The organism is Streptomyces sp. NPDC043427 (genome assembly GCF_056436655.1).
In genome coordinates, this window is record NZ_JBWKCC010000004.1 from 411,343 (window position 1) to 461,610 (window position 50,268).

At 70.1% G+C, this 50,268-nt stretch carries 50 protein-coding genes, 1 tRNA gene and 2 pseudogenes (1 of these 53 only partly in view); 30 read left to right on the top strand and 23 right to left on the bottom strand.

Going from position 1 to position 50,268, the window contains the following annotated elements:
* On the top strand, positions 1–292 hold the 3' portion of the coding sequence (locus AC067M_RS11645) for a cation diffusion facilitator family transporter (RefSeq protein ID WP_478696801.1). It extends 428 nt beyond the left edge of the window; 292 of the gene's 720 nt are visible here — the last part of the coding sequence; the start codon falls outside the window, past its left edge; its stop codon occupies positions 290–292.
* 323 nt (positions 293–615) lie between these two features.
* On the opposite strand, the gene AC067M_RS11650 is transcribed toward AC067M_RS11645, so the two are convergent.
* A complete protein-coding gene (locus AC067M_RS11650; RefSeq protein ID WP_478696802.1) occupies positions 616–1,164 on the bottom strand; it encodes a hypothetical protein in 549 nt (182 codons plus the stop codon).
* A 276-nt stretch (positions 1,165–1,440) separates the two neighbouring features.
* Between AC067M_RS11650 and AC067M_RS11655 the strand changes: the two genes are divergently transcribed.
* The 5 genes from AC067M_RS11655 to AC067M_RS11675 all read left to right on the top strand — a co-directional run bounded on the left by AC067M_RS11655 (position 1,441) and on the right by AC067M_RS11675 (position 6,409).
* Entirely contained in the window at positions 1,441–2,211 is a 771-nt protein-coding gene (locus AC067M_RS11655) for a transposase (RefSeq protein WP_478696803.1), read from the top strand.
* 199 nt (positions 2,212–2,410) lie between these two features.
* Positions 2,411–3,496, top strand: coding sequence for a hypothetical protein (locus AC067M_RS11660; protein ID WP_478696804.1), 1,086 nt, complete (start codon positions 2,411–2,413; stop codon positions 3,494–3,496).
* A complete protein-coding gene (locus AC067M_RS11665; RefSeq protein WP_478696805.1) occupies positions 3,489–5,141 on the top strand; it encodes a polyprenyl synthetase family protein in 1,653 nt (550 codons plus the stop codon). The genes AC067M_RS11660 and AC067M_RS11665 overlap by 8 nt, the downstream gene beginning before the upstream one ends.
* Positions 5,138–5,827 (top strand): hypothetical protein, encoded by a 690-nt coding sequence (locus AC067M_RS11670; protein ID WP_478696806.1) that lies wholly within the window; start codon positions 5,138–5,140, stop codon positions 5,825–5,827. Before AC067M_RS11665 ends, AC067M_RS11670 begins: the two co-directional genes overlap by 4 nt.
* Positions 5,828–6,031: 204 nt before the next feature.
* Positions 6,032–6,409 (top strand): hypothetical protein, encoded by a 378-nt coding sequence (locus AC067M_RS11675; protein ID WP_478696807.1) that lies wholly within the window; start codon positions 6,032–6,034, stop codon positions 6,407–6,409.
* Positions 6,410–6,943: 534 nt separating this feature from the next.
* On the opposite strand, the gene AC067M_RS11680 is transcribed toward AC067M_RS11675, so the two are convergent.
* From AC067M_RS11680 to AC067M_RS11710, 7 genes are all read right to left on the bottom strand, one after another.
* Entirely contained in the window at positions 6,944–7,450 is a 507-nt protein-coding gene (locus AC067M_RS11680) for a MarR family winged helix-turn-helix transcriptional regulator (RefSeq protein WP_478696808.1), read from the bottom strand.
* Positions 7,451–7,506: 56 nt separating this feature from the next.
* The gene (locus AC067M_RS11685; protein ID WP_478696809.1) at positions 7,507–8,532 is read right to left on the bottom strand and encodes a branched-chain amino acid ABC transporter permease; all 1,026 of its coding nucleotides are present in this window, start codon (positions 8,530–8,532) and stop codon (positions 7,507–7,509) included.
* The gene (locus AC067M_RS11690) at positions 8,529–9,401 is read right to left on the bottom strand and encodes a branched-chain amino acid ABC transporter permease (protein WP_478696810.1); all 873 of its coding nucleotides are present in this window, start codon (positions 9,399–9,401) and stop codon (positions 8,529–8,531) included. Before AC067M_RS11690 ends, AC067M_RS11685 begins: the two co-directional genes overlap by 4 nt.
* Entirely contained in the window at positions 9,398–10,135 is a 738-nt protein-coding gene (locus AC067M_RS11695) for an ABC transporter ATP-binding protein (protein WP_478696811.1), read from the bottom strand. Before AC067M_RS11695 ends, AC067M_RS11690 begins: the two co-directional genes overlap by 4 nt.
* Positions 10,132–10,896, bottom strand: a complete 765-nt coding sequence (locus tag AC067M_RS11700; RefSeq protein WP_478696812.1) for an ABC transporter ATP-binding protein — start codon at positions 10,894–10,896, stop codon at positions 10,132–10,134. The genes AC067M_RS11695 and AC067M_RS11700 overlap by 4 nt, the downstream gene beginning before the upstream one ends.
* 4 nt (positions 10,897–10,900) lie before the next feature.
* Positions 10,901–12,229: an ABC transporter substrate-binding protein gene (locus tag AC067M_RS11705; protein WP_478696813.1), complete on the bottom strand. Its 1,329-nt coding sequence runs from the start codon at positions 12,227–12,229 to the stop codon at positions 10,901–10,903.
* An 852-nt stretch (positions 12,230–13,081) separates the two neighbouring features.
* On the bottom strand, positions 13,082–13,591 hold the full coding sequence (locus AC067M_RS11710; protein WP_478696886.1) for a hypothetical protein: 510 nt from the start codon (positions 13,589–13,591) through the stop codon (positions 13,082–13,084).
* A 389-nt stretch (positions 13,592–13,980) separates the two neighbouring features.
* Here AC067M_RS11710 and AC067M_RS11715 point away from each other — a divergent pair, with 389 nt between their 5' ends.
* Positions 13,981–14,874: an alpha/beta fold hydrolase gene (locus AC067M_RS11715; RefSeq protein WP_478696814.1), complete on the top strand. Its 894-nt coding sequence runs from the start codon at positions 13,981–13,983 to the stop codon at positions 14,872–14,874.
* A 621-nt stretch (positions 14,875–15,495) separates the two neighbouring features.
* On the opposite strand, the gene AC067M_RS11720 is transcribed toward AC067M_RS11715, so the two are convergent.
* Together AC067M_RS11720 and AC067M_RS11725 are read right to left on the bottom strand one after the other, a co-directional pair.
* Positions 15,496–16,539, bottom strand: a complete 1,044-nt coding sequence (locus AC067M_RS11720; protein WP_478696815.1) for a fatty acid desaturase family protein — start codon at positions 16,537–16,539, stop codon at positions 15,496–15,498.
* Between the two features lie 286 nt (positions 16,540–16,825).
* Positions 16,826–17,632: a hypothetical protein gene (locus AC067M_RS11725; RefSeq protein WP_478696816.1), complete on the bottom strand. Its 807-nt coding sequence runs from the start codon at positions 17,630–17,632 to the stop codon at positions 16,826–16,828.
* A 197-nt stretch (positions 17,633–17,829) separates the two neighbouring features.
* Between AC067M_RS11725 and AC067M_RS11730 the strand changes: the two genes are divergently transcribed.
* The 5 genes from AC067M_RS11730 to amaP are packed head-to-tail and all read left to right on the top strand — an operon-like array spanning position 17,830 to position 20,256.
* Positions 17,830–18,261 carry an Asp23/Gls24 family envelope stress response protein gene (locus AC067M_RS11730; protein WP_478696817.1) on the top strand — a complete coding sequence of 144 codons (432 nt, stop codon included), beginning with the start codon at positions 17,830–17,832 and terminating at the stop codon, positions 18,259–18,261.
* A gap of 35 nt (positions 18,262–18,296) precedes the next feature.
* Positions 18,297–18,524 (top strand): hypothetical protein, encoded by a 228-nt coding sequence (locus AC067M_RS11735; protein ID WP_478696818.1) that lies wholly within the window; start codon positions 18,297–18,299, stop codon positions 18,522–18,524.
* Positions 18,521–18,967: an Asp23/Gls24 family envelope stress response protein gene (locus AC067M_RS11740; protein WP_478696819.1), complete on the top strand. Its 447-nt coding sequence runs from the start codon at positions 18,521–18,523 to the stop codon at positions 18,965–18,967. The genes AC067M_RS11735 and AC067M_RS11740 overlap by 4 nt, the downstream gene beginning before the upstream one ends.
* On the top strand, positions 18,964–19,653 hold the full coding sequence (locus tag AC067M_RS11745; protein WP_478696820.1) for a DUF6286 domain-containing protein: 690 nt from the start codon (positions 18,964–18,966) through the stop codon (positions 19,651–19,653). Before AC067M_RS11740 ends, AC067M_RS11745 begins: the two co-directional genes overlap by 4 nt.
* A gap of 9 nt (positions 19,654–19,662) precedes the next feature.
* Positions 19,663–20,256 carry an alkaline shock response membrane anchor protein AmaP gene (amaP, locus tag AC067M_RS11750; protein WP_478696821.1) on the top strand — a complete coding sequence of 198 codons (594 nt, stop codon included), beginning with the start codon at positions 19,663–19,665 and terminating at the stop codon, positions 20,254–20,256.
* Positions 20,257–20,665: 409 nt separating this feature from the next.
* On the opposite strand, the gene AC067M_RS11755 is transcribed toward amaP, so the two are convergent.
* The 4 genes from AC067M_RS11755 to AC067M_RS11770 all read right to left on the bottom strand — a co-directional run bounded on the left by AC067M_RS11755 (position 20,666) and on the right by AC067M_RS11770 (position 24,131).
* Positions 20,666–20,821 (bottom strand): hypothetical protein, encoded by a 156-nt coding sequence (locus tag AC067M_RS11755; protein WP_478696822.1) that lies wholly within the window; start codon positions 20,819–20,821, stop codon positions 20,666–20,668.
* Between the two features lie 172 nt (positions 20,822–20,993).
* A complete protein-coding gene (locus AC067M_RS11760; RefSeq protein WP_478696823.1) occupies positions 20,994–21,329 on the bottom strand; it encodes a CPCC family cysteine-rich protein in 336 nt (111 codons plus the stop codon).
* 618 nt (positions 21,330–21,947) lie between these two features.
* The gene (locus AC067M_RS11765) at positions 21,948–22,532 is read right to left on the bottom strand and encodes an ALF repeat-containing protein (RefSeq protein ID WP_478696824.1); all 585 of its coding nucleotides are present in this window, start codon (positions 22,530–22,532) and stop codon (positions 21,948–21,950) included.
* An 843-nt stretch (positions 22,533–23,375) separates the two neighbouring features.
* Positions 23,376–24,131, bottom strand: coding sequence for an ASCH domain-containing protein (locus AC067M_RS11770; RefSeq protein WP_478696825.1), 756 nt, complete (start codon positions 24,129–24,131; stop codon positions 23,376–23,378).
* Between the two features lie 158 nt (positions 24,132–24,289).
* Between AC067M_RS11770 and AC067M_RS11775 the strand changes: the two genes are divergently transcribed.
* Together AC067M_RS11775 and AC067M_RS11780 are read left to right on the top strand one after the other, a co-directional pair.
* Complete coding sequence (locus tag AC067M_RS11775; RefSeq protein ID WP_478696826.1) at positions 24,290–24,487, top strand: hypothetical protein; 198 nt, start codon at positions 24,290–24,292, stop codon at positions 24,485–24,487.
* A pseudogene (locus AC067M_RS11780) lies at positions 24,484–24,615 on the top strand (site-specific integrase); the annotation flags it as partial. The gene AC067M_RS11775 and the pseudogene AC067M_RS11780, both read left to right, overlap by 4 nt.
* Before the next feature lie 450 nt (positions 24,616–25,065).
* On the opposite strand, the gene AC067M_RS11785 reads toward AC067M_RS11780, so the two are convergent.
* On the bottom strand, positions 25,066–25,431 hold the full coding sequence (locus AC067M_RS11785; protein ID WP_478696827.1) for a hypothetical protein: 366 nt from the start codon (positions 25,429–25,431) through the stop codon (positions 25,066–25,068).
* A gap of 98 nt (positions 25,432–25,529) precedes the next feature.
* Here AC067M_RS11785 and AC067M_RS11790 point away from each other — a divergent pair, with 98 nt between their 5' ends.
* From AC067M_RS11790 to AC067M_RS11805, 4 genes and pseudogenes are all read left to right on the top strand, one after another.
* Positions 25,530–26,174 (top strand): RNA polymerase sigma factor, encoded by a 645-nt coding sequence (locus AC067M_RS11790; RefSeq protein WP_478696828.1) that lies wholly within the window; start codon positions 25,530–25,532, stop codon positions 26,172–26,174.
* Positions 26,171–27,259 (top strand): CU044_5270 family protein, encoded by a 1,089-nt coding sequence (locus AC067M_RS11795; protein ID WP_478696829.1) that lies wholly within the window; start codon positions 26,171–26,173, stop codon positions 27,257–27,259. Before AC067M_RS11790 ends, AC067M_RS11795 begins: the two co-directional genes overlap by 4 nt.
* Positions 27,260–30,634, top strand: coding sequence for a S8 family peptidase (locus AC067M_RS11800; protein ID WP_478696830.1), 3,375 nt, complete (start codon positions 27,260–27,262; stop codon positions 30,632–30,634).
* Between the two features lie 13 nt (positions 30,635–30,647).
* Positions 30,648–31,024: pseudogene (locus tag AC067M_RS11805) on the top strand (tyrosine-type recombinase/integrase); the annotation flags it as partial.
* An 81-nt stretch (positions 31,025–31,105) separates the two neighbouring features.
* Here the strand turns inward: AC067M_RS11805 and AC067M_RS11810 are convergent.
* Positions 31,106–31,178: transfer RNA gene (locus AC067M_RS11810), tRNA-Arg, on the bottom strand.
* A gap of 246 nt (positions 31,179–31,424) precedes the next feature.
* On the opposite strand from AC067M_RS11810, the gene AC067M_RS11815 reads away from it, so the two are divergent.
* A protein-coding gene (locus AC067M_RS11815; RefSeq protein ID WP_478696831.1) for an IS5 family transposase occupies positions 31,425–32,293 on the top strand; the annotation gives its coding sequence in 2 pieces (ribosomal slippage) (positions 31,425–31,812 and positions 31,812–32,293; 870 coding nt in all).
* Between the two features lie 23 nt (positions 32,294–32,316).
* On the opposite strand, the gene AC067M_RS11820 is transcribed toward AC067M_RS11815, so the two are convergent.
* A complete protein-coding gene (locus tag AC067M_RS11820; protein WP_030241602.1) occupies positions 32,317–33,120 on the bottom strand; it encodes an SDR family NAD(P)-dependent oxidoreductase in 804 nt (267 codons plus the stop codon).
* Positions 33,121–33,207: 87 nt separating this feature from the next.
* On the opposite strand from AC067M_RS11820, the gene AC067M_RS11825 reads away from it, so the two are divergent.
* A complete protein-coding gene (locus AC067M_RS11825; RefSeq protein ID WP_478696832.1) occupies positions 33,208–34,059 on the top strand; it encodes a helix-turn-helix transcriptional regulator in 852 nt (283 codons plus the stop codon).
* A gap of 121 nt (positions 34,060–34,180) precedes the next feature.
* Here AC067M_RS11825 and AC067M_RS11830 read toward each other — a convergent pair whose 3' ends face one another.
* The gene (locus tag AC067M_RS11830) at positions 34,181–34,444 is read right to left on the bottom strand and encodes a GntR family transcriptional regulator (protein ID WP_478696833.1); all 264 of its coding nucleotides are present in this window, start codon (positions 34,442–34,444) and stop codon (positions 34,181–34,183) included.
* Between the two features lie 147 nt (positions 34,445–34,591).
* On the opposite strand from AC067M_RS11830, the gene AC067M_RS11835 reads away from it, so the two are divergent.
* Entirely contained in the window at positions 34,592–34,954 is a 363-nt protein-coding gene (locus tag AC067M_RS11835; protein ID WP_478696834.1) for a hypothetical protein, read from the top strand.
* Complete coding sequence (locus tag AC067M_RS11840) at positions 34,951–35,244, top strand: hypothetical protein (RefSeq protein ID WP_478696835.1); 294 nt, start codon at positions 34,951–34,953, stop codon at positions 35,242–35,244. The genes AC067M_RS11835 and AC067M_RS11840 overlap by 4 nt, the downstream gene beginning before the upstream one ends.
* A gap of 103 nt (positions 35,245–35,347) precedes the next feature.
* Here the strand turns inward: AC067M_RS11840 and AC067M_RS11845 are convergent, their stop codons facing one another.
* Together AC067M_RS11845 and AC067M_RS11850 are read right to left on the bottom strand one after the other, a co-directional pair.
* Complete coding sequence (locus AC067M_RS11845) at positions 35,348–37,075, bottom strand: IclR family transcriptional regulator domain-containing protein (RefSeq protein ID WP_478696836.1); 1,728 nt, start codon at positions 37,073–37,075, stop codon at positions 35,348–35,350.
* A 165-nt stretch (positions 37,076–37,240) separates the two neighbouring features.
* Complete coding sequence (locus AC067M_RS11850) at positions 37,241–38,524, bottom strand: M6 family metalloprotease domain-containing protein (protein ID WP_478696837.1); 1,284 nt, start codon at positions 38,522–38,524, stop codon at positions 37,241–37,243.
* A 280-nt stretch (positions 38,525–38,804) separates the two neighbouring features.
* Here AC067M_RS11850 and AC067M_RS11855 point away from each other — a divergent pair, with 280 nt between their 5' ends.
* Together AC067M_RS11855 and AC067M_RS11860 are read left to right on the top strand one after the other, a co-directional pair.
* A complete protein-coding gene (locus tag AC067M_RS11855) occupies positions 38,805–39,449 on the top strand; it encodes a TetR/AcrR family transcriptional regulator (RefSeq protein ID WP_478696838.1) in 645 nt (214 codons plus the stop codon).
* 234 nt (positions 39,450–39,683) lie between these two features.
* Positions 39,684–41,213 (top strand): MFS transporter, encoded by a 1,530-nt coding sequence (locus AC067M_RS11860; RefSeq protein WP_478696839.1) that lies wholly within the window; start codon positions 39,684–39,686, stop codon positions 41,211–41,213.
* 105 nt (positions 41,214–41,318) lie between these two features.
* Here the strand turns inward: AC067M_RS11860 and AC067M_RS11865 are convergent, their stop codons facing one another.
* On the bottom strand, positions 41,319–41,828 hold the full coding sequence (locus AC067M_RS11865) for a MarR family winged helix-turn-helix transcriptional regulator (RefSeq protein WP_478696840.1): 510 nt from the start codon (positions 41,826–41,828) through the stop codon (positions 41,319–41,321).
* Between the two features lie 122 nt (positions 41,829–41,950).
* Here AC067M_RS11865 and AC067M_RS11870 point away from each other — a divergent pair, with 122 nt between their 5' ends.
* On the top strand, positions 41,951–42,742 hold the full coding sequence (locus tag AC067M_RS11870) for a dioxygenase family protein (protein ID WP_478696841.1): 792 nt from the start codon (positions 41,951–41,953) through the stop codon (positions 42,740–42,742).
* Between the two features lie 26 nt (positions 42,743–42,768).
* On the opposite strand, the gene AC067M_RS11875 is transcribed toward AC067M_RS11870, so the two are convergent.
* Positions 42,769–43,287: an N-acetyltransferase family protein gene (locus AC067M_RS11875; protein WP_478696842.1), complete on the bottom strand. Its 519-nt coding sequence runs from the start codon at positions 43,285–43,287 to the stop codon at positions 42,769–42,771.
* Between the two features lie 224 nt (positions 43,288–43,511).
* On the opposite strand from AC067M_RS11875, the gene AC067M_RS11880 reads away from it, so the two are divergent.
* Complete coding sequence (locus AC067M_RS11880; RefSeq protein WP_478696843.1) at positions 43,512–44,510, top strand: sigma-70 family RNA polymerase sigma factor; 999 nt, start codon at positions 43,512–43,514, stop codon at positions 44,508–44,510.
* Positions 44,511–44,965: 455 nt separating this feature from the next.
* On the opposite strand, the gene AC067M_RS11885 is transcribed toward AC067M_RS11880, so the two are convergent.
* The gene (locus tag AC067M_RS11885) at positions 44,966–45,952 is read right to left on the bottom strand and encodes a helix-turn-helix transcriptional regulator (RefSeq protein WP_478696844.1); all 987 of its coding nucleotides are present in this window, start codon (positions 45,950–45,952) and stop codon (positions 44,966–44,968) included.
* Between the two features lie 62 nt (positions 45,953–46,014).
* Between AC067M_RS11885 and AC067M_RS11890 the strand changes: the two genes are divergently transcribed.
* The 4 genes from AC067M_RS11890 to AC067M_RS11905 all read left to right on the top strand — a co-directional run.
* A complete protein-coding gene (locus tag AC067M_RS11890; RefSeq protein WP_478696845.1) occupies positions 46,015–47,559 on the top strand; it encodes an MFS transporter in 1,545 nt (514 codons plus the stop codon).
* 166 nt (positions 47,560–47,725) lie between these two features.
* Entirely contained in the window at positions 47,726–48,487 is a 762-nt protein-coding gene (locus AC067M_RS11895) for a DeoR/GlpR family DNA-binding transcription regulator (protein ID WP_478696846.1), read from the top strand.
* Entirely contained in the window at positions 48,484–49,431 is a 948-nt protein-coding gene (pfkB, locus tag AC067M_RS11900) for a 1-phosphofructokinase (protein WP_478696847.1), read from the top strand. Before AC067M_RS11895 ends, pfkB begins: the two co-directional genes overlap by 4 nt.
* A gap of 226 nt (positions 49,432–49,657) precedes the next feature.
* The coding region (locus AC067M_RS11905) for a PTS sugar transporter subunit IIA (protein WP_478696848.1) at positions 49,658–50,268 on the top strand (611 nt) is incomplete at its 3' end.

The window sequence follows — 50,268 nt, forward strand, 5'->3', positions numbered from 1 at the left end:
CCGCGCGGGCCGCGAGCTCGGTTCGGCAAGCGCCGTCGCCGATTCCAAACAGACGCTCTTGTGCACGTACCTTTCCGCCGTGTTGCTGGTCGGCCTGGTCCTCAACGCCACCCTCGGCTGGTCCTGGGCCGACCCCGTCGCCGCGCTCGTCATCGCCGGCATCGCCGTCAAAGAAGGCCGCGACGCCTGGCAGGGCAAGGGCTGTTGCGCGGCCCCGCCCGCGACTGCGCCCCAGGAGAGCGGCGAGGCAGATTCCTGTGGGTGCCGCCCCGGGTGCGACTGCTGCAACTGACCCCAAAAGCCCAGCCGGCTGACGGAGTCTCAACGACCAAGCCAGGATATAGCGATCTTGAAAACCGTCGTGGCGAGTCCCGTGGGTTCAAATCCCACACCCACCACGCAGGTTGAAAGCCACTGACCAGGTAGAACGGTCAGGGACCATCGTGCTGCGTGCTGTCCGTGAGTGCCCGTCGTTCCCCGGTGTTCCCCGCTCGATCGGGCACGGCTGGGGCACGGCTGGGGCACGGGGCTTCTGGTCCGTAGCTCGACGTGAATCCCGGTGACGCTGCCACCGGTCGTGCTGCGGTCCTGGGAGGGTGCTGCTAGCACTCAGCTCTAGCGGAACGAGGTCGTTCGGAGGGCTGCCGAGAAGGCAGGCAAGTAGTCGACCGAAACGTACACAGTCACCGCGTCCACCGATCCAGCCACACCCAGGTCGAGACGGACCGGCGGGTCCAGATGCAGGGCCGCGTTCAGCGAACTGCTCACCGAGCAGGCGACCGCCCCCGGTTCGCCCGGCACGGGCCGCGGACCCCTGCCCGGGACAGTTCGGATGACCGAAGACGCCGAGCGGACCGACGAGCGGGGCAACGTCACATCCCCAAGGAATCCGGTCCGCAGAACCACCCGTTCCGCGTCTACCTCGTGTGGGTGCCGGAGTACTGCGGCCACCAGGCCAAGCCCAGCCAGTACCAGCAGCGCCTCGAACGCCGCGTGCGCTGGCCGAACGGCAGGTGGCAGCATGGAGGACAGCAGGAAGGCCATCACGATCTCCAAGACGACCAGTGGCAGCACCAGTTGCCGCAACACTGCGGAGTGCCGCAACTTCGACGTCGGCCGCTGCCGCGTCGAGACCGCTAACAGCGAACCGGCCCAGATGCGCACGACGCCAACCCTGGTTGGCCTGGTGGTCACAACCCCTGTCACCCGCTCCGTCGCTGTCACGGACACTCCCCGCTCCGCCGTCCCGTTGGTATCTCTCCAAGGCTTGGGCGGGTTCGGGCCGGAGAAAAGTGACAAATGTCAGCCCTCTGCCGGGAACATGTCATGGGTGCCGCCCTACTGGCGACAGCGGCGCGCCGTCACCATACGAGGAGGCAGGCGCACCGACGTCCGTGAGCGATCCAGAGGTCAACCACCGCTGCGTGGGAAGCTCTTGGCGTGACTGGTGTGATCACGGCGTCGGAGCCTTCCTGGATAGCCCCGTTCACCGGGCTGAGCCCACGGCTGTTCCAGAAGCTGGTGACAGGGCTGCGCCGCGAGGGCGCTGATGCGGTACGGCGCGGCCGGCCCTGGAGCCTGCCATTGGAGGACAGGGCCCTGCTGGTCACCGCCTACTGGCGCACCAACCTGACCCTGCGGCAGCTCGCCCCGCTGCTCGGCGTCTCGAAGTCCTCCGCCGACCGGATCATCAACAACCTCGGCCCGCGCCTGGCATTGCAGCAGCGTCGCCGCTACCGCAAGGACACCGTGCTGATCGTGGACGGCACCCTGGTCCCCACCCGCGACCACACCGTCGCCGAGCAGTCGAAGAACTACCGGTACTCCACCAACCACCAGGTCGTCATCGACGCGGACTCCTGCCTGGTCGTCGCGGTCGGTAGGCCAGTGACGGGCAACCGCAACGACTGCAAGGCATGGGAGGAGTCCGGCGCCAAGGCGGCGGTCGGGAAGACCACCACGATCGCCGACGGCGGCTACCGCGGCACCAGCCTGGTCATTCCCCACCGTCGCACACGCAAGGACGAGGAACTGGGTGCCTGGAAGGAGGAACACAACCGCTCGCACAAGAGCGTCCGCGCCCGCGTCGAGCATGTGTTCGCCCGCATGAAGACCTGGAAGATCCTCCGCGACTGCCGCTTGAAAGGTGACGGCGTTCACCACGCCATCCTCGGCATCGCCCGCCTGCACAACCTCGCCCTCGCCGGATAACTCGGCAACCGTCAGGCCACCTACCAAAGATGCACCGTAACCCGAGACCTTGAGCCGTCCGGGGTGGAGTGTCTGCCGCAGGCGGCTCTTTGCGGTTTTAAACCTCGCATACGCAGGTGAACGTTTTTGCGCTCTCAGGTCACCCGGCTGAGCGTCACGGAATGTGCCAGTTCAGCAACAGTGCGTTAGCTTTCGAAGTGTGTCCACGCCGACCCTCCCGAGGCTCGGGCCCCCGGGCCCTTTCCCGTATGCCCCGCTCACCCATCCACTCGACCGCAAATGGCTGCACTACGCGTTCCTGTCCCGCTGCGGTCGACAGGCCCTGATCGCCAACCTGTCCGTCCTGGGGTCCTCCAGCGGCGCTGCCTTCGCGGATCCGGGCGCTCCGGCCACCGGGCGGCGCAGCGGCACCGGTACGGCGGCCGAGGGGCAGCACATGGCGATCCTTCTGGTCCACGAGGAGGGGCGCGGCTGGAGTTCGACGCAGTTCAACGCCGAACAGCCCGAACTGCCCTGGTCCGCGTTCCGGTTGCCGCATCCGCGTGGTGAGTCCGGCGTGTTCCGGGTGGCGGCCCGGTCGGCGGCGCCGGCGGCCGATGTTCGGTTGACCCGGACCAGCAGGCCGTGCACCTCGCAGTGCGCGCCCTTCGGCGAGGACGAGCACCTGCGGTGGCAGTCGGAGCCCGGCGTCCTGGGCGAGGGCACCCTGCGGCACGGCGACGGCACGGTCACGGCGACGGACCTGCTGGGCTACCACGAACGGGTACGCGGCCGGTGGTCCTGGCCCACGCTGGGGGGCTGGGTGTTCGGGTTCGTCAACGACCCCTCCGGCCCCGCCGGTGCCGCGCCGCCCTCGGCGGTGGTCTTCACCCTGATCCAGCCCGCGCGTCCGGCGGACGCGGCCAATGGATCGGTGATGCTGTGGCGTGACGGCCGCATGGTGCGTCACTTTCCACGCCGCAACCTGCGGGTCGCGGTCAGCGGCAGCCTCGACCGCGACCGGGTGGCGATGGCGCCACCGCTGGCGGACGTGCTGGGCACCCCGCCGATGGCGGCGGTTCCCGGCCGGTTGCTGATCACCGCCCGGCTCGGCGACGACCGTCTCGTCCTCGACTTCCGCTCGCACACGGCCGGACGCATCGCCAACCCGTCCGAAACGAGCCTGCACCCGTTCAGCGTGCACGAGACCCTCGGCCCGTGCACGGTGGAAGGACGGGTCGGCGGACGCAGTATCGCCTTTCGCACCGCGGGCATCGTGGAGTTCGCCGGTGGTGCCCATGACTGAGACCATGCCCGCGTTCACGGGCGCCCGGCTGCTGGACGAGACCGTCGCCGCCTTGTCCGACCGGGCGCCGGCCATCCTCGCCGCCGCCGCCGACCAGCTGCGCGGCATCCGGCTCGGCCTGCAATTCATGGATGGCAGCCATGCCACGCTCACCGCGCGACACAGCCGTCTCGTCGTACACCAGGGCAGCTGTCCGGATCCCGACGTCGAGGTCGTCTTCGACAACCGGGCCATGAACCTGCTGTTCGACCTCCAGCGCCCACCCGTCGACCAGGTCCTGCCCGACAGCTTCGACGTACGCGGCTCCAAGGAGGACACCCTCGCCGTGTGGCGCGCCTTCACGCTGTTGTCCCAGCGCGCGGCGGGCCTGCGCAGCATGCAGGAACTGTGGGGCGACTACCGCGAACGCGCCCCCCAGCTGTGGGGCAGTGCGGCATCCGCCGAACAGGAGCAGGCCGGCGCGCCGGTCGACTGGACCGCGCTGGACTTCCTCGCCCGGCGCTCCCCTGAGGACGCGCCCGCATCACAGGCGCTGATCGGCGACACCACGCTCACGGCCCCGCGCTTGCTGTGGGACGGACGCACCAGCACGAGCTGGTCGCTGGAGGACACCGTCCGCGACGCGGACCTGATGGAAACCATGCGCCGGTGCCGGTCCCGCACCAACGAGGAGATCGAACGGCTGCTGCCGGACCGCGAGCCGCGCGTCGAGCTGTACGACCTCATGCGCTCCTACCCCTCGCGGCAGGGCAAGGGCCTGCGGCCCACCCTGACCATCGCGGCCTGCGCCGCCTTCGGCGGACGTCCCGACGACGCCGTACGCGCCGCCGCCGCGCTGGAGCTGTTCCACAACGGCTTTCTCGTTCACGACGACATCGCCGACGAGTCCACCCATCGGCGCGGCCTGCCGACCATGCACGAGGAACACGGTCTGGGCCTGGCGGTCAACGTCGGTGACGGGCTGAACCTGCTGGCCGTCGACGCCGTCCTGTCCAACCTCGAATCACTCGGCCTGGCCCGTACCCTCGGCCTCATCTACGAGGCGATGCACATGTGCCGGGAGTCCATCGAGGGCCAGGCCATGGAACTGGGCTGGATCCGCCACGAGGTCGTCCCCGAGGCCGACGACGCCTACTTCACGATGAGCACCAAGAAGACCGGCTGGTACACCTGCATCAGCCCGTGCCGCATCGGTGCCGTCTGCGCCGGCGTCACCGACCCGGCCGTACTGGGCCGGTTCGACGAGGCGTTTCGTTTGATCGGCATCGCCTTCCAGATCCAGGACGACATCCTGAACCTGGTCGGCGAGGAGGCCCTCTACGGCAAGGAGCCCCTGGGGGACCTGCTCGAAGGCAAGCGCACGGTCATGCTGATCCACCTCTTCCGCACCGCGTACACCCACGAGCGCCCCCGCCTCTTCGACGTTCTGCGCCAACGCCGCGTGGACAAGACCCAGCAGCACGCCGAGGAACTCCTCGCCGCCATGCGGCGGCACGGCTCCATCGAGTACGCCACCGACCTCGCCGACCGGCTCGCCGCCGAAGGTATCGCGCGCTTCGAAGAAGACCTGCGCGTCATCCCCGAGAACGAAGGCAAAGCCGTCCTGCGGCAGATCGCCCACTACGTCACCTCAAGGCCACTATGACCACCACCACGCCCCCGCCCCCGTCGGCCGACCCCACCGCCACCGGCCCGCTGACCCCGACCGACCACCGGGCGTTCTCCTTCCTCGGCCAGGTCAACAGCTCTCTGCGCCAGTGCCTGTGCACCCTGGCACGGCACGGCGTGGCCCTGCGCGGGCGCGAGCCCGCACGCGCCCGCGTCCTGCTCGACGCGGTCCGGCCCTGGCCCCTCTACAAGGGTGGACAGTTCCTCTTCGACCTCATGGAGTGGGAGGACCTCATGGTCGACGGCGACCCCCCGCCTCTGGTGTCCGCCGAGCGGATCACCGCTGCCTGCACCGTGCCCGTGCAGTGGATCGCCGCCGCCACCGCCGAGGCTCCCGCCGCGACGAAACTGATCCCCGGCCAGAGCACCGCGGCCGCCCTCGACCTGCCCCTGCGCCTGATGGCCACCACCGCCCGCGCCGCCTTCCAGGGCGCCGCGAAGGATCTCACGGACCTGCTCGGCACGCCCGCTCCCCAGGACGAGACCGGCGACGACACCGGACAGGCCACCGCCCCGGCAGCCGACGGCGAGGGCACCGACGACGAACTGCCGCCCCTGGAAGCGGGGTTCTACCTCTACGAGGACATCGTTCTCGGCGCCCTCGTCGTCCTCGGCCCGCTCCTGGCCGACCACGCGCCCACGACCACCGAGCCCCCGGCCTAGCTCAAGGCGTGCGCTTCGGCCCCGACGGCCCATGAGCGAGCCCGCGAGCCCCCGAGCCCGCCACCGGCGGATCCGCCCACGCGGACGCCCCCCACCCCCAGAAGGGAAACCATGGCCACGCAGACCCAGGCACCCGTCAAGTCGGGAGCCGAGAACAAGCTGTACATCCTCCAGTAGGGCATCGTCGAGGACGCACCGGGAGGGGTGCCGGCCCACCTCAGCTTCGGCATCCTCAGCACTGTCCCGGACCCGGTGAACCCCGGCGACATCACCTTCACCCTCAAGGCCCCCACGGGCTTCGCATTCACCGGTTGGCTGTCCTGGGCCTACCACGACGTCAACACGCTCCAGGCGAAGGGCAACCTCCAGACCACCCAGGGCACGCTCGCCGACGCGGGCCGCACGCTGACCTTCACCCACAATCCGTACCTGTCCACCAACCAGGAGTGCCTCGGCTACGGGGCCCAGGTCACCGCCATCGACGGCGCGACGCCGGGCCGCTACACCGACGGCGAACTCCGGGTGGGCGCCGCCAACCCGGTCAAGCTCAAGGGCCGCGTCCTCGACCCCGACGAGGACTGATCCGCCACTGACCGACCGACCCACGGGTGGCTCCGGCGCCCAGCCGGAGCCACCCCGGTACTTTCAGGGGCCTGGGGGCGTTCTTCCGGCGAAGAGGAGGGGGCCGCCAGGACGCTGCCTTCACCCCGCCCTCGGCGAGGTCATGGTGGCCGTCGCGGAGGGCCTGCGGTGGCTCCGCAGCGGGCTCTGTTCGCGATGCTTCCCGTTCCCTGAGGTCGATCGCCGGCCTACGGCCGAACTGCCCGAGGGAGCCGCTGAGTTCGCCGACGAACAGACCCCGCCACTCCGAGAGGGAACACGGCCGACCTACGAACCCTGTCCAGCGACGCGATCCGCTGCAGCCCGGGAACGCCACTTCGGGGCGCCCAGGCCTTCCAGAACTGCCATCGTGTGCCGTGCCGGGCTCCCGCGGCGGCGAGATCCACACCCGCTTCACGTCCTGCGCTCGCAGATCCTCAACAGTCGCTGGAGTTCCGGGACCGCTGATGCGCGGGAGCGGGGCGGGCCAGGGCGGCGGCCCGCCGATCCGCGTCGTCAGCCGTGGTGCCACCCCGTCATGGAGGCGAGCCCGTCCTCCAGGCCCTGACGGAACGCGGACCGCCGTTTCTCCGGTATGTCGAGCAGCAACCGGTCCTCCACCTTCTGCACCGCCGGCGCACATGCCGCCAGCAGTTCCTGCCCCTCCCGCGTCAGCCGGGCCTCCATGACGCGCCGGTTTCCCGGGGCATGGGCGCGCTCGAGCAGCCCGCGCTCCTCCAGCGCGCGCACGATCTCATGCATCGTCTGGGGTTTGACGAAGGAACGGCGGGCCAACTGGGCGGAGGAGAGCCCGCCTCGGTGCTGAAGCACGGTCAGGGCCGTGTACTGGAACGTCGTAAGCCCGTACGGCCGCAAGGCCTCGTCCAGGAAGGAGCGGATGGCCAGTTCGAGTTGCTTGACGAGATAGATCGTCAGCGGGCCCTTGGGGCTCTCGGGGTCAGCATCGGAATCCGCACCCGCACCCGGACCCGGATCCGGATCCCGATCGGCTGACTCCGCCATCGTGCGCACCTCTTGGTCGGTGGTCGGGGAGAGGTCGGGCGAAGCCGTCGGGTAGGTCAGACGACCGGCGTCCTCACGCGATAGCCGACAGGTAGTAGTTCCAGGTCACGTCGGCGTGCCACGGTACCCCACAGGCCGTGGGGCATCCACAGCGTCATCCCGATGGCCAGGGCGCCGAGCCCGATCAGGTACCAGGAGCCTCCGTTGTCGCCGAACCAGTCCTGCACCAGGAAGAACACGATCGCTCCGATGATCGGTCCCTCGAAGGTGCCGAGGCCGCCGATGACCACCATGAAGATCATGTACGCGGACCAGTGGACCCCGAAAATGGAGTCCGGCTGCACCCGCAGCGTGTTCGCGAGGGTGAGTCCGCCGGCCGCCGCGCAGCCCACTGCCGCGAGGACGAAGACCAGCCGTTTCGCCGAGGTGACCCGTACCCCGACGGACGCCGCGCCCACCGGGTCGTCGCGGATCGCCTCCAGCGAAGCCCCCAGCCTGCTGCGCAGCAGCACGAACACGGCCAGCAGCAGCACACTCATCAGCGCCAGGGCGAGCCAGTACACCTGGGCCTGCCGCACTGCCGGATCGGTGGCCGACAGATCGGTGAGCGAGCGGCCGGAACCGCCGCCCAGCGAAGGCGTGTTCACCACGACCAGCCGGAAGAACTCCGCGATCGCCCACATGCCGATGGCGAACTGCCCGCCGGTGAGCCGGAACGCGAGCAGCGAAGTGGGTACGGCGACGGCACCCGCGAGCAGGGCTGCCAGGACGACCGCGAGAAAGGGGCTGACGCCTCGGTCGACGAAGAGGAAGACTCCGTACGCGCCGAGGCCGATGAAGCCCTGCTGGCCGACGGAGACCAGACCGGCGTAACCCGCCAGCGCGTTCCACATGGCCGCGATGATGACGAGGACGAAGAGGGTCGTCAGCTTCGCGGTCGCCTCGGGCGTGAAGACGAAGGGCGCGAACCCCAGCGCGAGCAGCAGGGCGGCCAGGGCACCGGACGCCGTACGGGAGACGGGGGTCCACCGGTGGATGGTGGCGGTGGCGGTGGCGGGGGCCACCGGTGATGCGGTGGTCATGTGCGGCTCCTTCTCATGCCGAGCAGTCCCTGCGGACGGAAGGCCAGGACCGCGAGGAACACCGCGTGTCCGGCCACGATGGAGAAGCGCGGATCCGCCTGTGCGCCGACCGTCTGGGCGACGCCGAGGACCATGCCCCCGACGAGCGTCCCCCACAGCGAACCGAGCCCTCCGATCACGACGACCTCGAAGGCGAACAGCAGCTGGGTCGGCCCCATGGACGGGCTGAACGACGACCGCATCGCGAAGAACGCTCCCGCCAGACCGGCGGTGGCGACGGCGATGGCGGCGGCCCAGGCGTACACCCGGCGGCTGTCGATCCCGACCAGCTCGGCGGTGTCCGCGTCGGCGGCGGTGGCGCGGATCGCCCGGCCGATGCCCGTACGGGCCAGCAGCAGTTGCAGACCGCCGAGCAGCGCGACCGCAACCGCCACGGTGAGCAGGCCGAGGTACGGGATGCTCACCGACGACCCGAGCTGGAGACCGGACGTGGCCAGCGAACCGACGTCCAGGGAGCGGGAGTCGGCACTGAAGATCTCCAGCAGTACGTTCTGCAGCACGATGGCGAGACCGAAGGTGGCCAGCATCGACGACATCTCGCCGGTGCGCAGCGCCTTGTTGAGGATGCCCCGCTGCAAGGCCACTCCGACCAGGCCCATCACGGGCAGGACCAGCAGTACGGCGAAGAACGGGCTGATGCCGACGGCGGCTGCCAGCACCGCGACGAGGAACGCGCCGAGGACCGCGAGGTCGCCGTGGCTCAGGTTGACGGTCCGCATCACGCCGAACATCAGGGAGAGGCCGCAGGCGAAGAGCGCGTAGAGGCCGCCGAGCATGACGCCCTGCACGATGGCGTTGATCCAGTTCATGCCGGCTCCTCCTGCACGGTTGCGGCCGTGGCGCGACTCAGCCCGAAGTACGCCTCGACGACCTGTTCGCGGGTGACCTCGTCGGCGGGTTCGTCCAGGACGACGCGGCCTTCGAGCATGCACAGCACGCGCCGGGCCACCCCCAAGGCGCGGCCGAGGTCCTGCTCCACCAGCAGCACCGTCGTACCTCCGGAGAGGATCGTGCCGAGCGAGTCGTAGAGGGTGTCGACCACGATGGGCGCGAGGCCCAGCGAGACTTCGTCGAGCAGCAGCAGCCGGGGGTTGGTCATCAGCGCCCTGCCGATGGCCACGGCCTGCTGCTCGCCGCCCGACAGATTGCCGGCGCGCCGCTTCAGCAGCCCGTCGAGCAGCGGGAAGGCGGCCACGACCGCTGTCAGGTCCCACGGTCCGCGGCGCCGTACCCGGGACGCGACCAGCAGGTTCTCCTCCACGGTGAGGTCGGCGAAGAGCCGCCGCCCCTCCGGGACCAGCGCGATCCCGGCCGCGACACGGTCGTGGGCCCGCCGGGCCGTCACATCCGCACCGTCGAGGCCGATACGGCCCTCGGCCGGCCGGTGTGCTCCGGCGACGGCCCGCAGCAGGGTGGACTTTCCGGCACCGTTGGCCCCGACCACCGCCACGACCTCGCCCTCGTCCACGGCGAAGGAGACGTCGCGGACGGCGCGCAGCAGACCGTGCCGTACTTCGAGATTCTCGATCGTCAGCAGACTCATGCCGCGCTCCCCAGGTAGGCCTCGACGACCCGGGGATCGGACATGACGGCGTCCGGTTCGCCCTCGGCCAGGACTCGGCCCTGCGCGAGACAGACCAGCCGGTCGATCACCCGCAGAAGCGCGTGGAGGACGTGCTCGATCCAGACGATGGCGATGCCATCGGCGCGCAACTGCTGGATGGTGACGATCAGTTCCTCCGTCTCGGCGTCGGTGAGGCCACCTGCGATCTCGTCCAGCAGCAGCACCTGCGGATCGGTCGCCAGCGCCCGCGCCATCTCCAGCCGCTTGCGCTCCAGCAGGGTGAGCGCGGACGCGGGCCGGTTGGCCCGGCCGAGCATGCCGCAGCGCTCGAGTACGTCGAGCGCGTGCTGTTGCGCGGCCCGGCGTCGGTGCGAACTGCCCTGCACCGACGCGACCAGCACGTTCTCGTAGGCCGTCATGCCGGTGAAGGGGCGCGGCACCTGATGGGAGCGCCCGATGCCGCTGCGGCAGCGGCGGTCGACCTTCCAGCGGGTCACGTCCTGACCCTGGAAGGTGACGCTGCCCTCGGAGGGGGCCTGGGCCCCGGAGAGGATGTCGAGCAGGGTCGTCTTTCCGGCGCCGTTCGGGCCGACGATGCCCAGGGCCTCGCCGGGGGCGAGGGCGATGTCGATGCCTTCGAGGACGACCAGGTTGCCGAAACGTCGGTGAATGCCGTTCGCGGCGAGCACCGGCGGGGCCGGGGCGGCCGCCGGTGCGGCCGCCCATGTCCCCGCGGTCACCGGCTCAGCGGAGGGGCTCAAGTTCGCCTCCGAGCGGGATCCCACTGAAGGCGCCGTTGTCGACGATGACCGGCTCGACGGCGAACCTGCTGCCCGCCCCCGCCTTGCGCCACTGCGCCATGACCAGGGGCTCCGTGGACACGTTCTTCACCGGCCCGGACGTGAAGTCCAGCGGCCCGGCGACGGTGATGAGCTTGGCCCTGCCGAGGGCGGAGGCCAGTTCCTTGCGGTCCTTGGGGTTGGAGGTCTCCGTCAGCGCGTGGACCGCGACCTCGAAGAGCGCCATGTTGGACCCGATGATCTGGGTCCACTGCTTGCCCGTCGACTTCTCGTAGTCGTCGGCCAGTTGCCGGGCGGTCTGGTGGGTGAGGGTGGAGCGGTACGGGAACTTGGGCGACCACCAGAAGCCGGCGGTGAGGCCGTGTCCGAGCGAGCCGAGCGCCTCGATCTGGGAGGGGAGGAGACCGGTCTTGGCGATGCTCGCGATGCGCGGCCGATAGCCCTGCTGCCGGGCCTGCTTCCAGAAGGTGGCGAAGTCGGGCGGCAGCGGGAAGGTGTTGAAGATCTCCGCGTCCGCCTTCTTGAACGCCGCGATCTGCGCCGAGTAGTCGTTCGTCCCGTCCTCGTACGCCCCAGGGTCGACGACCCTGAACCCGCTCCTCTTCAGCTGCGGCCCGAGCCCCTGCCGGATCGCCTTGCCGTCGGGGTCGTTCGGCCACATGACGCCGACCCGCCTGTTGGTCTCCACCCCGCCCTTCGTCCACAGGGAGATGTACGCGGCATGGATCTCCTCGACGCCGATGAAGAAGTGGTAGGTGTACGTGAAGGGCTTCTCCGGGGTGGCACCGCGGCCGAAGTACCAGGCCTCCCACGGCACGGCGGTCGACAGACACGGGACCTTGGCCGCCTCGCACGCGTCGGCGACGGGGTTGACCGTCTCCGGGGTGGAGGTGACGAGCATCAGATCGATCTTCTCGCTGTAGATCAGATCGGTCGCGACCTGCGCGGCGGTCTGCGGATTCGACTGACTGTCGCGGTCGACGATCTCGACCGAGTACTTCTTGCCGCCGATCGTCAGCCCGTCCTTGAAGGTGGCGCGCATCTTCTTCATCAGGTAGGCGTTCGGCTCGCCGAAGCCCGCGGCCGGGCCCGTGCTGGGCGAGACATAGCCGATCCGGAGCACCGCGTCGGTCTGCGCCGAGGACTCCTTGATGCCGCCGCAGGCGGTCAGCAGACCGCCCGCGGTGAACAGGCCGATGGCTCCGGCCGTTCCCCGGAGAGCGGATCTTCGGGACAAATTGCCGTTCGCAGGTGTGCTCGTGGGTGCGCTCATACATGCCTCCGGGCACGTCGAAGGAGCGGAACTGAGGGTGGTGAAGCTGCTGGGGGAGCCGGAATGGGCGGCTGAAGTCGCTGGGGGAAGCCAGAGCCGACGGCGGAGGGCGGTGGCGGGTTCCTGCGCGTCCCGGTAGGGCCAGGCAAGGTGCCTGATATCAGGGACCCTGATGATGACGACGATGATGCACACGGTGACGCCGGATGACAAGCCGGATGACAAGGCTGTTGCCCAGACGTATCGGACGCACTCTTCGAAGGCCACTTGCCCGGCCCCTCGGGGAGGAGTTGCCGTGACGGTCTTGACGTCGCCCGCTCGGCAGGCGTATTTCTTTCTCAGGTTTCCTGACATCTGGCCAGGGTGGACCGCGCTCGACGCACGCCTCTGCCCCTCAATCCCACATCCGCCTGCCCGTATGCTCGGCCACACCCGCAGCCGCATCCCCCGCCACATCCCGGACGAAGCCGAGACCGTGGACAATCTCGCTGAGCGCGAGGACGCTCCACGAACTCGGGCCGGCTGCACCGCGCGAACGGCACAAGCCAATTACCGGCTGCGCACCGCCCGTACTGCAATTCACCCGCGAAGACGGCGGCCCACCACCGAACCCGGCGCCCGAACTCGCCGAGGTCGATCTCCGGACCGGAGCTCGTGCCGAAGATGCTGATCCTGTGGGAGAAATCCGGAGTCTGGCGATCCGCCCGCTCACGCGAACGGCCCCGGATGAGGAGTCCGAGGCCGATCAGACCCCCTCCCTGGGGGAGAAACCCCAGACTGCTGTGTGCCGCCGCAGTGCGGGGCCGTTGATGTCAGCGGATCAGCTCCGGCACCGGCAGACCTACAAAAGCCTCAGGACGCAGTCGTCCTGCGCCGGTAGTACGCGAGCGTGGTGGCCGCGAGGAGGGGTGCCCAGGCCAGCAGCGGGAAGTAGCAAACCACGAGGAGTACTTGCTGGGCCGGCGTCTGCGTGACACGCCCGATCATCCCTGCCGCCTGTGTACAGGCGAACCACCCCGCTATCGTGCACAGCATCGCCGCCCCGAGCAGTGCCGGTACTACCGCCGCGAGTGTATGCACGCGCCGTCCGCCGATGAGCGGGAGCCGGCGGGGTGCGACCTCACCCCACGGCCGCACCAATCCGAGTGTGAGCAGGGCGAGACCTTCTGTTATCAAGGTCAGCGAGATGGCTACGACCGCCTCGCGACCGTCCCGGCCCAACTGCTCCGCCACCGGGAGCCCGGCCACCTGGGCGATCCGCCACAGGCCGGACGGCAGGGTGACAAGTGGCACCGTGTGGGCGGCGAGGACAGCCCAACGTGGAGCATTGGGTAACGCGTCGATCGTCACCATGAGTTCCATGGTGCTCACGCCGATATTCCCGCGCATCCGCATGCAGGATGACAAGCTCTCCTCGATGGGGAGTGCCCCGCTACGACGTCGGGGCCAACGCGAAATCGCTATCGCCGCACTTCCAAAGCTGAGACGGTGGCCCCAATGTGCGAGTCAAGACCCGTCTTCTTCACGCTATCGGGGCAATGTCGTCGACCAGAGCAACCCGCGAGGGCCGTCTCGTGGCGACGTCATCACAGCGCTGTTGCACCTGCCCTGATCAGGATCCTTTCGAGGGCAACTGCTTTATAGGCAAAGAGAGTTCGACTCTGTGACCCGCCGAACCCTCTCCTTGCCCTCCCTGCGAAAATCAGGTCGGCGGGGGCCGCAAGGGCCGTCGTACAAGGGGGAGGCGAACCATGGCGGCAGGGATCAGCTCTTTCACCGATAATGCGGCCCAGACGCGTGTCCTGGCTGCCTATGACCGGGCAATGGAGTTCTGGCCCGCGCCGCGAGAGGAACGGGACGTCATGACCCGTTTCGGAAAAACTCGGGTCCATACCTACGGTGCCGGTGAGCGGATACCCGTCGTGCTGCTGCACGGGCAGAACGCGACGCCTGCCGAGTGGGCTCCGCATGTCGTGGCACTGGCCCAGGGAGGCCGCTCCGTGCTGGCCATCGATCGCGTGGGCGAGCCCGGATACAGCTCGCAGAAGCTTCCGATTGACAGTGCCGACGACACGGCCGCCTGGCTGGAGGAGACCCTCGAGGGACTGGGCTTGGACCGCCTCCACCTGATCGGGCACTCGTACGGCGGCTACGTGGCGCTTCAGCATGCCGTACGCGCGCCAGGGCGGATCGCCTCGGTCACTGTGTACGAACCGCCCCGGGCCCTGGTCCCGCTCAAGCCGGGCTTCCTACTGGGTGCCATCGCAGGCTTCCTGAGCGGCTCCGAGAGCTTTCAACGCCGCTGGTTCACCAACCTCATCGGTGACACGGGAGTCAACTCGGCGGAGGCAGAAGCGGGAACGCGGCTGGCACTGGATGCGATACGCGGCTTCCGGATCCGGCTGCCGCAGCCGCAGCGCATGAGCGATGATGCGTTGCGCTCGATCGCTGTGCCCACCCTCGTTCTGCTGGGCGGTGCCGACCGTGTCCTGGACTCCCGCCGCGCAGAGGCCCGTGCTCGCCGCCTCATCCCGGACGTAAGCACCGAGGTCGTGCCCGGTGCCGGACACGGCATACCCGTGAAGATCTTCAACAGCCGGGTTCCTGAGTTCATCTACGGAGTGGAGCAAGCCGACGGTGTCTGACGAGCCGGGCGGATTACCGTGTGCGCGGCACGGACGCCGGCCGGGCCGCGCGCGGTGAGCGGAGCGAGCTGAGTGATCCTGTGACCTGAGGAAACGTCGGCTGTGGCGTGCTCGGCCTGGGAAAACACCCCTCCGTGGTTCTCGCTTGTTCACGGGGTTTCCCGGCCTCATGTGTGCTGGCGTTCCCGACGCTGCACCGGGCTGCTGAACGAGGTGCGCCCCACCTGGTCGCGCTACGGAACGGACACCACACCGGCTCACCGGCTCACCGGCTCACCGGCGAGGGCGGCACCCCGCCCGTTCAGCCCCGGCAGCCTGCAGACACTGGTCCCCGACACCGCCGAACGCGACGTCTGCGGCCGGACTGTGCTCGCCGGCCTATGAGACCTGCGAGCCTCCGCACGACAGGTGCACGTCGAAGAGTTCGGTCTGGCCTGAACCGGAAAGGGTCCCGACGTCCAGACCTGGGCGCAGCCCCGCCTCCAGGCTGAGCAGCATCCGGTCGCTCACGTAAAACGGCCCCGGACGACGAGTCCGAGGCCGATCAGAGCGCCTCCCTGTGGGAGAACCCCCAGGTGCGGCGTAACACGTTGTGCACCGATGGCTGCGGCAGCGCCTCCTCTAGGCGGGGGCGCGGGGGTGCCTGAGCGGTGCTCCGGCCTGATGGAGGCTGGTGAGGGCCAGCCGGTAGGAGGTGATCAGCCCGGTCTTCGTGTAGTCCACGCCCAGGTCCTCGCAGTGGCGCCGGACGATGGTCCTGGCCTTGCGCAGGTTGGGACTGGGCATGCTGGGGAACAGGTGATGCTCGATCTGGTGGTTCAGTCCGCCCAGCGCGATGTCGGTGAGCCGGCCGCCGCTGACGTTGCGCGAGGTGAGCACCTGGCGGCGCAGGAAGTCCGGGCGGTCTTCCCCCTTCAGGATCGGCATGCCCTTGTGGTTGGGCGCGAAGAGGGATCCGAGGTAGACACCGAACAGGCACTGGTGGACGGCGAGGAAGGCGATCGCCATACCGAGGGGCAGCAACCAGAACAGGACGGCCAGGTAGAGCGCGAAGTGCGCGAACAGCAGGACGCCGTCGAGCGCTCGGTGCTTGAGCGAGCGATTGGCCAATGCCTTCACGCTCGACACATGCAGGTTGAAGCCCTCCAGCGTGAGGAGTGGGAAGAACAGGAACGCCTGCCAGCGGCCGATCAGGCGGGGGAGCCCGGTGGCGACCCGGGCCTGGTCCTGGGACCAGACCAGCAGGTCGGGGTCGAGGTCGGGATCGAGCTCCTCGTGGTTGGGGTTGGCGTGGTGTCGCGTGTGCTTGTCCTGCCACCACCCGTAGCCCATCCCGATACCGGCACCGGCGATCCGTCCGGACACCTCACTGGCCCGGCGCCGGCGGAACACCTGGCGGTGGGCCGCGTCGTGGGCCAGCAGGGCGACCTGACCGAAGACGACGGCCAGGAAGGCGGCGACGGTTAGGGTCCACCAGTTGTCACCGATGAGCGCGACGGTGGCCCACCCGCCGAGGTAGAGCCCGGCGACCACGGTGATCCGCAGTGCGTAATAGCCGGGACGGCGGCGCATCAGGCCGGCATCAGCGATCTTTCTCGACAATCGGGCGAAGTCACTGCCGGACGTCTCCGAGGGCGGGGGGCGGACCGTGGTGTTTGCGGTCATGTTGCTCAAACTCTCTCCGAAGGAGGCAGATGGTCAGGCGCCGCCTCGGGAGTTGCTGAGACCGGCCCACAGACATGGATGCGCTTCCGCCGTTGCGGATGCACATCGCGCGACCGCGGAGCAAGGACGACGTCTGCTTCGTCTGTCGGCGGCAGCGCAGGCCCTTCGTCAGTATGCGGGTTCCCTGCCAGGCAGGTCTCACACCGTGGCAGGACAGGGCTGGCGTAGCGGTCCGCGCACTTTCAGGGAAGAACCGGGGACGGACCGGTGAAGGGGGGCCGGCTGATCACTGAGGGGCACTCATCACGGTGACCGGCGAGGTCCGTAGCCAGGCCGCGGTTTCCGTGATGAGGACGGCGACGGTGACCGGGCCCGGGGTGTCTGTGGTGGCTGCCTCGGCTACCGCCTCCCGGACGGCGCGGGCGACTTGCAATGGATGGTGTCCGGGGCCGACCGCGAGGTGAACCTCGATGTGCCGGCCGGGTGGATCATCATGGTCCTCCACCCTGACCGGGCGGCTGCCCAGCACGGCGGTGAGGTGGGCGACGCCCGGCACACCCGCTGCGACGTCCGCCAGCTCCCCGACGAGTCCCCGCATGGACTCTGTTCCGGTCACCGAGGGCGAGCTCCGCGCGGCCGCAGCTTCCGGCGTGGGCCTCATGGCCGTCGCCGCGGTCCGAGACATCACGCCGGCCTCCGGGACCTCACGGAGATCCGTTACGCGCATGTCTGCCGTCGCCGTGGCCAGCCCGAGCCGTTCAGTGGCCGCGCCCAGCAGTGTGCTCCTCAATTCGTCGGCGGTCTCCGGCAGCGGCCGCACGAGGGATGCGGTGAAGGCGGCCTCGATGGTGAGCGGGCCAGGCGGTAGCGCGCTGGCCGGCGGACGGACGGCCGGCTCGGACACGGGTTGGAGCGGCGCCGACCCGATGCGCAGGGACTCCAGCCGGACGCCGGGGACCTCGGCGGCAGTGCGCCCGAGGGCCTGGACGGCCGCTTGCTCGGTGATCCACGTCCCGTCGTGGGGCCCGCCGAGCGGGAGCAGCCGGCCCAGGTCAAGCTGGCTTCGTACTGCCTGCGTCAACGCCTCGGTCACTGGCCTCTCACCCTTCTCCACGGCCGCGGTTCTCTTCCCGCGGCGCTCTGCCCGGAGTGTCCGCGAGAGCTCGGGGCAGGGGCCTCAGGCCACTCGTCGGACCACCCGTCTCACGCTCTATACCAGGCAAAAGGTACTAAAAAGAATATAATCCGAGTGAAGGGTGCTCTGTGGCCTTGCGAGGGAGGAACATCCCGATGACTGAGAAAACCGGCGTCAGGCTCGGCGCTGCGCCCGGTTCTCGCGGCCGGACGACCGTCGCCGATGTGGTGGTCGAGAAGATCGCCGGAATGGCGGCACGGGACGTACGCGGCGTCTATGCCCTCGGCAGCGGATTCGCCCGCTCGATGGGATCCATGCGAGAGCGGATGCCCGGCGCCGGCAGCGGCAAATCCGCCACGCGCGGGGTCAGTGTCGAGGTCGGAGAGCTGCAGGCGGCCATCGATCTGGAGCTCGTCGTCGACTACGGCGTCTCGATCACGGACGTGGCCGCCGCGGTGCGGGAGAACGTGATCTCCGCGGTGGAGCGGATGGCGGGTCGGGAAGTCGTGGAAGTCAACATCATGGTCAGCGATGTGAAGCTGCCCGACGAGGAGGACGAAGGGGAGGAGCGGCAGCGGATCCAGTAGCCGGGCGGCAGCCCGCTTGAGTGAAGGAGCGCGAAATGAGCAGGGCCGTGGTGGGCTTGATGGCCGGAATGGCGCTGGGTTTCGCCGCGTATTTCGGTGACTTCTGGGCTTTCCTGCTGGTGCTGGGGCTGGGCCTCGTCGGTCTCGTCATCGGGCGGTTCATGGAGGGTGATCTCGAACCGGGCGACTTCGTCCGCCGCCGGGACCGGCAGGAGCGGATCCGCGACGACCGGCGACAGGCTCGGGGAGACTGGCGGCGGTGAGCGGGGAAGCCGATGAGCGTCCGGGCGTCCCCCGCGGGGAGCGCGGGGCGACCGCCGTCACCGACCGGGTCGTCGCGAAGATCGCGGCCCGGGTGGCCCGCGAGGCGCTGAGCCGGTTCGCCGAGTCGGCCGGCCACGTACCACCCGGTCGCCGGACGCCACACGTGAGCACATCCGTACGGCGGGCGCCGGAACGGACCAGCGCAGAACGGGACGCCGAGTCCGCCGCCGGACGGCAGGCGGTGCTCGGCGAGGCACGGCTGCACATCACCGTCGAGCTCGGCTATCCGTCCGACATCGGGGCGCAGTGCGCCGCGGTGCGCCGGGAGGTCACCGAGCGGATCAGGGCATGGGCCGGCATGGAGGTGTCCGACCTCGCGGTATCGGTCGAGCAACTGCACTCGGCGCATACGCGGCACACGGACCGGGAGAGGGTGAGATGAGCGTGAACACCTCGCGGCAGCCGACCGGTGACAGCGACCTCTCCTCCGGTCCGGGACAGGCGGCTCCGTCCGCCGACGGCACCCCAGGGGCGGCCGAGGGCGCTACGAAGATGATCGACGGATCAGGCCGGTCGGCGCACCGTTTCTGGTCGTCGCGGCGGATCCCCGCGGCCTTGGCAGCCCTGCTGTCCGCCGCGGCCGTCGGATTTCTCCTCTACGACGTGGTCGCGGTGCGGGCAGGCCGGAATGCGATGCGTTGGCGGCGGCGGCTCGCCGAGGAACTGGCCACACGGCCCCTGGACGACGTCTGGATGATCGTCGGGGCCGCGGTGGCGATGGCCCTCGGCCTGTGGCTCTTCCTCCTGGCGGTGGCGCCGGGACTGCGCCGGCTGCTGCCCATGCGGCGGCCCACCGGCATCCCCGGGACAGAGGACGTCCGAGCCGGGCTCGACCGCCGTGCGGCCGCCCTGGTTCTGCGCGACCGGGCCATGCAGGTGCCCGGTGTCCAGTCGGCACAGGTCGATGTCGGCCGCCGGAAGGTAAAGGCCCAGGCACGGGCACATTTCCGCGATCTTGAGGAAGTCCGCGGGGACCTGGACGCCGAGCTGGGCGAAGCCGTGACGTCCTTGGGCCTGGCCCGGCAACCCACACTGGCCGTGCGCGTCCGGCGCCCAAAGAAGGGCTGAGGTGATCAGATGCTCAAGACGGCGAACCGGGTGCTGCTCGCACTGCTCGGCCTCGGACTGTTCGCCCTGGGCGGCGGCGTGCTGCTGGGCGCACTGGACCTGCAGCGCCACTGGGATTTCGACGTGCCGGGCTGGTGGCCCTTCCGTGGGCCGGACGATGTGGTGCTGGGCACCGAGGGACGCACCCGGTGGCGGGAAGAAGGCTGGTGGTGGCCGACCGTCATCGCGGTGCTCGCCGTGCTGCTGGCCCTGCTGCTGTGGTGGCTTTTCGCGCAACGCAGACACCGCCTGGACCGTGCCCTCGTCGACAGCGAAGACGGCGTGCCGGCCCGGCTCAACGGCCGCACGCTGGAGAGGGTCATCGAGGAAGAGGCACAAGCCCTGGACGGGGTCTCACGGGCCCACGTCCGGCTGACGGGCCGACGTACCGCTCCCACCGCACGCGTACGGCTGCTGCTGGAGCCTCACGCGGACCCAGCGCGGACTCTGGGACGACTGAGCCGCGAACCACTCGCACACGCACGAGACTCGGCCGGCCTGGACCGTCTCCCCTCGAAGGTCCGACTCCGGGAAGCCCGCCACCGCGCCGAACGCGCCACCTAGGGTCTTTCGTTTGGATCAGGCCGGATCAGGGAGCGGGGTCCGGTGCCGTGCATCGCAAGGCGGAGGAAGGTGGCAGGCCGGGGCCCTGCCGACCGACGACAACGCGGCGAGGCGCGGTGCCGGGGCCCGCGAGCCCGGCATGATCCAAACGAAAGGCCCTAGGACCCCCTGGGCTAAAGCAGGCAGGCCGGTACGCCACCCGGGCGCAAGATCGACGCCGACGCCGAGCGGCTGAGGATGGAGTCCCGCCTCAACGACGGCTCCTGAATGGTGCGTAGAGCCACTGCTACCCATCGGTCGGCCTGCGGCGCCGAGTGCGCGTCGAACGATGCCCGCAGCGCTGGCTGCGTCTCCTCGGTGAGGTCTTCGGTCCAGCACTCGCACCAGTAGCCCCACTGTGGCTTGTCCGTCAGCACGGGTGTTCTCCTGGGCGAGGGGCCGTGAAGAGTTCCGCGGTGACTGTGCGGCCGCTGTCGCTGTTGCGGACGACGATCCGGTGGGCGATCGCGTTGACCATGGCCAGGCCGCGGCCGTGCTTCCCCGCCGAGCTGCTCGACGACGTCACGCGCCACCTCCAACAGTTCGCCGAGTTCGATCGCGCAGCCGCGCAGCCGCGCAGCCGCGCAGCCGCGCAGCCGCGCAGCTAGCTCCGGCTCGTGCTCGCTGGGCGGTCTGGAGCCCAGTCCCAGTCGCTGGGATCCGTCGCTGTCCGGCGACGTTGATGTCACCTGGTGATGTCAGACCGTGGGGTATTCGTTCGGCAGAGGGGCGCGTACGAACTTGGTGCGTCGCTCGTCGCTCGCCCCCAGAGCACGGAAATTGCTTCGGGCTTCCGTGAGGCTGAGCCGGCCGTTGGGACCGCCTCGCACCCGGTCAGCATCGTCGTCGTCCTGGCCGTCATCCTCCCAGAAGCACACGGGGCAGATCTCGAAGCAGCCGCGCTCATCGAGCGTCAGGAAGCCGCAGCAGGGACAGGGATACGGGCCGTCCTCGGCCTTCCCATGGATGTTGACGAACGGAGTGACCACCACGGCATCCTGCCCTGCCGTGCCGCCAACCGCGAGCGAGTACATAGGCACTGCTCAGCCGGGCCACGAGCCTGGCAAGCCGTGACGATGTAGAAGCGGTTGCCCGAGGCCCAGCACGTTCTGGCATGACCTCTTGGTCCCGAGGCAACTTGGGTGGGGGCTCTGCCTTGGGCCGGTGTGCTCCTCACCTGCGCTGATGGTCCGCAGGCGTCCGCGCTTGTCCGCCGTTGTTCGTGGGCGTTGTTACGCAGTTAGACACTCACGACCGTGAGGCCGGAAGGCGGTGAGTAGCCGACGGGGACGTTGACGGCCAGTCCAGAACAGGCGGGCCGCTGTCCATCAGCTGCTGGACAGCGGCCCCCCCGGGTCCTGATCTGCTGACCAACCTCATCCTTATCAGGTCGGTCACAGGCATTGATCAGCCACGAATCTTCGCCGTTGACCGGAGGCTGGAGGTCCGTCGAGACTCGGCAGTGACCGGGCTGGTTCGTGTCTGTTGGTGTCAGCTGCTGATGTCACGGGCCGGGGCGGTCGGGCTCATCGACAGTCCCGAATCAGGAACCGTGAGATGGACATCAACGCAGACGGCGACACCGGGGGCTCGCGGACAAGGAGTCGACGCAGGGTGCCCCACGCTCGAGACATGATCCGTCGGACTGGCCACTAGCCGACCTCGTACTGGCCGACCTCCAGGAAGTGGCGCAGCGCTTCCGGGGTGTTGTCGTCGAGGGCAGCGCCGGCCGCTGCGCGCAGGGCGTCGCTGATGTTGGGGTCGGCGAGGAGCCGGAAAATGGCGACCCGGTCGTCCTCGGCCTGGGCCAGTCGGTAGCCCGTCTCCAGCCAAGCGCGCGTCTGCTGGGGATTGTTTTTGTCGAGAAGCTGGTTGACTTCCGCAAGGACGCGCTTGCCGCTGTCCGGGTCGGCGAGAATCCTGGCGAGCGCGACCCGGTCGTCCTCGGCCTGGGCGAGTGGGTAGCCCGTCTCCAGCCAAGCGCGCATCTCCTCCACGGTGCCGCTGTCGAGGAGCGCGTTCGCCTCCCGGATCACGCGCTTGCCGCTGTCGGGGTCGGCGAGGATGCGGGATATCGCCACCCGCAGGTCGTCCGCACTCATCTCGTCGTAGGGCGAGCTGGCCGTCGCGACGGTGACTGCGGGGGCGATGGAGGCGGCCATGGACGGCGTAGCGAGTAACAGCGCCGGGGCAAGAGCGCCTGCGGCCACAGCAAGGATCACACGAGTCGATCTCATGAGGTCAACCACCTTTGTCATCTTGAAGGAGTGCGGTGCGGGGATTCTCCCAGAAGGGGATGGGCTGGCGCAGTGCCTTGATCACTCAGCCTTCGCCGATCCCGCTTGCCGGTGGCTCGCATCACTGCGGCTGCAGTACTAGCGGGCACGGGTGCACCCGCTAGCCACCCTTGTTGACCGCTGCCTACCCCTGTATCTGGCACGGCTGTGGCACGGCGACCTCTTCGTCCCGAATAAGGTCAGGGCGAGATCAGCACAAGGGGCGCAAGGCATTTGTGCAGGTCAGATCTTCGCGGAGCAAGGTGTTGTTGTCGGGACGGCTAAAGTTCGCACGTCCAGCGGCTGGTCGTCCTGTGTGTTCGTCAAGAGGGCCTGCGCCCTCGTACTCGTAGAGCCCGTCTTCCCGCCAACCGGCGGAGCACCCTCCGTAGTCTGAGACTTGGGCATAGAGAACAATGTGTGAACTAGTTGGCGAAGGCGCGATTCCACGGATGACGGACGTCCCGTAATCCCGATTGATGAGCCTCCGGTCGGCAAAGTCCCCCCGCCGGTAGCGCCAAATCTCCGGGTTCTTGAGCGGTGAACTGATCCCCACGGTCTACCCAACTTCAGCTCGGCGTCATCGAGTTCATCACGCTAACGTCAGCCACTGACAACGCTTGCGGACGCGGGGCCTACGGAACCAACGACCTCTTCGTCCCGAAGCAACTGGGGCGGGCCCTCGACGTGCGGCCTGTGCACCTCTCGCCTGGTGCGATGGTCCGTAGGCATGCGAGGTTGTCCGCCGCTGTACGTAGGCGTTGTCACGCAGTTGGACACTCACCCCGGCAGCTGGGCAAAGGTTCATGTGTCAGCCAAGCGGAACTGGACGATGGCAATATCATCGGCGGGGGCGATGTCGGGGTAGTGGTACCGCAGCCTGTCGTGTAGTTCTTCAAGATCGCGGAATCCGTCAGCGATGGCGTCCTGCTCGGTCAGCTCGTCGACCTTTTTTGAGATGATCTGCGTTACGACACCCTGTAGCACCACCTCCTCATCCAGCTCGAAGACCATGTTGACCGGCCCCGTGGCAACCGGATCACGGAAGCGAACGGTCGTCGTCTTCCGTCCGGTGCGGACGGCGGCGAGATAGTCCCGATGGAAATACATGGACTGCCTCGCCGTCGCGTGGCAGCCCGGTTCAGAGGAAGCGGCCTGATCGGCCCATACGTAGCTGTGCGGGAGGAGGCCCGCTATGGCGATGCTGCGAACCCCGTCGGCCGTGGGCACCAGGACGCGGATGTCTGGATGGTGGTCGAGAAGGACTTGTCGATCACGGCCACACGGCGCGAGCACACCGCGGCCCCTGTCGCCGACAGCAACAATGGTTGCCAGCTCACGCGCCCCTGCCGCACGGGCATGCCCCAGTGCCACGAGCTCTGCACAGGGTCCGCCAGTGAAGTGGTAGAGGTTGATGCCACCGAATATCCGTCCTCGCGCATCTCGGACAGCGGCTCCAACCGTGTGCACCTCTCCGTCGCTGTTGGCCTCCACAACGCGCTGGGCGAACTCGACCAGCTCCATGTCTTCTTCTGTCGGCAATTGCAGGATGCTGTCCACGCCCAGCACCCTACGGCTGGCACTTGGGGGCGACGGACCCACGGGTGCATTGTGCGTGAGGTCGGCGGAGTCTCAATGACTGGGTCAAGCCGATGGTGCGCCGCCCATCAGTGAGGACGGCGCACCGTCTCCTTGACTGGACATGCCAGACTGCGGCCGTGGAGGAGATCTACCAACTGTGGTTGGCAGCGGTGCCGAGCGCCATACCCGAGGACGAGGCTCGCATCCATTGGAACTGTAAGGACGACCCGACGCCGGCTCTGGACGAGGGCTTGCGTTGCGCCTCCTACCTGTACGTCGGTTCCTGGGGTGACGAGCACGAGCCGGAGAACCTGCACGCGGGTCAAGGACACTGACCCGCATGGGCCACAGCAGCTCGCGCGCCGCGCTGATCTATCAGCACATGACCAGTGATCGTGACCGGGCCATCGCGGATCGGCTGGGGGCCATGATCCGCGAGGGTGGGGGAGAGGCCACCAGCTAGGGAATGTGGATTCCGCGTGGACTCCAGTGGCACGCGTGTGGCACGACCTCGAACAAGACGAAGGGCCAGCCGGGGAGGAAACTCCTCCTGAGCTGGCCCTTTAGTCTGTGCCCCCGGCAGGCTTCGAACCTGCGACACCCGCTTTAGGAGTTCGATCAACGCCCGCCCCTTGGGCCGTCGTCGGTAGGTCCGACGGTCGTCCGAAGATGTTGCTGTATGCCGCCGTCCGGCCCTGTTGATGTCAGAGTTGGATGTCAGCGAAACAGCTCCGATGCTGGGCAGACCTCCAACGGATCGCCTGGTCGGTCCGCCTACTGCCACTACATGTGCACCGCCACGAAGTCCGGCAGCTCCGTCGGCCGTCGTCGTCCTGCCCGGCGAGCACCAGGCCGCGCGACAACAGGGCTGTTGCACTCGGGACAGGGGGGAGCATCGTCGGGCAAGGGAGATCTATTCCGGGCGCGCCTGGATGGCGTGTGCCTGGACCGGCGCGATCGTCAGCGCGAGGCCCTGGCCCCGTCGGTTCTCGGCCGCTCCGGTCCGCAAGTGTTGCGGCCCGTGGGCGAGCAGCTCTGCCGAAGCCCGGGCTCTGGTTTGCGTACGACGACAACGGCGCCGTTCACCGTCGCTGAGACCGGTGCCCGCCGTGCCGGTGGGCGTTGCCGGATAAGCCTGTTCCGCGCCCGCGTTCGGCCTCGACACGTCCAACAGCTCCTCGACCAGCGTGCGCAGCACCCGGGCCGGGTCCCGCATCAGATCGGGCGCCTTGCTTCCGGGCCTCGCAGCCTGAGCGGTGTGCGGCTGAGCGGCTGCCATGTCCAGCGAGTCCTGGTGCGGTCACCGCCCCGGTGGCCTGTGCGACGGCTGTGACGTGTCTCACCGGAACTCGCCCGCACCGGCCGTCAGTTCAAGACGTGACCACAGATATGCGAACCCGGGTGCGAAACGGAGATCCGGACGCCTTCGCGGAACTCTTCGACGCGTGCGCCCGCGCGGTGTACAACCACGCCTTCCGGCTGACCGCCGACTGGTCGCTGGCCGAGGACGTGATGTCGACGACCTTCATGGAGGCGTGGCGGCGCCGGGCATCGGTCGAGGCCGAGGGCGGCTCGCTGCGGCCGTGGCTGCTGGGCATCGCCACCAACGTCGCCCGCTCCCACCACCGCAGCAACCGCCGCTACCGCAACGCGGCGAGCGCCGCGGCCGCCGCGCACGCCGCCGAGGAACGGGTCGAGGACCACGCCGAGGAGACCGCCGGACGCCTGGACGACCGGCGCCGTATCAACGCCACGCTTACCGCCCTCAGCCTGCTCAAGCGCCCCGAGCGCGAGGTCCTGACGCTGTGCCTGTGGGAGGGGATGGAGTACGCCGAGGCGGCCCGCGCCCTCGGTATCCCGGTCGGCACCGTCCGCTCCCGCCTCTCCCGCGCCCGCTCCAAGCTGCGCAAGCTCGCCGACGCGCAACTGCTCGGAGAAAAACGGGAACCCACCCGCACGAACCGGCAGATAACAGGTGATCGCGGATACGCGGTCCGGTCCGCACAGGAAGGAAACCGATGAACGCCAGCCCCTCCCACCGGCCCCACCACCCGGCCGAGTGGACGGAGACGCAGAGTCTGCTGCCCTCCGCCGAGCGGGATCTGCCGGCGGGCCGCCACCAGTTCCACAAGGAGCAGATGATGGCCCGGATCCACGAAGACCTCCGCACCTCCTCCCGTACGTCCGCTGCCTCTCCGGTCGCGCCCGTGAAGCGCTCCAACCCGTTCCTGCGCCGTATGATCCTCCTGCCCGCCGCGGCCTTCGCCCTGGCCGGCGCGGTCGCGGGCGGCCTCGCCCTCACCGGCGGCGGGACCCACGGCGGCAAGACCGCCCTGGCCACCGGCCCCGCACTGACCACCAGGATCGGCGTCGCCGACCCCAAGGGCGCCCCCCAGCTCCTCGAACGCATCTCCCTGGCCGCCGCCGACACCTCCGCGCCCACCCCGCGCAAGGGCCAGTACATCTACATCGCCTCGAAGGTGGCCGACAGTTACATCAAGGTCGACGGCGACAAGCGTGAGGCGGTCAGCAACGAGCTGCGCTCCCGCCAGGTCTGGAACTCCCTCGACGGCAGGGACGGTTGGCTGATCGAGGCCGGCGAGACCAGCGACAAGGGCATCACCCTGAAGAGCGACACCCCGTTCAGCGGCGCCTACAACGCCCTGGCCGCGCTGCCGACCGACCCCGACACGCTGCTGCAGCGGATCTACCGCGCGTCGGACGCCGTCCGGGACCCCGAGGTGCCGCGCGACCAGGCCGCCTTCGTCGCGATCGGCGATCTGCTGACCGAGAGCTACCCGCCCGCCGAGGTCGGCGCCGCCCTCTACAAGGCCGCGGCCAAGATCCCCGGCGTCGTCGCGGTGGATGACGCGGTCGACGCCATGGGCCGGCACGGAGTCGCGATCGCGCGGGAGAACCCCATCGCCGGCGAGCGCACCGAGTGGATCTTCGACAAGAAGACGCTGCGGTTCCTCGGCGAGCGCATCGTGGTGGTCAAGGCCACTGCGGGCAATCCCCTCAAGGTCGGTACCGTCACGTTCACCAGCGCGATCACCGAGCGCGCGGTCGTCGACGCCAGCAAGCAGGTCCCCGGGCAGGCGAGCTGAATGCGCGACAGAACCACGAGCGCCTCGCTGGCCGCCCTGCTGGTGGCGGGGCTGATGACGGGCGCCTCGGTGGCGGCCACGGGCTCCGGCCTCGGCTTACGGACGCAGGACACCGCCACCGTCGCGGCGCCCGGCGGCTCCGCCCTCGGCGCGCGGACCGCGGGCTCCGCCTCCGCGGCCGGCCGGTACGTCACCCTCCTCACCGGCGACCGGGTCCGGCTGGACGCCCGGGGCCGGGTGACGGGCGTACGGCGGGCACCGGGCCGTGAGCACGTCCCGGTGTCCGTGCGCGGCGTCGGGGGCGATCAGTACGTCGTTCCCGCCGACGCCGCCGCCCTGATCGGCCAAGGCGTCCTGGACATGCGGCTGTTCGATGTAAGCGGCCTGATACGCGCCGGCTACGACGACACCCGGCGCGGCACGCTCCCGCTGATCGTGTCGTACGAGGGCAAGTCCGCCCAGCGCAGGAGCACCCAGAAGTCACTGGTCGCGGACGCGGACGCCACCGTGAGCCGGGAGCTGCCCAGCGTGGCGGGCGCCGCGATCACCGTGCCCAAGGCCGGGGCCGACGACATGTGGCAGGCCCTCACCGAGGAGCAGGGAGTCGCGCGGGTCTGGCTGGACGGCCGGTTCAAGGCGCCGGCGGACGAAGACGGCGCGAAGGCCGGGGAGGCGGGCGGCGGCGTCGCGCAGATCGGCGCCCCGACCGCCTGGGCGGCCGGATACGACGGCAAGGGCGTCAAGGTCGCCGTCCTGGACACCGGCGTCGACACCACACACCCGGACCTCGCCTCGGCGGTGAAGGCCTCGAAGAACTTCACCGGCACCGGCAGCACCGACGACATGGCCGGCCACGGCACCCATGTGGCCGCGACGCTGGCGGGCTCCGGCGCACGGTCCGGCGGCCGGTACAAGGGCGTCGCGCCCGGTGCCGGAATCCTCAACGCCAAGGTGCTGGACGACAGCGGCGAGGGCAGCGACTCCAGCGTCATCGCCGGCCTGGAGTGGGCCGCCGGGCAGGGCGCCAAGGTGGCCAACCTCAGCCTGGGCCAGGCCGACACCCCGGGGGAGGACCCGGTCGAGGCGGCGGTGAACGCCCTCTCGAAGAGCACCGGCATGCTCACCGTCGCCGCGGCCGGCAACGAGGGCCCCGACGCGGGAACCGTCGACTCCCCGGGGTCCGCGGAGTCGGCGCTCACCGCGGGCGCCGTCGACGGCGAGGACCGGCTCGCCGACTTCTCCAGCACCGGCCCGACCGCCGACAGCGCGCTGAAACCGGACCTCACGGCGCCGGGCGTGGCCGTCGTCTCGGCGAGGGCGGCGCACGGCCACATGGGCGACCCGGCCGCCGACGGCTATGTCTCCATGTCCGGTACGTCGATGGCGACGCCGCATGTCGCGGGGGCGGCCGCGATCCTCGCCCAGCGGCACCCCGACTGGACCGGCGCACGGATCAAACAGGCGCTCACCGCGTCCACCACCCCGACCACCGGCGCGACCGGCTACCAGCAGGGGACGGGCCGGCTCGACGTGTCCCGGGCACTGGAGGGGGCGGTGGCGAGCGAACAGACCTCCGTGTCCTTCGGCAAGCAGCGGTGGCCCCACACCGACGACCGGCCGGTCACCAAGCACATCACCTACCGCAACGACGGCGACCACCCCGTCACCCTGGACCTGACGGCCACCGCGACCGGCCCCGGAGGCAGCACGTCCCCCGAAGGCATGTTCACGCTGAGCACCACACAGCTCACCGTCCCGGCGGGCGGCACCGCCGACGTCGACCTCACCGCGGACACGCGCGTCGAGGCGGCGGACGGCGCCTACTCGGGCACGCTGGTCGCCACCGCGCGGAACGGCGCCGAACCCGCTGCCGTACGGACCGCCTTCGGCGTCGTACGCGAGGCCGAGGCACACGACCTCACCCTGAAGTTCCTCGACCGCGGCGGCAAGCCCGTGAGCGCTCCGCTGACCGAGATCCTCGGGTACTCGGGCACGTACTGGACCACGAACCTCAAGGACTCCGAGCAGATCTCCAAGGGCGTGTACCGGGTGCGGGTCCCGCGCGGCGACTACGTCGTGGACACCGTGATGGACGACGCCAGGGGCACCTCCGCGCTGGTCCGGCCGAGGCTCTCGCTGACCGGGGACACCACGGTCGTCTTCGACGCGCGCAAGGCGAAGCCGGTCCGGATCACCGCGCCGCAGGGCGCGAAGATGTCCGACGGCCAGCTCAACCTCGCCGTGGGCACCGGAGACACCGGGAGCGAACCGCACAACAGCACCCTGTTCTGGGGAACGTTCAAGAACCTGCGCACAGCGACCCTGGGACCGACCGCCCCGGCCGGGAGGCTCAGCACGCAGCTCGGCGGCCTGTGGCAGAAGGGCAGCACCACCTACCACCTGCTCCATAACCTGCCCGACCGCTTCCCCACCGGCTATCGGCACACCACGCGCATGAACGAACTGGCCCTGCTGAAGCGTAACTTCGGCTCGTCCGTCGCGCACCGCAAGGGCATCGTCAACGTCCTGTGGAGCGGCCCCACCCTGTCGCTGGGCACGGTGAGCGACCCCTTCCCGCTGCCGACGACCGCGAATATCTACGTCACCACGCCCAAGGGCTTCAAGTGGACGGCCAACCTGGGCCAGCGAAACGCCTCCGGAGACGACGAGGACGTCTTCTACGGCACGGAGAGCGCGAGGTCGTATCAGGCGGGCCGGACCTACGCGGCCACGTACAACGTCGGTGTCTTCAGCCCGATCACCGGCGGCCCGTACGGCGCACAGCGCGACGGCGACACCCTGGACCTGTGCGTCCCCGACCTCGCCGACGGGAGCGGACACCCCGCCTTCTCCACAGCGAAACGCCACACCACGGTCACCGCGGACGGCAGCACCCTGCTCGACAACGACGGCGACCTCTGCCAGACCGTGGAGAAGCTCCCGTCCGTCCCGGCCCGCTACACGATCCGAACGAACCTGACCCGCCCGCCAGGCGTGGCCACGACCACGAGCCGCCTGACAGCGGCCTGGACCTTCACGTCCAGCCCGTCCGACTCCGGCTCGCTGCCCCTCTCCACGGTCCGCTTCCACCCGAAGCTGACCCCGACCGGCACGGCCCCCGCAGGCCGCCGCACCACGATCCCCCTCTCCCTCCAGGGCCCGGCGGCCACTGACCTGAAATCCCTGACGGTGAAGGTCTCCTACGACGCCGGCAAGACATGGTCCCCCGCCCCGGTGACCACCACCCACGGCAAAAGGACCCTCACCCTGACCCACCCGGAAAACGCCCGCTCGGTCTCCCTCAAATCCACCCTGACCGACACCACCGGCAACACCTACGCGGTGACGATCCTGAAGGCATACCTCCTGACCTGACGTGGTCTAGACACTCCTCGACGCGGTCACGCATCATCTGGAGCACTTCGCCGCTGCCGACCGAGACACACGTCTTCGTCGATCCGCAGAGGCGGGCAATTGCGGCGGAGGGACGACTGGGGGAAGGCTCGGAAGGCTGCGGGTGTCACGGCCGAGTTGCACTTCCACGACCTTCGGCACACGGGCAACACGCTCGCCTCGACGGCGGGAGCCAGCACCCGGGAGCTGATGACGCGCATGGGCCACAGCAGCTCCCGAGCCGCGCTGATCCACCAGCACATGACCAGCGACCGGGACCGGGCCATCGCCGACCGGCTTGGGGCCATGATCCGGGGCGGCGGGGGAGTGGCCACCCCCGAGCCCTCTGAAAAGGATCGGGCGGGCTCGTAGTGGAATGGATGTGGCACGGCGCCTGAAATGGCCAAGGGCCAGCCTGGGAGGAAACCCCTCCTGAGCTGGCCCTTCTGTCTGTGCCCCCGGCAGGATTCGAACCTGCGACACCCGCTTTAGGAGAGCGGTGCTCTATCCCCTGAGCTACGAAGGCGGAGCTTGCGTGCAAGCCTGCTGGTCAAGTGGTCCCCACGACAACTGCCGGGAAAGACCCGGCACGGATGTCGCCGGCACCCCAGCTGACTCATGACAGGGTAGCGGATGCGTCTGCTTGGGGGATGACGCAAGGTGCCTGTGCCCTGCTCCGGCTGGGGAAGTCCGCAGGGGCGCGCGGGAGGCTTCGGCCAGGGCGTGTGCCGAAAGTGGATCTTGATCGTGGGATGATCTTGGTTCATGGCGCGTGGAGATTTTGACGGACGAGCAGTGGGCGGTGCTGGAGCCCCTGTTGCCGAGGGGCAAGAAGCTCGGCCGACCGCCGATATGGATCAGGAGGCGGCTGGTTGACGGCATACGCTTCCGGGTCCGTACCGGCATCCCTTGGCGGGACATGCCGCAGGAGTACGGACCCTGGGGCCGGGTGTACGACCTGTTCCGTCGGTGGCAGCGCAACGGCACCTGGCAGCGGATCTTCACAGCCCTGCAGGTCCGGGCCGATGCCAAGGACCTGATCACCTGGGAGATCAACGTTGACTCCACCATCGTCCGTGCCCACCAGCATGCCGCCGGGGCACGAAAAAGGGGGACCTGCAGAAGGAGCCGCCCGGCGGCGTCTCCACCGAGCCGGGCGACCACGGCCTTGGGCGCTCGCGCGGCGGCCTGACCACCAAGCTGCACCTGGCCGTCGAGCAGGGCCAGAAGCCCATGTCCATCGTGATCACCGCCGGGCAGCGCGGCGACTCCCCGCAGTTCGAGGTCGTCCTGGGGCGCATCAGGGTGCCCCGACTGGGGTCGGGCAGGCCACGCACCCGGCCCACGCGGGTGCGCGCCGACAAGGCCTACGCCTCCCGTAAGAACCGCGCCTACCTGCGCAGACGCGGGATCCACTGCACCATCCCGGACAAGGCCGATCACATCCGCAACCGCAAGAAACTCGGCTCCTGCGGCGGCCGTCCGCCGAAGTTCGACCGGGAGGACTACAAAGCTCGGCACGCGGTTGAGTGCGGCATCAATCGACTCAAAAGGCACCGAGCTGTGGGAACAAGGTACGACAAGCTCGCGGTCCGCTACGAGGCGACCGTCCTCGTAGCGGCGATCAACGAGTGGCTGTGAACAGGGATAGAGGCGTCCCTGGCTCAGGCCCGCGCGCCACCGTCGACCCGGAGGACCGTGCCGGTCACGTAGGAGGAGCGGTCGCTCAGCAGCCAGGCGGCGGCCTGCGCGATCTCCTGCGGGTCGGCCGCGCGGCCCAGCGGGGTGTGCGCCGTGAGCCGCTCTCGGAGACCGGGTGATCCCTTTTCCCAGGTGCTTATCATCTCGGTCGCCGTGTTGCCGGGGGCGATGGCGTTGACGCGGATGCCTTCCGGGCCGTAGGTGACGGCAGCCGACTCGGTGAGGCTGTTGACCGCCCGTTTCATCGCGCCGTAAACGGGCAGCTCGGGGTTGCCCATCAGGCTGCCGACAGATGAGTTGTTGACGATGGCGCCGGTCCCGGCGGTGGTTCGGATGGCGGCGATCTCGGCGACCATGGCCAGCCAGACGCCCTTGAGGTTCACGTCGTAGAGGCGGTCGAAGTCGGCCTCCGGCAGCTGGTGCATCGGGCCGGGCTGCTGGATCGTCGCGCCGTTGTTGAAGGCGATGTCGAGGCGGCCGTAGACGTTCACGGCGCGGTCCACAGCGGCGCGCACGCCGGCCGCGTCGGCCAGGTCGCACACCACGTACTCCGCGGTGCCGCCCGCCGCCCGGATCTCCGCGGTCACCGCCTGCAGCTGGTCCTCCGTCCGGGCCGCGAGAAGCACTCGGGCGCCCTCGCGGGCGAAGAGCCGAGCCGCGGCGGCTCCGATGCCGCGTCCGGCACCGGTGATGAAGGCGACCTTGTTGGCCAGCAGGCCCAGGGCGGCAGGCGTGGTGGATGTGCCGGTGACAGGTGTGTTGTCCATGGCGCCAAGCCTGCGCCCGTCCGCGAAGCGCAACCAGGCACCGGCGGTACCTGGATCCGCGGCCCGGCGCCCCCGCACACTGGAGAGGTGGACCGACGACAACTGGCCGACTTCCTGCGCAGCCGACGCGAGCGGATCACCCCTGCCGAGGTGGGGCTGCCCGCCGGACCGCGCCGCCGCACCCCGGGCCTGCGCCGTGAGGAGGTGGCGCAGCTGGCGTACATCTCGACCGAGTACTACACACGGCTGGAGCAGGCCCGGGCGCCGCACCCGTCGCACGAGGTGCTGGCCGGACTGGCTCGGGCCCTGCGCCTGACGGACACCGAACGCGACCATCTCCATCACCTGGCCGGCACACCGCCGCTCCCGTCGGCCGGGCCCTCGCGCCAGGTACGGCAGAGCATCCTCGACCTGCTGCACCGACTGCCGCAGGCCGCGGCGACCGTAACGTCCGCGACCTTCGAGGTACTGGCCTGGAACGATCTGGCGGCAGCCCTGATGGAGGACTTCTCCGCCCTGCCGCGACGCGACCGCAACCTCGTGCGCCGTGTCTTTCTTGGCCCGCACACGCAGGGGCAGCGGCTGTACGGAGTGTCGGACGCGGACGCCTTCGCCCGCATCTCGACGCAGCGGCTGCGCGCCGCCGCCGCCCGCTACCCCGACGATCCAGAGGTCGCCGAGCTGGTAGCCGAACTCCTCGACGGAAGCGAAGAGTTCACCCGCCTGTGGCAATCCCACGACGTGTCCGCCGAGCTCACCCTGTGCAAGACCTTCCAGCACCCGCTGGTCGGCCCCGTCACCGTCAACTGCGACGTCCTCGACATCACCGACCGCGACCAGCAGGTCGTGATCTACACCGCGGTCCCAGGCTCGCCCTCCGAAGAGGCGCTACGGCTGCTGTCGGTCATCGGCACACAGCGCATGGACATCACGCGCTGAGCCACACCGGCCGCACTTCAACGTCCCCTGATGTGGACCGACGCCGGTCAGCATCGCCCGCGCGCTTCTGAGCCCTGCCCTGCACGGCACGGCCCCTGAGCAACCACTTTCGACACACGCCCTAGGCGGGGGGCTGGGGGGTTTCGGGAGCGGGGGGCAGGGGGTCGGCTACGAAGGTTCCCAGCCCGACTTCGCCCCGCGTCCAGCCCTGTTCCCGCACGTGGCGCATGGCCTTCGCCGCTGTCGCGTTCACCACGCCGAACTCCTGGGAGATTTCCAGGGTGGACGGGACGCGGCTTCCCGGTGGGTACGTGCCGTCCTGGATGCGTCGGGTGATCTCCGCTGCGATTTGCCGCCACAGCGGGCGTGTGCGGTCAAGGTCCATGGTTTCAGCGTGGGTGACCATGGCATTCTGCGCATCCGTGGTTATCCGTGGTTATCCACGGTATGTTGTGCCGGAACACAGAACGGCCCCGACGGGAAGCTGCTACTTCCTCACCGGGGCCTGAGCCGACTGAGTAGGAGTCGACCTATGCGCAGCCTACTGGCCGCGATCCTGAGCCTTTTCCTGCCTCCCAGCGGAGCGCACCGCGCCACCGATACACCAACGTCCCTCACCGTCTGTCCGCCTGTTCCCGCCCATCCGTCCGCCCATCCGTCCGCCCATCCGTCCGCCCGTCTGTCCGCCCGCCGGCCCGCCCCCGCGCGTCGGCCGGGGTCGCACCCGGCGGACGTCATCGCCGCCGACGGTCTGCCCCTGGTCCGGCCGTACCTCGCCGTGTGGGAACGAGAGCGGGACGAACTCGACCGCAGGCGCCTTCAGCGGGCGCGGCGCCGGGCGGCGGTCCTCGCGACCCTGGGCCAGGACTACGTCTCGTGGGAGGCCGCTGCATGAGCAGCAACACGTGGCGGCCCCGCAGTATCGGCATCGACCCGGCCACCGGCAAGGAGGCCTTCGTGGTCGCGCGCCCGGGTGGCTTCCTGGAGACGCTGGCCGACGTGCACGCCCTGGAGGCCGCCGCTGTCCTGGTGGCGGTCGTCGGCGCCGTGCTGGAGGCGGGGGAGGTGTCGGAGGTCGAACTCGCCGCATTCGTTCCGCCGTTGCATGCGGCGCTCGACGAATGTGTCGGCATGATGGCGGACCGGGTGGGCCCGGCGCATGCCGGAGCGGAGGGGGAGTGGTGATGTAGAGGCGTGGCCCCGGCTCCGTAGGCGGATCAAGGAGGGTCCGGCCCGCTCGCCGGTGGGGCGTGTGCGGCGGCGGGTCGCTGTGAGAGGCCCGCCCCGCTCAGGCCGACGCGACGTGGGTGAAGCGTTCTGCCACGTGGAGGTCGGACTCGATGTGGCCGGCCGTCGCCACCAGTTCGGGCAGGAGGGTGTGCAGGCACTCGTCGAGGGTGCGGCGGGCCGGGTGCATCGCCGTGTTGAGAGCGGCGACGACACGGCCCGTGCGGTCGCGTACCGGAACCGCGATCGAGCGCAGGCCCTCCTCCAACTCCTCGTCGACCAGGGCGTATCCCTGGGCCCGCACCTCCTCCAGGGCGTCGGCGAGGGCCGTGGGGTCCGTCACCGTGCGGGAGGTCAGGGGGTGCAGCGGGCCCAGGTCGCGCTCGGCGGGCGGTACGTCCGCCAGCAGGACCCGGCCCAGTGACGTGGCGTATGCCGGTAGACGCGTGCCCGGGGTGATGTGGACGGTCATCACGCGGCTCGTGGCAGCCCGGGCCGTGTACTGGATCTCCGGACCGGGGCCGACCTCACCCGCACCGCCGTTCCTGCCCGGCACCAGCACCGCCAGCGAGGTCGACTCCTGGATGCGGTCCGCCAGTTCTGTCAGGTGGGGGGTCGCGATGTGGGGGAGGGAGATGCGGGAGAGGGGTGGGAAGCCGAGGGAAAGGACGCGGGGGGTGAGGGCGAAGGTGCGGTCGGTCGGGCGGGTCACCAGGCCCAGGTGCTCGTATGTGATCAGCGCTCGGCGGGCCGTCGCCCGGGCGAGGCCCGTCGCCTGCGCCACGTCCGTGAGGGTCAGCTCGGCACGGCCCTCGCCGAAGGCGGTCAGGACGGTCAGGCCGCGGGCGAGGGACTCGACGAACTCCCGGCCGAGCTCCTGCTTGGACGCGCCGGTCCAGGTCGCGAGACCCGTCGGGGCCGTCCCGGGCTGGGGGGCGGGTGCCTCGCGCAGGTCGTCCTCCATGGTCTCGACCGCCGAGCGCAGGCGGGGGAGGAGTGTGTCGCGCAGCTCGGCCGCGGTGTGCCGGCTGGTGTGGCTGACGACGCTGGCCACGCAGGCGATCCGGCCGGTGCGCGGGTCCCGTACCGGTACGGAGACCGCCACCAGGCCCGGCTCGATCAGCTGGTCGTCCAGCGCGAAGCCGTCCGTCGCGGCCTGGGCCGCGGCGCGCTCGAACTCCTCGTTCGGGGAAGGGCGTTCCCTCGGTGGTACGGCGGGAAAGCCGCGGTCCTGCGGGTCCGCCGCCCGGCGCTCGCGCCAGCGGTGCCAGTCGGGGTCCGTCCACTCCGTGGCGAACAGGGGGCCGGGGGCGGTGCGTTCGACGGGGAGCAGGTCGCCGATGCGGAAGCTGAGGGACATGGCGCGGCGGCGGGTGGCCTGGTGGATGAAGCGGATGCCGTCCCGGTCGGCGACCGCCAGCGACACCGACTCGTCGAGGTCGTCGGCGAGCGCGTCCGCGCGTTCGTCCAGCAGGGCGGGGAGGCGCAGGGACGCCAGGTAGGCGTTGCCCAGCTCCATGACACGCGGGGCCAGCACCGCGTCCCGTCCATCGAGCCGTACGTATCCCATGCGCGCGAGGGTCGCGGTGATCCGGTCCACCGTGGACCGCGCGAGACCGGTGGCCCGCTCCAGCCCACTCAGGCTCACCGTGCCCCCGGCCTCGGTCAGCTCCCGCAACACGGCGACGCCACGCAACAACGGCGTGACCGCCTCGGCCGGGGGCACGGCGGACCGGCCGCCCGCCTCCGCGGCGTCCGGCACACTCTCCACGCTCGTCTTCGCAGGCATCGACTCTCCGCTACGGCATCCACGGCACGCCTACGGTAATCCGCCCCCGCCCCCGCTGATCCGTCCCGCCCCCGCCCGGGCCGAGGGCACCTCTCATCGCCGGCCCACCCCGACCGACGTCCAGCCGACCCGCACCCCTGCCTCCCCCGCCGGAGGCCGGCCCCCTTACCGCCGAGTGACCAGCACCCTGTAGTTCCCCGCCTCCGCCGCCGCCACCGAGATGCGGATGCCGCCTCTGGAGTCGACGAAGCTCTCGCCCGGGGCGAAGGGGGCGTCGGAGAGCTCCGCGTGGACGTTGGGACTGTGGGTGCAGCCGCCGGTGTCGCGTTGGGAGTCGTACACGGTGACCGGGCCCATGCCGGTGTCGATCTCCGCGTCGACGCGGTAGATCAGGACGCCCGGGCGGCACACCGCCTCGTCGTTGCCCTCTCGGGTGCGCAGTTCGACGGCATACCCGCTGCGCCGGTTCACGGGGACGAAGACCAGCTTCGGCCCACCCGTACGAGCCAGCGGTGTCAGTGTGTACTGCGTCGTCCCGGGCAGCGCCGCGCAGCCGATCTGTGTGGCGTCCAGCCAGCCCAGCTTCCACTTGTGCCAACCGAGCAGGTCGTTGTTGGCCCCCCAGTCCTCGCTCATGATGTCCCAGTGCCCGGCCGCGCCCCCGCCCTCCTGGGTGTACAGGTCGGGGAGCCCGAAGACGTGGCCGTTCTCGTGCGGCAGGACACGGAAGCCGGTATGGGCGTAGGAGCCGGAGCCGTCGTCCTGGCGGGAGTAGACGAAGGAGGCGTTCGACACGGGGACGCCGTCGGCGACGGGCGCCTCCGCGTTGCCCGCGAAGGTCACGGACAGGACCGTGTCGAGCGCGGACGGCCCCGCGTTCGGGGTGATCAGCACGTTCAGCAGGTCGTACGCCCGGAAGTCGACCGTCGGGTCGGCGGCGGCCACGATGTCCTGGACGAGAGCGCGGTAACCGGGATCGAAGGGCGCGCCGCGCTCTATGCCGTACGCGTGAAACGGCTTCGGCATGCGCAGCCAGTCGCGGATCGGGGCCTTGGGACGGTAGTCGAGGCGGCCGTAGGAACTCGTGCGGAACCACTCCTGAGTTTGCGGGAAGAACTCGCTGAAGCGGTCGAGCGCGCTGCCCTGACCCGGCGCGTCCGGGAAGTCGACCATCACGTTCAGCGCGCGGACGACCCCGGTGGCGCGGGCGTAGCCGGGCGGGGTCGGGATGCCCTCCGACATCTGGACGACCGGGCTGCCGCTGATCATGCAGGCGCCGAGGGCGGAGGAGGGGGACACCGCGACCGGGCCCGCGCCGGCCGTCGTCGTGCTCGGGGTGAGGTGTCCGGAATCGGCCGAGGTGCTGACCGCGAGGGTCAGGGCGGTCACGGAGGCGAGGGCGGCCACGCGGCGCGGGCGTATCCGACGGCTGGTCGGCTGCGGCTGCATGCGTGGGCCCTTCCGCTCCGGGCAGCCGCCCGTCACCGGCTGCGCCCTCCCGATCACCCTGTGTCGGGGTGGTCGGGGATGCGCGTTGGAGGGGGCCGATCGTGGGGCTTCGGGCGTAGTGGCCCACCCGTGGGGTGTGACTCGGGTCACAAGAAATGGGGGGCGGTGGGGGAAATTCCGGGGACTGATTCCCCGTTTAGCTATGTGTCCGAGTGAAACGGGGATCCTCTCCCCGGATCGCCGACCCGGACAGCCCAGCCCGTTCACCTAGGAGTACGCCGTGCAGACCGCGCCCCCCGAGCAGCGCAAGGCATCCCGGCCGCGCGCCGATGCCCTGCGCAACCGGGAGCGGATCGTCGCCGCCGCCCGGGAGATGTTCACCGAGTTCGGCCCCGATGTGCCGCTCGACGACATCGCCCGCCGGGCCGGCGTCGGCAATGCCACGGTGTACCGCAACTTCCCGGACCGCGACGCGCTCGCGCGCGAGGTCGTCTGCTCGGTCATGGACCGCACCGCGCGGGCCGCCGAGATCGCCCTCGCCGAGAACGGCGACGCGTTCGAGGCGCTGGAACGCTTCGTGCACGTGGCCGCCGACGAGCGGATCGGCGCACTGTGCCCGATGCTCTCCAGCACGTTCGACGAGAACCACGCCGACCTGGTCGCCGCGCGCGAGGGGGTCGAGCGGATCATCCAGGAGGTCATGGGCCGCGCCAAGGCGGCCGGACAGCTCCGCGCCGACGTGGACGTCGGCGACCTGTTCGTCGCCGTGGCCCAGCTCAGCCGACCTCCGGCCGGTACGGCCTGCTTCAACGCCGACCGCTTCGTACACCGCCATCTTCAGCTGTTCCTGGACGGACTGCGGGCCCCGGCCCGTTCCACCCTGCCGGGCGCGGCCGTGACCTTGGAGGACCTGCGCAACTCCTGATCGCAGCACCGATCGCAGTACTGATCACAGCCCTGACTGATGCCTGACCGATGCCTGGCCGATGCCTGACCGATTAGTTCTCGGCACCACCCGAGTCACCACGCACCAGCACCACCACAGCGGCACCACACACCAGCACCACACAGCTCGCGGTCGCCTCGGCCGCCGAGTCGTCCCTGAACGACGTCCTCACGACGTTCTCTTCCGTCACGAAGTCCCGAAGTGGGTACCTCCATGTCTGAAACAGCCGTAAAGGCTCCCGGCGTCCCGGACGCCAACCGCTGGAAAGCGCTCGTCTTCATCGCGCTCGCCCAGCTGATGGTCGTCCTCGACGCCACCATCGTGAACATCGCCCTGCCCTCCGCCCAGCAGGACCTGGGCATATCCGACGGCAACCGGCAGTGGGTCGTCACCGCCTACGCCCTCGCCTTCGGCGGACTCCTCCTCTTCGGTGGCCGCATCGCCGACCTGTGGGGCCGTAAGAACGCCTTCGTCGTCGGCCTGGTCGGCTTCGCCGCGGCCTCCGCGCTGGGTGGCGCGGCCACCAACGAGGCGATGATGTTCGGCGCCCGCGCCCTCCAGGGCGTCTTCGGCGCGCTGCTCGCGCCCGCCGCGCTCTCCCTGCTCGCCGTGATGTTCACCGACGCCAAGGAGCGCGCCAAGGCGTTCGGCATCTACGGTGCGATCGCGGGTGGCGGCGGCGCCGTCGGATTCATCCTCGGCGGTGTGCTGACCGAGTACATGGACTGGCGCTGGACGTTCTTCGTCAACATCCCGTTCGCGATCGCCGCGGCGGCCGGCGCGTACTTCGTCATCCGGGAGCCGGAGGGCGGCCGCAACCGCTCCCCGCTCGACATCCCGGGCGTGGTCCTGTCCACCCTCGGCCTGGTCTCCCTGGTGTACGGCTTCACCCGCGCCGAGTCCGACGGCTGGGGCGACTCGATGACGGTCGGCCTGTTCGTCGCCTCCGCGCTGCTGCTCGTCGCCTTCGTCGTCACCGAGGCGAAGGTCAAGGCCCCGCTGCTGCCCCTGCGCGTGGTCACCGACCGCAACCGCGGCGGTATCTACCTCTCGCTCGGCATCGCCATCATCGCGATGTTCGGCACGTTCCTGTTTCTCACCTACTACCTGCAGATCGTGAAGGGCTACTCGCCGATCGAGACCGGCTTCGCCTTCATGCCGATGATCGTCGGCATGATGGTCGGCTCGACCCAGATCGGCACCCGCCTGATGACCCGGGTCCCGGCCCGGCTGCTGATGGGCCCCGGCTTCCTGGTCGCCGCGAGCGGCATGCTCCTGCTGACCCAGCTGGAGATCGGCTCGTCGTACGCGTCGACCGTTCTGCCGTCGATGCTGCTGCTCGGCCTCGGCATGGGTACGGCGTTCATGCCGGCCATGTCCCTGGCCACCCTGGGCGTCGAGCCCCGGGACGCCGGTGTCGCCTCCGCGATGGTCAACACCTCGCAGCAGGTGGGTGGCGCGATCGGTACGGCGCTGCTGAACACGATCGCCGCCTCGGCGACGACGTCGTACATCACGGACCACATCGGGGGCGCCACGTCCAAGTCCCAGCAGCAGATGGTCCAGCTGCAGGGCATGGTGCACGGCTACACCAACGCGATCTGGTTCGCCGTCGGCATGCTGGTGCTCGCCGCCGCGATCGTGGTGGTCTTCGTCAACGCCGGCCGGCCGGACGGCACCACGGTGGCGGGCTCCGGCGAGGGCGTCGAGGACGAGCTGGCGGTGCCGGTCGTCGCCCACTGACGGCGGCCGTCCCGTCGTACCCCTTCGGGCCCTTCGTGCGTACGGGGAAGGGGACGCTCCGTACGAACGCATATACGACCTGCCCCGGCTGACTGAGTGAGCGGCTCAGCGCAGCCAGGGCAGGTCCGCGCCCGCTTCGTTGGGCTGGAGTCCCTCGGCGACGATCTGCATGATCTCGCCGAGGGACTTCTGCTGTTCCGGGGTGAGCCGGTCGAACAGCGCCTGCCGTACGGCCGTCACATGGCCCGGCGCGGTCAGCCGCAGCACCTCCAGGCCGGCATCCGTCAGCACCGCGAACTGCCCGCGCTTGTCGGAGGGACAGTCCTCGCGCCGCACCCAGCCGTTCTTCTCCAGGCGGGCGACCGCGTGGGAGAGCCGGGAGCGGGTGATCTTCGACTTCATCGCCAGCTCGGTCATGCGCAGCCGCCGCCGCGGGGCCTCGGCGAGGCCCACGAGGAGGCCGTAGTAGATGTGCGGCATGCCCGCGTAACGCTGGAGCTGGCGGTCGAGATGGTCCTCGAGGAGGGTGGTGGCGTGCAGGTAGGAGCGCCAGACGCGCTGCTCCTCGGCGGTGAGCCACTGCGGCTGTTCAGCGGATGCGGGTGCCGTGTTCATGTATCCCACTGTAAAGGCTGCGTCCTTGAAACTTGAACAAACTGGCTGTACTGTGCAAGGTAAAGCTTTAGGTTTCAAGCATTGATCCTCCGAGCCCTGATCCTCCGGAAGGAGTCGCCGTCATGTCCGCCGCCACCCAGGAGCGCATGCCCGCCCTGTACCTGAGCCACGGCGCGCCGCCGCTGGCGGACGACCCGATCTGGCCCGGTCAGCTCGCCGCCTGGTCCGCCGACCTGCCGCGCCCCAAGGCGATCCTCATGGTCTCCGCCCACTGGGAGGAAGCCCCCCTCGCCCTCGGTGCCGTCCAGCCCGTCCCCCTCGTCTACGACTTCTGGGGCTTCCCCGAGCACTACTACCGCGTCCGCTACGACGCCCCGGGCGCACCCGAGCTGGCCGAATCCGTACGCAAGCTGCTGCGCGCCCCCGGTATGCCCGTGCAGGACATCCCGGACCGCGGCCTCGACCACGGCGCCTACGTCCCGCTGGTGGAGATGTTCCCCGAAGCCGACGTCCCGGTGCTCCAGGTCTCCATGCCGACCCTCGATCCGGTGAAGCTGATGGAGATCGGCCGCAGGCTCGCGCCCCTGCGTGACGAGGGCGTGCTGATCGTCGGCTCCGGCTTCTTCACTCACAACCTCGCCGCCCTGCGCCACACCGGCCCGGGTGTGCCGACCTGGTCCTCGGAGTTCGACGACTGGGGCCGCCGGGCGCTGGAGTCCCGCGACTGGGACGGCCTGCTCGACTTCCTCGACAAGGCCCCGGCCGGCCGCTACGCCCACCCGCGCACCGAGCACTTCGCCCCGCTCTTCGTGACCATGGGCGCGGCGGAGGTCAGCGGTGAGCTGGACGCGCAGAGGTCGGTGATCGACGGCTTCTGGATGGGCATGGCGAAGCGGTCGGTGCAGTTCGGCTGAGGCGAGCCGTGCCGGACCCGAGACGGCTACAGCTCCTTCTCGTACCAGGCCACGTCCCAGTAGCGGCCGAACTTGCGGCCCACCTCGCGGTACGTGCCGACGTACTGGAAGCCGAAGCGCTCGTGCAGCCGGACGGATCCCTCGTTCGGCTGTGCGATGCCCGCGTAGGCGCGGTGCAGGTCCTCGCCGGAGAGCGCCTCGAAGAGCGCCTTGTACAGGAGCGTGCCGATGCCTCGGCGGCCGGCGTGCGGGGCGACGTAGACCGTGACCTCCACGGAGGTCGAGTAGGCGGCCTTCGGTCGGTAAGGGCTGGATGTGGCGTAGCCCAGAATCTCCTGTGAGTCCGTGGCCACGGCAACCATCAGTCGGTGCGGCCCGTCTTCAGGGTGGGAGAGCAGCCAGGGGCGGCGCTCTTCCGCAGTGAAGACGGTGGTATCGAATGTGATGGCCGTCTCACGTACGTAGTGGTTGTAGAGGTCCGTGAGGGCGTCGAGGTCCGCCTCGACTCCTGGTCTGACCTGCAGCTCTGTATGCTCTGGCGGCATCGGTCCTCCTCGTGTGGCCGGACAGGGTACTGCATGATCAGAAAAAACGAGGTGCCCGTTGGGAATTCTGTCCTGATTCCAGTCGTTGTTTCCTTCGGATGCAGGGCACTCGACGAGAGTCCGGAGCGTTCAGGAGTCAGAGAGCGCTCCGAGCGCCGAAGACAAAGACAGGTGTCCGGTAGCCCCAGGACCACCCGCTGACCCACCATCGCAAGGGAGCACGCATGGCAACCCGTGCCGTCGCCCGTCGTCAGTCCGCCACCGGCGAGACGGCCGACTCGGCAAGCAGTGTTCGCGCCCACGCCGGCGAGATCGCCGACCGCGACCTGGTCGGCATGTACCTCGACGAGATCGCGCGCACACCGCTGCTCGACGCCGCCAAGGAGGTCGAGCTGTCGCAGACCGTCGAAGCGGGCGTATTCGCGCGACAGGTCCTCGAAGGGTACGAGGAGTCCAAGACGGACGCCACCCGTGAGGAGCTCGAGGCCCTGGTCGCCGAGGGAGAGCGGGCCAAGGACGTCTTCATCCGCTCCAACCTCCGCCTGGTCGTCGCCGTGGCGCGCCGCTACCCCCGCAGCGGTCTGCCCCTGCTCGACCTGATCCAGGAGGGCAACGCCGGCCTGGTCCGCGCGGTCGAGAAGTTCGACTACCGCAAGGGCTTCAAGTTCTCGACGTACGCGACCTGGTGGATCCGTCAGGCGATCACCCGCTCGATAGCCGACCAGTCCCGCACGATCCGTCTGCCCGTCCACCTCGTGGAGGAGCTCGGCCGGATCCGGCGCGTGCAGCGCGAGTTCAACCGGGAGAACGGCCGCGACCCGGAGCCCGCGGAGATCGCCGCGGAGCTCGGCTCCAACCCGGAGCGTGTGATCGACGTCCTCGACTGGGCCCGTGACCCCGTCTCGCTGAACATGTCGGTGGACGACGAGGGCGAGACCCAGTTCGGCGACCTCCTGGAGGACACGTCGGCGGTCTCCCCCGAGCAGTCGGTCCTCACCCTCCTGCGCAGCGAGGAACTCGACGACCTCATCGGACGCCTCGACCAGCGCACGGCCTCCATCATCAAGATGCGGTACGGCATCGAGGACGGCCGTGAGCGCACGCTGACCGAGGTCGGCAAGGAGCACGGGCTGACCCGTGAGCGCATCCGCCAGATCGAGAAGCACGCCCTGCTGGAGCTGAAGAAGCTGGCCCGCGACACCGGGTTCGACGCGGCGGCGTGAGCCGAGTGCCATGGGCCGGCGCCGACTGACGGGCGTCGGCTCGGCACGGGAGAGGCACTCCGAGGCGCACGATGCGGGTGCGCGCCGATGGCGTACGCCGGGTGGCGAAAGCCCGCGCAAACATGGCGATGTAACGCCGCTTCAAAGCCCCGTGTCCGGGAACAAGAATCCACGACACGGCAGTTCGACCCCAGGACATCCCCAGGGCCCCTGATCCAAGTCCCGACGCAATCCCCCCCCGGCGCCGGGACTCTCCCCGAGCCGGGCTCCGGCGCCCCTCCCCCCGGGCGGCGGGGCCCGGCTCTTTCTTTCTCCCCACCGCAAGGCGCGCGGGCGCCACCACGCAGCCGGGGCCGCGCACGACGCAGGCGGGTCACCCCGTACCTGAACCACGGGGTGACCCGCCCGAATGCCAGATTGTGCCACGCCTCACGGCACGCGGGCCGGTGGCCGTCTCACCCACCGCCCCCGGCGCGACTCAGCCGGCCCCCCAACTCCCGTGCACACTCCCTCAACTCGGCGGGTTCCCGTACGGAGAACTCGCACCCCACGACGGCGAGCCGAACCGCCACCCACTCCACCGGATCCGCCGTCCGCCCCCGCAACCGGCACGCCCCCTCGTCGTCCTCCACCGGCTCAGGCCTGCCCATCGCCCCCCACAACCGTGTGGCGACGACCTCCGCCGGTGCCCGGAAGGTGACATCGAAGTCGTACTCCGCCTCGTGCGGGTCCTGCCGCCGCCGGATGGACCGCCGCAGATACTCCGCCGCGTCCCCCTCCGGCACCTCCCGCGGAGCGAACCGCACCCCGGTGGCGAACGGCTCGCTCACCCGGTCGACGCGGAACGTCCGCCAGTCCGCGCGATCGAGGTCGTAGGCGACGAGGTACCACCGACGCCCGGTCGACACCAGCCGGTACGGCTCGGTCAGCCGCCGTGACGTACTCCCGTCCCCGGCGCGGTAGGCGAAGCGCAACCGCTCCCGCCCGGCCACCGTCGCCGCCATGACGGTCAGCGTCTCCGGCGCGATGCTCGCCCCGTCCCCGCTGGTCAGCGGCGTGGTCGCGGCCTGCAGCGTGGTCACCCGGTGCCGTAGCCGGGACGGCAGCACCTGCTCCAGCTTGGCCAGGGCCCGCACCGACGCCTCGTCCACGCCCTCCAGCGCGTGCCCGGCGCCCGCGCGCAGCCCGACCGCGATCGCCACCGCCTCCTCGTCGTCCAGCACGAGCGGCGGCATCGCCTTGCCCGCCACCAGCCGGTACCCCCCGTCCGCCCCCATGCTCGCCTGCACGGGATAACCCAGCTCCCGCAGCCGGTCGATGTCCCGCCGCACGGTACGACGGGACACCCCGAGCCGGTCGGCGAGCTCACCGCCGGGCCATTCACGGGGCGTCTGGAGCAGGGACAGTAGCTGGAGGAGTCGAGCCGGAGTGTCCGTTGTCATGAGAGTGAGAATCGCGCATATGTAGGTCACGATCAGACCTACTGCCGTTCTAAGTTCGATCCATGACCTCAACGGACACCACCCGCACCACAGGCGGCAAGGGCGGAACCGCCGCCACGGGCGACCGTCGGCGCTGGTTCGCCCTGGCGATCGTGATGACCGCGGCCTTCATGGACCTCGTCGACGTCACGATCGTCAACATCGCGATCCCGTCGATCCAGCGCGACGCCGGCGCGTCCTTCAGCCAGATCCAGTGGATCACCGCGGGCTACGCCCTCGCCTTCGCCGCGGGCCTGATCACCGGCGGCCGGCTCGGTGACATCCACGGGCGCAAGCGCCTCTTCCTCGTGGGCATCGGCGGCTTCACCCTCGCCTCCGCGCTCTGCGGCCTCGCCGCGAACCCGGAGATGCTGGTCGCCTCCCGCATCCTCCAGGGCGCGATGGCGGCGCTGATGGTGCCGCAGGTGCTGTCGATCGTGCACGCCACCTTCCCGGCGCACGAGCGCGGCAAGGTCTTCGGGCTCTTCGGCGCGATCGTCGGCCTGGGCGCGGTCTCCGGCCCGCTGCTCGGCGCGCTGCTCACGCAGTGGAACCTCTTCGGCCTCGAATGGCGGCCCATATTCCTGATCAACCTGCCGGTAGGCATCGTGGGCCTGGTCCTCGGCTCCCGCTTCATCACCGAGTCCAAGGCCCCCAGGGCGCTGAAGCTGGACCTCGTGGGGGTCGCCCTCGTCACCCTGGGCCTGCTGATGCTGCTCTACCCCCTCACCCGAGGCCGTGAGCTGGGCTGGCCGCTGTGGGGACACCTCTCCATGGCCGGCTCGGTCGTCGTCTTCGGGGCGCTGGTGGCGTACGAGCGGCGCAAGGCCGCCCGGGACGGCTCCCCGCTGATCGAACTGTCCCTGTTCAAGGTGAAGAGCTTCGCGGCCGGCATCGCGGTGCAGACCGTCTTCGGCGTCGGGCTCGGTGTCTTCTTCCTGGTCTGGACGCTGTACATGCAGATCGGTCTCGGCTGGAGCGCGTTGCGCGCGGGCCTGACCGGCGTGCCCTTCTCGATCGCCGTCTCGACTGCGGCCGGTATGTCCGTCCAGAAGCTGGTCCCGCGTTTCGGCCGCAAGGTGCTCCAGGCCGGCGCGCTGGTGATGGTGGCGGGCGTCCTGCTCTACATCTGGGAGTCCGACCGGTACGGCATGGGGATCGCCTCCTGGCAGATGGCTCTCCCGCTGGTCGTGATGGGAGTCGGCATGGGCCTGATCGTCGCCCCGCTCACCGACGCGGTCCTCTCGGAGGTCCCCCGCGAACACGCCGGCTCGGCGTCCGGCCTCATCAACACCGTGCAGCAGATGGGCAACGCCCTCGGCCTCGGCCTGGTCTCGGTGGTCTTCTTCGGGGTCATCGACGACCACCCGGCCTCCGCCGAGGTGGGGCCCCAGTTCGTGAACGCCTTCCAGCACGCGCTCGGCTGGGTCGCCGCGGTCCTGGCCACCATCTTCATCCTGATGTTCGCCCTGCCGAAGCGCCCTGCGCAGCACATCGAGGGTGCGGCCGAGGACGCGGCCGAGGAGCGGCTGCCGGCGGGGAAGCGGACGTCCGAACTGGTGGGCTGAGCCCGCTCCGAGTTCGCTCCGAGCCCGCTCCCAAGCCCGCTCCCAAGTCCGTGGGGTGGAGTCCGTTCATGTCCGAGTGAAGCCCGAACCTGTTTACTTTCTGGAAATCCGGGCGTAGCCTCCCATCGAAACCACACGTTCGGGCATCGGTCGGAGGCGAACGGACATGTACGCACCGGAGCGGCAGCAGGAGATTCTCCGGCTCGCCCGTGACGGCGGGCGGGTGGATGTCGTGTCGCTGGCCGAGGAGTTCCAGGTCACGGCGGAGACGATCCGCCGGGACCTGAAGGCCCTCGACCGCGCCGGCCTGGTCCGCCGGGTGCACGGCGGGGCCATCCCGGTCGGCCGGCTCGACTTCGAGCCGGACATCGCCGAGCGCGAGTCCACCGCCGCCGACGAGAAGGACCGCATCGCCAAGGCGGCCCTCGCGGAGCTGCCCACCGAGGGCACGATGATCCTCGACGCCGGTACGACGGTCGCGCGCCTTGCCGCCGCCCTCCCGCTGGAGGCCGAGCTCACCGTCGTCACGCACTCCCTGCCGATCGCGGCCCGCCTCGCGGACCACCCCGGCATCCAGCTCCACCTCGTCGGCGGGCGCGTACGGCACCGTACGCGCGCCGCCGTGGACGCCTGGGCGCTGCGCGCGTACGGCGAGATCCGCGCGGACGTCCTCTTCGTGGCGGCCAACGGCTTCTCCGCCGAGCACGGTCTGACCACCCCCGACCTCGCCGAGGCCGCGGTGAAGCAGGCCGCTGTCGCCGCCGCCCGCCGCGTGGTGCTGCTCGCCGACTCCGCCAAGCACGGCCAGCAGCACTTCGCCCGCTTCGCCGACCTGAGCGACGTGGACCTGCTGATCACCGACAGCGGGCTGAGCCCCGAAGACGCCGTCGCGATCGAGCGCGGCGGCACGGAAGTAGTGCGCGCATGATCCTCACCGTCACCCCGAACCCCTCCCTGGACCGCACCTACGAGGTTCCGTCCCTCGACCGTGGCGAGGTCATCCGCGCCACCGGCGAGCGCATGGACCCGGGCGGCAAGGGTGTGAACGTCTCCCGCGCCGTCGCGGCCGCCGGGCAGCGTACGGTCGCCGTCCTGCCCCTGGGTGGTGCACCGGGCGCGCTCGTCGCCGATCTGCTCGACGCGCAGGGCATCGAGGTCGCGCCGGTGCCGGTCGCCGGGGCCACCCGCTCGAACATCGCGCTCGCGGAGTCGGACGGGGTCCTGACGAAGATCAACGCTCCCGGGCCCGAGCTGTCCGCCGCCGAGCAGGAACTGCTCCTGGAGACCGTGCGCGAGCAGTCCCGCGACGCCGCCTGGATCGCCTGCTGCGGCAGCCTGCCGCGCGGACTCGCCCCCTCCTGGTACGCCGACCTGGTCGCCCGGGCGCACGCCGCGGGCACCCGCATCGCGCTGGACACCTCCGGCCCCGCCCTCCTCGCGGCGCTGCGCGAGCGGCCCGACGTGGTGAAGCCGAACGCCGAGGAGCTCGCGGAGGCCGTCGGGCGCTCCCTGGCCACGGTGGGCGACGCGGTGAAGGCGGCCGAGGAACTGCGCGAGATGGGCGCCGGTGCCGTCCTGGCGAGCCTGGGCGCCGACGGGCAGCTGCTCGTGGACGCCCACGGCGCCTGGTTCGGCAGCGCGCGGGTAGACGTGGTCCGCAGCAACGTGGGCGCGGGCGACTCCTCGCTCGCCGGCTTCCTGATCGCCGGCGGCAGTGGGCCCGACGCGCTCGCCTCCGCCGTCGCACACGGCGCCGCCGCCGTACAGCTGCCGGGCAGTGAGATGCCGAAGCCGGGTGACCTGGACCCCGCTGTGGTGACGGTCACGGCGGACGTGCCGATGGATCGCGTATTGAAGGAGCCGGTGGGATGAGCGTCCGCGCAGCGACGACGGCCCGACGATCCGCCCTGGAGCGGCGAGGCTCCCTGTTACTCGTCGCGTCGGACGGGACGGGGGGCAACCTGAGCCGCCCCGCCGCCCCGAGGAGGCGGGGTTTCCCCGGCCCCGCCTCCACCACTCCCGTCACCCCCCACAGCACCCCCGTCCCCCCTCTCGCCCACCCCCAGTGCCGGGCGATACGCGTGCGAAGGAGCCCGCGATGAGCGACATGATCACCGCGGACCTGGTCGACCTCGACCTGTCCGCCGATACAAAGGAGGCGGCGGCGCGTGCCCTCGCCGAGCGCATGGTGGCCCTGGGCCGGGTGACCGACCTGGACGGCTTCCTCGCCGACGTGGCCGCGCGCGAGGCGCAGATGCCGACCGGCCTCGACGGCGGTATCGGCATCCCGCACTGCCGCAGCGAGCACGTCACCGAGCCCACGCTCGCCTTCGGACGCAGCTCCGTTGGCATCGACTTCGGCGCGGCGGACGGCCCCGCCGACCTGATCTTCCTGATCGCCGCGCCGGCCGGTGCCGACGACGCCCACCTGACGATCCTGTCGTCGCTGGCCCGGCAGCTGATGAACGCCGAGTTCACCGCCGCGCTGCGGTCGGTGGACGAAGCGGCCGCCGCGGCCGCGCTGATCCGCGGGGACGAGCCCGCGACGGCCGAGGCGGGCGTGCCCGCGCAGGCCGGCTCCGAAGACTCCGTGGCGGCGTCGGCGGCGGCCTCCGCCGACGCCGCCACAGGTGCTGTCGCCACAGGTACTGCCCGCGAGGAGGCCCCCAGGGACGGGGTCGCCAAGGGGGGGGCTTTCCAGAATGTTGC

Bases quoted from the DNA above. Each gene is read 5' to 3' on its own strand.
- AC067M_RS11665 (WP_478696805.1), top strand. From the start codon at position 3,489: ATGACTGAGACCATGCCCGCGTTCACGGGCGCCCGGCTGCTGGACGAG.
- AC067M_RS11670 (WP_478696806.1), top strand. From the start codon at position 5,138: ATGACCACCACCACGCCCCCGCCCCCGTCGGCCGACCCCACCGCCACC.
- AC067M_RS11680 (WP_478696808.1), bottom strand. From the start codon at position 7,450: ATGGCGGAGTCAGCCGATCGGGATCCGGATCCGGGTCCGGGTGCGGGT.
- AC067M_RS11685 (WP_478696809.1), bottom strand. From the start codon at position 8,532: ATGACCACCGCATCACCGGTGGCCCCCGCCACCGCCACCGCCACCATC.
- AC067M_RS11690 (WP_478696810.1), bottom strand. From the start codon at position 9,401: ATGAACTGGATCAACGCCATCGTGCAGGGCGTCATGCTCGGCGGCCTC.
- AC067M_RS11695 (WP_478696811.1), bottom strand. From the start codon at position 10,135: ATGAGTCTGCTGACGATCGAGAATCTCGAAGTACGGCACGGTCTGCTG.
- AC067M_RS11705 (WP_478696813.1), bottom strand. From the start codon at position 12,229: ATGAGCGCACCCACGAGCACACCTGCGAACGGCAATTTGTCCCGAAGA.
- AC067M_RS11710 (WP_478696886.1), bottom strand. From the start codon at position 13,591: ATGGAACTCATGGTGACGATCGACGCGTTACCCAATGCTCCACGTTGG.
- AC067M_RS11715 (WP_478696814.1), top strand. From the start codon at position 13,981: ATGGCGGCAGGGATCAGCTCTTTCACCGATAATGCGGCCCAGACGCGT.
- AC067M_RS11720 (WP_478696815.1), bottom strand. From the start codon at position 16,539: ATGACCGCAAACACCACGGTCCGCCCCCCGCCCTCGGAGACGTCCGGC.
- AC067M_RS11730 (WP_478696817.1), top strand. From the start codon at position 17,830: ATGACTGAGAAAACCGGCGTCAGGCTCGGCGCTGCGCCCGGTTCTCGC.
- AC067M_RS11735 (WP_478696818.1), top strand. From the start codon at position 18,297: ATGAGCAGGGCCGTGGTGGGCTTGATGGCCGGAATGGCGCTGGGTTTC.
- AC067M_RS11745 (WP_478696820.1), top strand. From the start codon at position 18,964: ATGAGCGTGAACACCTCGCGGCAGCCGACCGGTGACAGCGACCTCTCC.
- amaP (WP_478696821.1), top strand. From the start codon at position 19,663: ATGCTCAAGACGGCGAACCGGGTGCTGCTCGCACTGCTCGGCCTCGGA.
- AC067M_RS11760 (WP_478696823.1), bottom strand. From the start codon at position 21,329: ATGTACTCGCTCGCGGTTGGCGGCACGGCAGGGCAGGATGCCGTGGTG.
- AC067M_RS11765 (WP_478696824.1), bottom strand. From the start codon at position 22,532: ATGAGATCGACTCGTGTGATCCTTGCTGTGGCCGCAGGCGCTCTTGCC.
- AC067M_RS11785 (WP_478696827.1), bottom strand. From the start codon at position 25,431: ATGGCAGCCGCTCAGCCGCACACCGCTCAGGCTGCGAGGCCCGGAAGC.
- AC067M_RS11795 (WP_478696829.1), top strand. From the start codon at position 26,171: ATGAACGCCAGCCCCTCCCACCGGCCCCACCACCCGGCCGAGTGGACG.
- AC067M_RS11800 (WP_478696830.1), top strand. From the start codon at position 27,260: ATGCGCGACAGAACCACGAGCGCCTCGCTGGCCGCCCTGCTGGTGGCG.
- AC067M_RS11820 (WP_030241602.1), bottom strand. From the start codon at position 33,120: ATGGACAACACACCTGTCACCGGCACATCCACCACGCCTGCCGCCCTG.
- AC067M_RS11830 (WP_478696833.1), bottom strand. From the start codon at position 34,444: ATGGACCTTGACCGCACACGCCCGCTGTGGCGGCAAATCGCAGCGGAG.
- AC067M_RS11835 (WP_478696834.1), top strand. From the start codon at position 34,592: ATGCGCAGCCTACTGGCCGCGATCCTGAGCCTTTTCCTGCCTCCCAGC.
- AC067M_RS11840 (WP_478696835.1), top strand. From the start codon at position 34,951: ATGAGCAGCAACACGTGGCGGCCCCGCAGTATCGGCATCGACCCGGCC.
- AC067M_RS11845 (WP_478696836.1), bottom strand. From the start codon at position 37,075: ATGCCTGCGAAGACGAGCGTGGAGAGTGTGCCGGACGCCGCGGAGGCG.
- AC067M_RS11850 (WP_478696837.1), bottom strand. From the start codon at position 38,524: ATGCAGCCGCAGCCGACCAGCCGTCGGATACGCCCGCGCCGCGTGGCC.
- AC067M_RS11860 (WP_478696839.1), top strand. From the start codon at position 39,684: ATGTCTGAAACAGCCGTAAAGGCTCCCGGCGTCCCGGACGCCAACCGC.
- AC067M_RS11865 (WP_478696840.1), bottom strand. From the start codon at position 41,828: ATGAACACGGCACCCGCATCCGCTGAACAGCCGCAGTGGCTCACCGCC.
- AC067M_RS11870 (WP_478696841.1), top strand. From the start codon at position 41,951: ATGTCCGCCGCCACCCAGGAGCGCATGCCCGCCCTGTACCTGAGCCAC.
- AC067M_RS11875 (WP_478696842.1), bottom strand. From the start codon at position 43,287: ATGCCGCCAGAGCATACAGAGCTGCAGGTCAGACCAGGAGTCGAGGCG.
- AC067M_RS11880 (WP_478696843.1), top strand. From the start codon at position 43,512: ATGGCAACCCGTGCCGTCGCCCGTCGTCAGTCCGCCACCGGCGAGACG.
- AC067M_RS11885 (WP_478696844.1), bottom strand. From the start codon at position 45,952: ATGACAACGGACACTCCGGCTCGACTCCTCCAGCTACTGTCCCTGCTC.
- AC067M_RS11890 (WP_478696845.1), top strand. From the start codon at position 46,015: ATGACCTCAACGGACACCACCCGCACCACAGGCGGCAAGGGCGGAACC.
- AC067M_RS11895 (WP_478696846.1), top strand. From the start codon at position 47,726: ATGTACGCACCGGAGCGGCAGCAGGAGATTCTCCGGCTCGCCCGTGAC.
- pfkB (WP_478696847.1), top strand. From the start codon at position 48,484: ATGATCCTCACCGTCACCCCGAACCCCTCCCTGGACCGCACCTACGAG.